The organism is Paraburkholderia kururiensis JCM 10599 = LMG 19447, assembly GCF_003986935.1.
GTDB lineage: Bacteria > Pseudomonadota > Gammaproteobacteria > Burkholderiales > Burkholderiaceae > Paraburkholderia > Paraburkholderia kururiensis.
In genome coordinates this window covers 1-56,531 of the sequence record NZ_RJZE01000008.1, presented here as the reverse complement: position 1 = coordinate 56,531, position 56,531 = coordinate 1, and the positions used below count along the sequence as shown (strand labels likewise).

Below are 56,531 nucleotides of genomic sequence, written 5' to 3'. Positions count from 1 at the left end.
CGCGGCGCCTGGGGCAGCCAGGACAACCTGCCGCCCGGTAGCCGTGCCAAGCTGGCGTCCGTGCTTGCGGCCTCCACGGTTGGCGACAGGTTGCGACAGCCGGATGGAGCCGCGGCGCGCGTGACGGATCAGGCGACCGTGGCGGCTGAAGGAACGAGGCGACGTGGGTCAGCGAAAGATTCGGGGAGCCGTATCGCGATGGCCCCGCATGTCTCCAACGGCGATGCGCATCCCGCCTCGCTATATCGGAAGGACAACAAAGAACGCTTCCCGGCGCGCGTAGTACGCGTGGGTCGGACGGCAGTCGGCATGGAGCGCAAGGCAACGCGAGCAGCCGCCGACGCCATCGTTCAATCAGGCCGCGCCGCTGCAGCGGCGAATCGATACGTGAAGCAGCACCCCTGGACGTCGGTCCTGCTTGCCACGGGCGCTGCGCTGTTCATGACAGCGGCCAGGAACCGCCTGGCCGGCGGCCGACACCCCGTCCATGGCAAGCTCACTCCTTCCAACGGCAGCGATACCGACGACGCCCAGCCGACGTTGTCACGCAAACGCTGAGGACGCCGGCGCGTCTTGAGACAGATCAGTTTCGGCGCGGCCGGCCGGATCGGCCGCGAAACGGCTTGCCACGGTTTGTCAGCGGCTTCTTAATGCAGTCGCGGCGCGCGCCATCGAATTCATTTCATTCGACTTTCATTTACGCGAGTTGCCTGACCAATTTCAGGGCGTCACTGTGCGCAAAACAACAATAATGTAGAAATGGTACACAGTGTTGCGACTTCCGCAATTATCGTGAACACGCTTTATATACAAGGCTTTGTGAACGTTGTTACATTTTGGCTACACTCAATTTTTTTCAGTTCTTGCCGTTGCATGCCCTGCGTTATTCTCCATCGCGCAACAACAAATCAATCATCTGCGTGGAGAAATGGATGAAAAAGCTTACACTTTCGACCCTCTCGCTGGCCCTGCTCGGCGTTGCCGGCGCAGCGCATGCTCAAAGCAGCGTCACCCTGTACGGCGTGATCGACGAGTCGTTCCAGTACGTGCACAACGCCGATACGAGCAACAACAGCCTGTACCACCTGGCCGGCGGCAACCTGCAAGGTAACCGCTGGGGCCTGAAGGGTCAGGAAGACCTGGGCGGTGGCCTGAAGGCGATCTTCCAGTTGGAAAACGGCTTCGACATCAACACCGGCAAGCTTGGTCAAGGCAGCCGCATGTTCGGCCGCCAGGCATACGTCGGTCTGACGCACGACACGTACGGTACGGTCACGCTGGGCCGCCAGTACGACCCGGTCGTCGACCTGGTTCAACCGCTGACCGCCGACAACTACTGGGGCTCCACGTTCACGACCCCGGGCGACGTCGACAACAACGACAACAGCTCGCGTACCAACAGCGCCATCAAGTACACGTCGCCCGTGTACGCCGGCTTCCAGTTCGAAGCGTTCTACGCGTTCGGCGGCGTGGCAGGTTCGACGGGTTCGGGCCAGACGTGGTCGCTCGCAGCAACCTACGCGAACGGTCCGTTCAGCGTGGCTGCCGGCTACATCGTTATGGGCAACCTCAATGGGCCCCGCACGACCTGGGGCGGTACGTCGGATGGCACGTTCGACACCTCGACGACGGCGGCTATCAACGGCGCGTTCACGACGGCCAAGTCGATCAACATCGCCTCGGTTGCTGGCCAGTACGTTGCTGGCCCGTTCACGTTCGGTCTGCGTTACAGCAACGCGATGTACAAGCGTGATGCGTTCTCGGCCGCCTCGTTCGGCGCTACGCAGCGCTACGACGTGGGCGCTGGCTTCGTGAACTACCAACTGACGCCGGCAGCACTGATCGGCCTCGGCTACACCTTCACGCACGGCAAGGGCAATGGTGCGTCGCAGACGTATAACCAGGTTTCCCTGGGCGGCGACTACAACCTGTCGAAGCGTACGGACGTGTACCTGGTCGGTGCGTACCAGCGTGCAAGCGGCAACGGCGTGACGGCATCCGTCGCCGACTACGGCTTCGACTCCAACGCTCGCTCGTCGGAAATCGTCAGCCTGGGTATCCGCCACAAGTTCTAATCGAACTTCGTGCGAAGCTGCGGCGAAACATTGCCGCAGCAAAAAAGCCAGCCTCTTCGGCTGGCTTTTTCTTTTCCGGGCCCATCTTGCAGGCCCCGGCAAACGTCTCCGGCGTAGCCGCGCTGCTAGCGTCGCGACTTCACCGTCTCCGCTTGCGCAAGCGTCTGCGCCGGCTGCGCAGGCACTTCGCGCGCGTCGCCCGTGGCGGGCAGCACGAGCGGCGCACGGCCACGCTGCTGCAGCGGGACGCCCTCGGGGCTCTCCCACGCCGGGTCCGGAATCTCCGCGAACACCTGACGCAGCTGCTCGCCCCAGGTGCGGTGGATCATCTCGAAGTATGCGTTGTCATGGTCGATCGTGACGAAGCGCGTCACGCGCAGCGCATTCGCTTCGTACACCAGCAGATCCAGCGGCAACCCCACCGAGAGGTTCGAGCGCAGCGTGGAATCCATTGAGATCAGCGCGCACTTCGCGGCCTCGTCGAGAGGCGTGGAAGGCTTCAGCACGCGGTCGATGATCGGCTTGCCGTACTTCAACTCGCCAATCTGGAAATACGGATTCACGTCCGACGCTTCGATGAAGTTACCCGCCGCGTAGATCATGAAAAGGCGCGGACGCTGCACGAGGCCCGTGCCCATGTCGGCGGAACCTTCCCCCGCGCCGCGCGGCGCAGCGATCTGCCCGCCCAGAATGAAGCTGCAATTGAAATCGACGCCGAACTCCTGAAGCGAGCGCGCCTCGTGCTGGTGGACCGCGCGCACGGCGTCGCCCACCACGCGCGCAGCCTCGGTCATGCTGGACGCCGTCCAGAGCGTGGGGCGGCCCGCGGGAGCGGCCTCTTTCAGCACGTGCAGAACGGCTTGCGTCAGCGAGAGATTGCCGGCGCCCATCAGCACGAGCACTCGCTCGCCGGGCTGCTCGAACACCGACATCTTGCGCGCCGTGCTGATGTGATCGACGCCCGCGTTGGTCCGCGTGTCCGACAGGAACACGAGTCCCTCATCCACACACATCGCCACACAGTAAGTCATGAATCTGCCCTGCCAAAAGCCAATAATCACGGCATTGTACCGCCGCGCCACCGCGATCCCGAGGCCCGCTCCGAGGGGACTTTGCCTCACGCGCGCGACACCGGCCAAGAAAAATCCCCGCGGGCATGCACCGGCGGGGATTGCGTCAAGCATGCCGGCGACGATGCGCCGGCGCAGCCATTATCAGGCTGCTGCGTCCTTCAGCTTCTTCAGCGCACGTGCCTTCACGCGAACCGAAGCGGGCTTCGCCGGGAACCAGCGTTCCTCGCCCGTGAACGGGTCTTTGCCGAAGCGCTTCTTCTTCGCCGGCACAGCCTGCACGACGATCTTCAGAAGACCCGACAGCGTGAACTCGCCTGCGCCCTTCTTGTGCACGGAACCGAGGATGGTGTCCTCGAGTGCGCCAAGCACGGCCTTCACGGACTTCACTTCGACTGCGGCACGCTCGGCAATGTGAGCAGCCAGCGAGGCCTTCGTGAAGGTGTCCTTGATCGGCGACGGAGCGCCGGACGCCTTCACGGCGACCTTCTTAGCTGCAGCCTGCTTTGCGGGCACTTTCTTCGCGGCAACCTTCTTGGCCGGGGCAGCGGCCTTCTTGGCCACTTTCTTTGCGGAAGTCGGCATGTTTCTCCTACCAGTGTTGGTCAATGAATCATGAAGGCACCGCGCCATGCGGGCTCTTCAACGGCGGATTCTACAAGCGCTCCAGCGTTTTGCGCGAATCTTTTGTGCGGGCGAGGCGCAAGTTGTTGCGCGGCGCAGACTATGGCGTGCGTTTTAGCGCCTTTTTTATGGGGTAAACGCGGCATGGCGGCTGCGCTACCCCTTTGCCAAGGCACTTTTCTCGATGCGCGCGCCCACGTTACGCGCCATTACGCGAACGCGCGAGGCGCGGCATCAGCGCGGCGAGCGCATCCAGTCCTTCGTCGATATGGGCGACGTCCATCGCGCCGTAGCCGAACATAAGCCCCTGGTCGGGGCGCGCCTTCACATAAAACGGCGTGAGCCCGTAAATGCCGAGCGAAACGTCGGCGGCCGCACGCACCAGCGCCGCCTCGTCGACGGAAGCGTTAAGCCGTGCCGCGAGATGAATGCCCGCGGTGGTCGGCATGATCGGCGCTAACCACTCGGAAAGCGGTCCTCGCAGATGCGTGAGCAACGCTGCGCGCCGCGCGGCGTACTCCTTGTGCATGCGGCGCAGGTGCCGCGCGAAGTCGCCGTTGAGCATGAAGGTGGCGAGCGCACGCTGCGTGAGCGTGCAGCCGTGCCAGTCCGTTGCCTTGCGCGCCGTGACGAGCGGCTGCGCCAGCGACGCCGGCGGCACCACGTATCCCACGCGCAGTTCGGGAAAGATGGTTTTCGAAAACGTGCCTACGTAGGCCACGATTGCGCTGCGATCCAGGCTTTTGAGCGGCTCCATAGGACGCCCTTCGAAACGGAACTCGCAGTCGTAGTCGTCCTCGATAATCACGGCGCCGCGTTGCTGCGCCCATTCGAGCAAGGCGACGCGACGCTCGAGGCTCATCGGCATGCCGAGCGGAAACTGATGCGAAGGCGTCACGTAGACGAGCCGGGCGTTCTTCGGCAACCGCTCGACAATCAGCCCTTCGTCATCCACCGGCACCGGCACGACCTTCGCGCCCGCCGCGAGCAGACAGGCACGCGCCGGCGGATAGCCGGGGTCTTCGATAGCCGCGACATCGCCCGGGCGCAGCACGACGCGCGCGATCAGATCGAGCGCATGCTGCGCGCCCTGCGTGACGATCACGTCCTCCCAGTTGCTCGCCACCGCGCGGCTGAACGCGAGATAGCGCGAAATCGCGAGACGCAATTCCTGCTCACCCGCCGCCTCCCGATAGGCGCCCACGCCGCGGGCCTGCGCGCGCAGCGCCTGGTTCACGCAACGGCGCCAGACGTCGAAGGGAAAGCGCGACTTGTCCGTCACGCCGCCCATGAAATCGACGCGCAGACGTCGATCGGAACGCGGTAACAGCTGCGTTTGCGATAGCGCCTCCCACACGGGCGCGGCCTTCGCGAGCGTTCCTGCGCCCGGGCGCTCGTGGGCCGCACGAGACGCATGAGACACATGAGGCGCGCGGACGCCTCCGGTCATCCGCATCTGCACAGAAGGCTCGGACGGCAGCCGTTGCAGGCCCGTTGCGACGAACGTGCCCGAACCGGCGCGCGCAGTGAGATAGCCTTCGGCGAGCAGCCGTTCGAACACGTCCAGAGTCGTCTTGCGCGATACGCCCAGTTGCACCGCGAGGTCGCGTGTGGAAGGCAGACGCGTGCCGCCGGCGAGCCGTCCCTCGACGATTCCCGCGCGCAACTGCCTGTAGATCTGCCCTGCCAGGTCGTGGCGTCCTTCTACGGTGACGTGAATGTCCATCGCGACTCCTCCGCTCCCCGGCTCCTCGTCTTCGAAGCAGCTATTCTGGCAGACCGCATTCGCGATCGACCCGTGAAGCAGCTGACCGGCAGCCGGACAGCCCGACGCAAAAAAGCCCCGCCATGCGGGGCTTTCTGCCTTCCAGGTTGAAACCGAAGCCGAATCGCAATCTACGTCCGCCCTCAATGCACGAGGGCAAACCGACGCAGCCGCCGCAGCGCTACACGAATCAGTCCAACGCAGCCGAGGCGGCAGCGCGACGCTCGTCGGCCTGCGCACGCGCACCGTTCGACGACCGATGATGTTCAGACGAAAGCCGCCGCATCAGCGGCAGCAGCACCACCGCAATCGCAACGCCCACCGCCGCGAGCCAGCCGAGCCCCCAGAACAGCTTCGTATAGAGCGGCAACGAGGTCAGCGGATCGAGCTCGCCGGAAGGCATCTGCGCGAAATTCGCCACCACGCTGCCCAGATACTGCGAAACACCGGTCGCGACGAAATACGCGCCCATCATGAAGCCGCTCATGCGCGCGGGCACGTAGCGCGCGATCATCGCGAGCCCGAGGCCGCTCACAAGCAGTTCGCCGAGCGAGTAGAGTCCGTAGCCCCACACCATGAACCACGACGACACACGGCCCTCCACGGCGTACCGGCCGCTCACCGCGAAGACGAAGAAGCCCGCGGCCACCACCGCGAAGCCCGCGGCGAACTTGCCCGCCACCGGCACGTCGCGGCCGTTGCTGGCGAGCCGCGTGTACAGCGTGGCGAGCAACGGCGAGAGGACCATGATCCAGATCGGGTTGAGCGCCTGGAACTGCGCGGCGCTCCACGAAAACAACGGCACGCCCGCAATCGAGAACAGCGGGTCGACATTGCGCAGCGCAAACAGCGTGAGCGAGGTCGACATCTGCTGATAGAAGATGAAGAACAGAATGGACTGCAACGTGAGCACGAGCGCCGCGATCAGCCCCGCGCGTTCGGCGCGTTCGCAGCGCGCGAGCATCCACGCGAAGATCGCGAGAATCGCAACGCCAGCCGCATAGACGCAGGCCACGGCAATCGCCTTGTGCTGGAGCACGAACACGGTGGCCAGGCCGAGCGCGATGCCGCCCAGCGCCACCGCCGCCGCGCGCGTGAGCTTGAGCGGTTGCGCGTCCGGCGCCGAACCCACGTGCGCCACCGTGCGATACATGAGCGCGAAATTCAGCACGCCAAGCACCATGCCGGCGCAGCACACCGCGAACGCGGCGTGCCAGCCCCAGTGGTCCTTGATCCACGGCGTAGCGAGCATCGACACCGTGGAGCCCACGTTCACCGCCATGTAGTACATCGTGAACGCGCTGTCGATGCGCGCTTCGTCGCCTTCATAGATGCGACGCACGAGGTTGGCGGCGTTCGCCTTGAAGAGCCCGTTGCCCACCACGATCACACCGAGCGATGCATACATGTGATCAAGGCTGTCGTCGGGCATGGCGAGCATCAGATAACCCACGGCGAGCACCGCTGCACCGAAGATCATCGTGCGCCGCGCGCCCAGCACCTTGTCGCCGATCCAGCCGCCAATGGAAGGCGCCGCATAGACCAGCGCCGTAAAGGCGCCCCAGGTGAGGTTGGCGTGCCCGTCGGCGAAACCGAGCTTGTCCACCATGAACAGCACGAGCAGCGCGGCCATGCCGTAATAGCCGAAACGCTCCCACATCTCGATCAGAAAGACCGTCGAGAACGAGCGCATCTGCGAAACAGGTTGATTCATCGGGTACCTCGTGTGGATGCAATTGCAACGACGCCCGGGGCTCACCGCCCGGACCATGCGTGAAGAAACGGCGCAGCCGGCATCACGCCGGAGCGCTCATTTGCGCTTGCGCGTCGAAGAAGACAAAGCAGGGGAAAAAGCGAGGCAGGAAGGCGGCCCGAGGCCATGCCGGCTGCGTGACCGACATTCGTCGCGTGGCGACACGCGAAAGCGTTTCGTGCAAGTGGAAGTGCGGTTCATTTTTCAGGTCTGCAGGCGAACGCCCCGATCAGGGTGTGCCGTTGCGAGGTGCCGCACGCAGGATCGCTGCGCGCGACAGGGCTGCAAATCAAAGGGTATTGCAGGGAAAATGCAGGCGATGCGAAAGGTTATGTCGCGCCGCTAGCGCAGCGATTCTGCAGACGATAGACGCTTCGATCACCCAGGGTTATCCCGGCGCCGGATTGTAGCCCGCAAAATTCAGCCGTGCTCGATGTCAATAAGCGGCACGTCGAGCAGGCGCGCAAGCCCTTTGCCGCCTTCGCGCATCACGTGGTCGTGATTCCATTGGAAGAGCGGCCGGGCAAGGGGAGCCACGAGGTTCATCCACGGCCGCATGGTGCGTACCTGCCATTCGTAGCGAATGACCGTCACGCCGTCCTGCTCTGAAAAACGCCACCGGCCGGCGCCTTCCACGGCGCCCGTGGCATAACCGTCGAGTGCGACAAGAGGCTCGATGCGCGTCACGCGCATGTCGAACACGAGCCGGTACGGCAGCGCGCCCTTCCACGTGTAGCGATGCAATGCGCCGATGCCGCGTGTGTCGCCGGCCTCGATGGCTTCCACGCGCTCCACGCTCTTCCACCATTCAGGCCACCGCGCGCAGTCTTCTATGGCGGTCCACACCGCCTGCAACGGCGCGTGGATGCGCCATGTCGTCGTGAACGCGTACTGGCTGTTGCGCACGGCAGCCTCCGTGGTCGTGTGCCGGTTCTTATTCTGAACCGGCGCGAAGCACATGGAGGTCCCGGTCCGTGCCGGCGAGGCCCAAACGGAATCAGTAACGGTCGATGCGATTGCCGTTGATCTGCACGCGGTCGCCAGGACGCAGATCGCCGGGGTTGCTCACATCGAACGCGCGCGACGAGCCGTCGCTCAGTTGCACCACGACGCGGTAGCCCGACGGCGTCGACGTGCTATTGCTGTATTGCTGGCCGATCTGGTTGCCGGCCACCGCGCCACCCAGCGCGCCCACCACCGTCGCGACATCGCGGCCGTGGCCGCGTCCGAACTGGTTGCCGATCACGCCGCCCACCAGCGCGCCCGCCACCGTGCCGACCACACCGCCCGTGCTCGCCGGACCGCCGTTTGAAACGAGCGGCTGGATGCTCGACACCACACCGTATTGCGCACCATAACCCGCGGCAGGCTGCTGCGGATACGGCTGCGGCGCAGGCTGCTGCGGGTAGCCCTGCGTGTCGTATTGCTGCTGATAGCCCGGCTGTGCATACGGCTGCTGCACGTACCCCGGCTGCGAGTAAGCCGGCTGAGGCTGGGCATACGCCGGTTGCGCCTGGTACACGCCGCCGTACGACGATCCATAAGGCGACGGTCCCGGCACGGCACATCCGGTGAGCGCAAGTGCCGCGCCTGCCGCGATGGCAGCGGTCCCAACAAAAAGCCTGACTGAACGCGTGTTTTTCATGATCTGTACTCGATGTGCTGCCGTCGCGGTGGTGCCCGCGCCCGCGGGCGTAACGGATGATGCGCGGAGTATAGGGAAAGGCGCCGCCGATTTTTCGTGGTCCCGAGTAACAGTGTGTAAAGTCTTTTGCCGCCCATCGCGCGGGCCTCGCCAGGCCGCGTCGATAGCCCGTCGGAAAGAAAAACGTGCGAGGAATAACGCCGCTCCATTGAGTGTTGTGTGGGCATGTCATAACGACAACGAGGCGCGACGCCATGCACCCACCTTCCCTGTGCCGCAACGTGCGGCTCGCCGTCGTAACAGGCAGCGCGAGCCTGTTTGGCCTCGTCAGTGCGTGCTTCGGCGAAGACGGCGCCACGTGCGTCCATTTCGCCGACAGCGCAGCGCTCGCGCGCGCCGCTGCATCGAATCAACCGACCTTCAGCGCGATCCTGATGGACGCGCAAAGCGACGCGGCATCATCACCGCCCGCTCTCGCGCAGCGCAGCGGTCACGAGGATTCGCGCGTGCCGCTCATCGCGGTGGGCATCCGCGGCGGCATCGACGCCGCCGAGCAACTGCTCGATGCCGGCGCCGATGAAGTGGTGCTCTCCCCGGTCGATTCGCGCGAACTCGTCTTGCGCGTGCATCTCGCACTACGACGCACGTGTGGCAGCGCGGGGCCCACCCACGCAGACGATCGGCTCGTCGTAGGCGCGTATGCGCTCAACCGGCGCACGTGCACGGTGCACATCGGCACGCAGACCATCGACCTCACGCCACGCGAGTTCGCCGTGGCGTGGATCCTGTTTTCGCGGTGCGGGGAATATGTGAGTCGCCGGCAGATGGCCGGCGCGGTGTGGAGCAGTTCGGACGACATCGTGGGACGCACGCTCGAACAGCACATCTACAAACTGCGCAAGAAGCTGGAGTTGAACGGCACGCGTGGGGTGCAGCTGCGTGCCGTGTATGCGCGCGGCTATCAGCTGGATGTGGCGGACGTCGCAACGTCCGCCGAAGTCGCATAGCGGTACACGTCAGTCTGTAACGCGGTCAGTTCAGCAGATCCGGCGACGGAGACGGCGTATGCGAATCCATCCAGTCGTACGTGTCGTTGCTGTTGGCCCATGCCCAGTTTCGTGCTGGCACGGCCGCGCGTGTCGCGTTGCTGCTATCCGTACGCACTTCGGCATGCGCACGGCGCAGTTCTCCGCTCCGCAGTTCTCCGCTCTCATCGTGCACGCGGCGCGCGACGTTGGCGCGTTGGAAAGTCGAGTCGTCAAAGCTCATGGCCTTCTCCTTGCAATCAGTTTTCGCGGGCGGACTCGCATTCGAGCGACGCGGCCACCAGTTCCGCAAACCGCTCCAGTGCCGCGACAGAGCCATGCACGGTGCGGTATTCCTCGCGCCCGATGCGCGCATCGAGCACGACCGTCATGCCAGCCTGCCGGGCGAGATCGACGATATCCATCTCATGCTCCACGTCCGCAAATGCGATTGAGTCAGGTTGATCGGTTCAGCAGGGCTACCACTTCTGGCCGCCCGTTGATGCGTAAGTTGGAGCATTTCCCGATTTGCATCAACGGGGCAGCGCTGAATTCATAGTTTGCTGTTCCACAACAATGGCTGAATCGCCCGCCTGGCGGGGCTTTGCGGGGTCTTGAACCCCTCGCCCGCCTCGCAGGTGCGCCGAGCATCGTGCCTCGCTGTGGTGCCTCGTGCGCCTTGCCTCGGTGCACGCGCCGCTTCGTGAACGCGCACGGCGGCTTGCAAACGGCCTTCAACGCGCGTGCCGTGCGCACGCACACATGCGGCGCAACGCTTGCCCTGTAGGGCCTGCGCGCGTCTATAGCGGCTTCGGCACGAACCTCTGGCACAGAACTCGCTAAGTTACCCCGCGAGAGGTGCGAAGCAATTTGCATCATCTTAGGATCGCTAGGGTTCCGGTCGTGACCGCTGCGCAAGCCGCACACACGACGCCTGGTCCGAGAGCAATCCGGTCTCGTCTCCACCTTCCTGCAAGGCGGCGCCGAGGCTCCACGGAGGGATAAAAGCCCGGGAGGTCGCGATGTCGTTCGTCGCCCTCTCACGCTTTGTCCAATCCGACCCAGGAGCCTCCATGCCGTCCAGCCTCCCCGCCGACGCCGCGCTGCCCGCTACACGGGACACGTCCCTCCCCGCCATCACGCCGCTGTGGGAAACCGTGATTCCCGCGGGCACCCACTGGTCCGCCGTCGTGCGCCGCGGCCTCGCGCTGCGCATCGTCGATATGGAAGGCGGCGCGAATCTCGCTGCCGTGTTCTATCGCCAGGAAGATCCGCTCGAACGCTACAACATGGCCGACACGTTGAAGGCCCAGCACACCGCGCACCTCACGCGCGGCCACGTACTGTATTCGGACATGGGGCGCGTCATGGCGTCGATTACGGCCGATACGCTCGGCTGGCACGATCCGCTCGGCGGCGTAGGCGATGCCGCGCTCTTCGCGCACAAGTACGGCACCGCGCGCTATCAAACGCATCGCAACGACATGATCCGCAACGGCCGCGACAGCCTCGTGCTCGAACTCGCGAAGCACGGCCTTGGCGAGCGCGACCTCGTGGCCAACGTGAACTTCTTCAGCAAGGTCGCCGTGGGCGACGACGGCGCGCTCGAATTCGTGCCGGGCCATTCGCCGGCGGGAAGCACGTTCGATCTGCGCTTCGAAATGAACACGCTTGCAGCGTTCTCCACGGCGCCGCATCCGCTCGACCCGCGTACGCAGTACGAGCCCAAGCCCGTGCGCGTGATCGCATACCGCGCCTATGCCGCTGACGCATCCGCCCCCGCCGACGACCCGTGCCGCACCGCCTGCCCCGAGAACACTCGCGGCTTCATCAACACCGACCGTCTGTTCGCGTAAGGAGCGCCGCCATGCCGATCATCGAAAGCGCGCTCGATCTGCGCCATGCCCACTACGACTTCACGCTGCCCGCGGGCGAGCCCTGGCTGCACGATGTGAAGCGCGGCGAGACGCTGCGCATCATCGACTTGGAAGGCAACCAGGCCGTGGACACGCTCTTCTACAGCAGCGCCGACCGGCACGAACGCTATAGCGCGCAGGACACCATTCGCGCGCAGCGCAACCTGTACCTCACGGCGGGCAGCGTGCTGATGTCGAATCGCGGCAACGCGTTGCTCACCATCGTTGCAGACACCTGTGGCCGTCACGACACGCTGGGCGGCGCCTGCGCGGCCGAGAGCAACACCGTGCGCTACGCGCTCGAAAAGCGCCACATGCACAACTGCCGCGACAGCTTCCTCAACGCGATCACGCATTGCACGTGCGGCGCGGGCGCGCTGCTCACGAAGCGCGACATCGTGAGCAACATCAACTTCTTTATGAACGTGCCAGTCACGCCGCTTGGCAAGCTCACGTTCGAAGACGGCATCTCGGCGCCGGGCAAGTACGTGGAAATGCGTGCGGAGCAGGACGTCACGGTGCTCATCTCGAACTGCCCGCAGCTCAACAACCCGTGCAACGGCTATAACCCGACGCCCGTGCGGCTCGCGATCTGGAGCGCCTGATGGCACATACGCTTCAGAAAACCTTCGACAAGGTCCTCATCGCGAACCGCGGCGAGATTGCCTGCCGCGTGATCCGCACGCTGAAGCGGCTCGGCATCGCGTCGGTCGCCGTGTATTCGGAAGCCGACCGTCACGCCATGCACGTCATGCAGGCCGACGAAGCCGTCTGCATCGGGCCCGCGCCCGCCGCCGCGAGCTACCTCAACGCGGCCGCGATACTCGATGCGGCGCGCCGCACGGGCGCTCAGGCCATTCATCCGGGCTACGGTTTTCTCTCGGAAAACGCGGCGTTCGGCGAGGCATGCGAAGCGGCAGGGCTGCGTTTTATCGGCCCACGTCCGGAGCAGATGCGGCGCTTCGGCCTCAAGCACACGGCGCGCGAACTCGCGCAAGCGAGCGGCGTGGCGCTGCTGCCCGGCACCGGGCTGCTCGCCGATGCAGCGGCGGCACTCGACGCCGCCGCCACGCTCGGCTACCCCGTCATGCTCAAGAGCACCGCGGGCGGCGGCGGCATCGGTATGTCGCTGTGCCGCGACGCGGCGCAACTGGAGGCGGCGTTCGCGTCGGTGGCGCGGCTTGGCGAAGCGAACTTCGCGCACGCGGGCGTCTATCTGGAAAAGTTCGTCGAACACGCACGCCACATTGAGGTGCAGGTGTTCGGCGACGGCGCGGGCAACGTCATCGCGCTCGGCGAGCGCGATTGCTCGGTGCAGCGGCGCAACCAGAAGGTGATCGAAGAAACGCCGGCACCGGGGCTCTTGGACGAAGAACGCGCCGCCCTGCATGCCACCGCCGTGCGCCTCGCGAAGTCGGTCGACTATGCCTCCGCGGGCACCGTCGAATTCGTGTTCGACGTCACCACGCGCGCGTTCTACTTTCTCGAAGTCAACACGCGGCTCCAGGTCGAGCACGGCGTGACCGAGGAAGTGACGGGCGTCGATCTGGTGGAGTGGATGATCCGCCAGGCCGAAGGCACGTTGGCGCCGCTCGCCACGTTGGCGCAAGCGGTAAAAGCGACGCAGGCGCCGCGTGGCGCAAGCATTCAGGTGCGCGTCTACGCCGAAGACCCGAACAGGCACTTTCAGCCCGGCTCGGGCACGCTCACGCACGTCGCGTTTCCCGCCGATGTGCGCGTGGACACCTGGGTCGATGCCGGCACGGAGGTGAGCGCGTTCTACGATCCGCTGCTCGCGAAGATCATCGCGACCGGCGAGTCGCGCGAAGCCGCGCTCGCGAAGCTGCGCGGCGCGCTCGCCGAAACGCGGCTCTACGGCATCGAAACGAATCTCGACTACCTGCGCGCGATTGCGGGCTCGCCCACGTTCGCGAGCGGCGAGCAGACCACGGGCTTTCTCGGCCGCTTCCACTTCGCGCCGCACACCATCGACGTGCTCGACGGCGGCGTGCAGACCACGGTGCAGCAGTTGCCAGGGCGGCTCGGTTACTGGGACATCGGCGTGCCGCCCTCGGGGCCCATGGACGACCTCTCGTTCCAGCTTGCCAACGAATTGCTCGGCAACGCGCCTGATGCCGCGGGGCTCGAATTCACGATGGTCGGCGCCACGCTGCGCTTCAATACGGAGACGCTGTTCGTGCTGGGCGGCGCAGCGCTCGCTGCCACGCTCGACGGCGAGCCGGCGCCGTTCTGGACCGTGACGCGCGCAGCCGCAGGCGCGGTGTTGAAGCTGGGCGGGGTGACAGGCGCGGGCATGCGCGCGTGCCTCGCCGTGAAGGGCGGCCTGGACGTGCCCGACTATCTGGGCAGCAAAGCCACCTTCACGCTCGGTCAGTTCGGCGGCCACGCGGGCCGCGCGCTGCGTAAAGGCGACGTGCTGCACGTCGGCACGCACGCGGGCCACGGCGAGCCCGGCGCCACGCTCGCACCCACGCGCGTCCCTGTCCTCACGCACGCGTGGGAGCTGCGCGTGCTGGACGGCCCGCACGGCGCGCCCGACTTCCTCACGCCCGACGACATCGCGATGCTCTACGAGGCGCACTGGACCGTGCACTACAACTCGAGCCGCACAGGCGTGCGCCTGATCGGCCCGAAGCCACAATGGGCGCGCACGGACGGCGGCGAGGCCGGGCTGCATCCGTCGAACATTCACGACAACGCGTATGCGATTGGCGCCGTGGATTTCACGGGCGACATGCCGGTGATTCTCGGCCCCGACGGCCCGAGCCTGGGCGGCTTCGTGTGCCCCGTCACGGTGATCGGCGATGACCTGTGGAAGCTGGGGCAGCTGCGCCCGGGGGATACGGTGCGGTTTGTGCCGGCAGATGCATCCGCTCTTGCGTCGGCACTTGCGTCCGCATCTGCATCCGCATCTACATCGTCAGGCACGAAGCCGAACGCAGCACACGACTGCGTACTCCACCGCGACGACCACGCAGGCGACGGCGTCGGCGTGGTCTATCGCCGCTCCGGTGACCGCAACCTGCTGATCGAATACGGGCCGCCCGTACTCGACCTCAAGCTGCGCTTTCGCGTGCACGCCCTGATGGACTGGCTCGCCGCGAACCCGTTGCCCGGCATCGTGGACCTCACGCCCGGCATCCGCTCGTTGCAGGTGCATTTCGACAGCGCGACGCTCTCGCGCGAGCGGCTGCTCGACCATCTGCGCGAAGCCGAGGCCGCGCTGCCCGCCGTGGACGCCATGCGCGTGCGCAACCGCATCGTGCATCTGCCGCTTTCGTGGGACGACCCGTCCACGCGCATCGCGATCGAACGCTACATGCAGTCGGTGCGCCCCGATGCGCCCTGGTGCCCGAGCAACATCGAGTTCATTCGCCGCATCAATGGGCTGGAAAGCATCGACGACGTGAAGCGCATCGTGTTCGACGCGCGTTACCTCGTGCTCGGGCTGGGCGACGTCTATCTCGGCGCGCCTGTTGCGACGCCCGTCGATCCTCGGCATCGGCTCGTCACCACCAAGTACAACCCCGCGCGCACGTGGACGCCCGAAAACGCCGTGGGCATCGGCGGCGCGTATCTGTGCGTCTACGGCATGGAAGGCCCGGGCGGGTACCAGTTCGTCGGACGCACCGTGCAGATGTGGAACCGCTACCGCACCACGAAGGAGTTCGTCGCGGGCAAGCCGTGGCTGCTGCGCTTCTTCGACGAGATCCGCTTTTTCGAAGTGAGCGAAGCCGAACTGGCCGAGTGGCGCAGCGACTTCATCGCGGGGCGCCGATCGCTACGCATAGAAGAGTCGGTGTTCGATCTGGGTGAGTACGAACGCTTTTTGAAGGACGAAGCGGAGTCCATTGCGGCATTCAAGTCGCGCCAGCAAACCGCCTTCGAAGCCGAGCGCGAGCGGTGGCGCGCCGCGGGCCAGGCGGACTACGCCGCGGAGGGCGAGGCAAATGCGAACGGCGCCGCAGGCGATGCAGCGGATGAAGCGGCTCTGCCCGACGACCGCCGCGCGATTGCCGCCGACGTGTCGGGCAGCGTCTGGAAGCTGCTGGTCGCCGAGGGCGAACGCGTGACCGAAGGGCAAGACGTGGCGATCGTGGAGTCGATGAAGATGGAAGTGGCCGTGGCTGCGCCTGCGGACGGCGTGATCGAAACCATCGGCTGCGCGGCGGGCGATGCCGTTGTCGCAGGCCAGCGGCTGATGGTGCTGCAGATAGCGAGTGCCGCCGCGCCTTGCGTCGAGACAACCACAAGCACAAGCGCAACCGCAACCGCAAACGCGACCGGCGAGGAGGCTACATGCAAGTGAACGTTCAATCCGAAGTGGCTGAGTCGATGTCGATAGCGTCGCTGCGCGCCCGCTATCTCGACGGCAGTCTTACGCCCGCACAGCTGGTGGAGGCGCTCGCCGCGCGCACATCGGGCGAGGACACGCACCACGTCTGGATTCGCACCCTCACGCGCGACGAGATGATGGCTTACGCGCAGCGCCTGGAGGGCCGCGATCCCGCTACGCTGCCGCTCTACGGCATCCCCTTCGCGATCAAGGACAACATCGACCTCGCAGGCGTGCCCACCACGGCCGGCTGCCCCGCCTACGCGTACACGCCGGAACGCAGCGCGCCCGTGGTGGAGCGGCTGATCGCCGCCGGGGCGATCCCCGTGGGCAAGACGAATCTCGATCAGTTCGCCACGGGCCTCTCGGGCCAACGCTCGCCTTATGGCGCGTGCCGCAACGCGCTCGACCCGCGCTACGCGTCGGGCGGCTCCAGTTCGGGCAGCGCCGTGGCGGTGGCGCTCGGGCTCGCGGCGTTTTCGTTAGGCACCGACACCGCCGGCTCCGGGCGCGTGCCTGCGGCCTTTCACGGCCTCGTGGGCCTCAAGCCGACCAAGGGCGTGTTGAGCACGCTCGGCGTGGTGCCCGCGTGCCGGTCGCTCGATTGCGTGTCGATCTTCGCGCAGTCGGCCGGCGACGCCGCACGTGTATTCGACGTGGCCCACGGCGTGGCGGATAGCGACCCGTATGCGCGTGCCTGGCAGCCCTCCGCCAGCGCTTTCGCGTTCGCGCCCGCCACGCTGCGTGGCGTGCGCTTCGGCGTGCCGCGCCAGGCGCAACTCGCGTTCTACGGCGACGACTCGTACGCCGCCGCATTCGATGCCGCGCTGAACAAGCTGAAAGCCGCGGGCGCCGAACTCGTGGAAATCGATTTCGAGCCGTTCCTCGCCACCGCGCGACTGCTCTACGAAGGACCGTGGGTCGCGGAACGACTCGCCGCCATCCGAGCGTTCTTCGAGGCGCAGCCTGACGCGCTGCATCCGGTCACGCGGCAGATCATCGGCGGCGCGGCACGCTGGAGTGCCGCGGACGCGTTCGCCGCCTTCGACCGCCTCGCCGCACTACGCTTGCAGGCGGAACAGGTCTGGACGCAGATCGACGTCATGGTCACGCCCACGTCGCCCACCACGGCGACGATTGCGGAACTCGAAGCCGATCCCATCGGCGTGAACGCGCGCTTCGGTTACTACACGAACTTCGTCAATCTGCTCGATCTCTCTGCGCTCGCGGTGCCTGCGGGCGTGTGCGCCGAAGGTGCGCATGCGGGGTTGCCGTTCGGCGTGACGTTCGTGGGCCGCGCTCACGACGATGCGGCGCTGCTTGCGCTTGCGCGGGCGTGGCTCGGTGAAACGCAAGAGGCGTCTATGCCTTCCGCACGCGTCGAACCGCAATCGACGCATGGCGCCACCGTCCGCGTCGCCGTCGTCGGTGCGCATCTGAGCGGCGAGCCGCTCAATGAGCAGCTCACAGAACGAGGAGCGCGGCTCGTCTCGACCACGTCGACGGCGCCGGCCTATCGGCTCTACGCGCTGCCCATCGCGACGGCTGGCACGCCGGTAAAGCCCGGCCTCGTTCGCGTGAGCGAAGGCGGCACAGCTATCGAAGTCGAGGTGTGGGACATGCCAGTGGCCGCGTATGGCTCGTTCGTGGCGGGCATTCGCGCGCCGCTCGGCATCGGCACACTCACGCTCGCCGACGGCAGCACGGTGCAGGGCTTCCTGTGCGAGAACGCAGCGCTCGCAGGCGCCGAGGACATCAGCGCATTCGGCGGCTGGCGCGCGTATCGGCGTCATGTTTCGCAGACCGCTGAGCCGCCAGCCCGCGAGAGCGCCAGTGCCGCCGAAACGCCATGAGCCGCACCGTCACCGAAAAGAAACGAGACCCAACCCAACCGATTCACTGAAGCAAGCCGTTGACCATCCTGCCTGGAGATCACCCATGAAGACGAAGTTCGCAATCGCATCCGGCTCGCCCTCGCGAGCCGCCACGAGCGCCGCGGTTCTCGCGAAGCGCTCGGTATGCCGGTGGCTCGCGCGTGCGGCCGGGGCCGCCGCGCTCGCCACGGGGCTCTTCGCCGCCGCGGCGCAGTCTGCTGCTGCCGCGCCGCTGCGCGTGGGCTACAGCGACTGGCCGGGCTGGGTCGCATGGCAAGTCGCCATCGACAAGGGCTGGTTCAAGGAAGCCGGCCTCGACGTGCAGTTCGAATGGTTCGACTACGCCGCCTCCATGGACGCCTACGCCGCCAACAAGCTCGATGCCGTGCTCGTCACGAACGGCGACGCGCTCACGATGGGCGCGAACGGCGCGAAGAACGTGATGGCGCTCATCACGGACTACTCGAACGGCAACGACATGGTGGTCGCGAAGCCGCCCGCGCGCACGCTGAAAGACCTGAAGGGCAAGAAGATCGGCGTGGAGTTCGGTGTGGTCGATCATCTGCTGCTGCTCGACGCGTTGCAGCGCAACGGCATGAAGGAAAGCGACGTGACGCTCGTGAACGCGAAGACCAACGAGACGCCCCAGGTGCTCGCCTCTGCGGACGTTTCCGCCATCGCCGCCTGGCAGCCGAACGCGGGCGAGGCGCTGCGTCAGGTGCCGGGTTCGCGTCCGGTGTTCACGTCGGCCGACGAACCGGGGCTCATCTACGACGTGCTCGCCGTGAACCCCGTGAGCCTCGCTTCGCATCGCGCGGACTGGGAAAAGCTCGCGAAGGTCTGGTACCGCGTCGTGCATTACATCGGCGATCCGGCCACGCAAGCCGACGCCGTGAAGATCATGGCGAACCGCGTGGGCCTGAAGCCGGAGCAATACCTGCCGCTGCTCAAAGGCACGAAGCTGCTCACGCTGCCCGAAGCGCGCGCAGCCTACGTGAAAGGCGACGGCTTCAAGTCGCTGTACGGCTCGAGCCGCACCGCCGATGCGTTCAACGTGAAGTACGCGGTGTACAAGACGCCGCAGGACGTGAATGCGTATATCGATCCGTCGCTGACGGCAGCGCTGAAGTAACACGGTCACGGGCACTGCGCCCGTGACCGCCAAAGAACATTGCTGGAGAACGCCATGGCCGGAATGAGTCAGACGGGATGGTTTGCCGTGCGGCGCGAACTGCCGCCGCGCGCGAAGTGGATGCTGGGCGCCGGCTCGTTCCTGCTGCCGCTCATCGTGTGGTGCATCGTGAGCTATGTGCCGTTCATCTGGCATCCGCAGATGCTCATCACGACCCCGGGCAGCGTGGACTATTTCCAGCCCGGCATGCGCGTGGACAAGGCCGTGTTCGCCGACGAACTGGAGCACGCGCGGCAGACGCACGCCGCACTGCCCGCAGGCATGAGCGCGAATCCCGTCTATCTGCCGGCGCCGCACGAAGTGCTGCGCGCGTTCTATACGGCGTTCACCACGCCGCCCGCGGGCCAGGACGGCGTGTGGCTGCACCAGAGCCTCTGGCACAGTGTCCAGGTGATCTTCTGGGGCTTCGTGGTGTCGTCGGTAACCGGCGTGCCGCTCGGCATTGTGTGCGGCACGTACAGCGCGCTCGCGCGGCTTCAGGAGCCGTTCTTCGAGTTCTTCCGCTATTTGCCGGCGCCCGCGTTCGGGGCGCTCATGGTCGCGATACTCGGCATCTACGACGCGCCGAAGATCGCCATCATCGTGATCGGCACGCTCTTTCAGCAGGTGCTCATCATCGCCAACACCACGCGCAAGCTCGAATACGGGCTGCTGGAAGCAGCGATGACGCTCGGCACGCGGCGCCTCAAGCTGCTCACGCACGTGGTGGTGCCCGGCATCTTGCCGGACCTCTACCGCGATCAGCGCATTCTGCTGGGCTGGGCGTGGACCTATCTGATCGTCGCGGAACTAGTGGGCACGAGTTCGGGCATCACCTGGTACATCACGCAGCAGGCGCGGTACCAGCATTTCGACAACGTCTACGCGGCCATCATGATGATCGGCATCATCGGCCTCGGCACGGACCTCGTGCTCGCGCTGCTCGGCCGCAAGCTGTTTCCGTGGGACCGTACGCTCAAGGCGTGAGGTTCGCTGCACGGTTCGCTGTATTCGCATCGACTCTCAAGGAGCGCAACATGCTGTCCCCGCAATCCATACCCGACTACCTCCTGCAGTCCGATGCGGTACGGGCGCGCTTTGCGCGCCTCAAGGCCCGCGAACCCGTGCTGGAGGTTCGCAATCTGGGCAAGCGCTTCGCGTCGCCGCAAGGCGAGCACGTCGCGCTCAACAACGTGAGCTTCACGACGCACCGGCGCGAGTTCGTCTGCGTGATCGGACCGTCGGGTTGCGGCAAATCCACGCTGATCCGCATTCTCGCGGGGCTCGAAACGCAGACGAGCGGCGAAGTGTGCGTGAACGGCAAAGCCGTGGACGGCCCCGGCGCCGACCGCGGCATGGTGTTCCAGGGCTACACGCTGTTCCCCTGGCTCACGGTAAAGAAGAACGTGATGTTCGGGCTGCGCATGAACGGCCAGGGCGCGGCCGAAGCGGAACGCGAAGCGCTGCAATGGCTCGATCTGGTGGGCCTCGAGAAATTCGCGAACGCGTACCCGCATCAGCTTTCGGGCGGCATGAAGCAGCGCGTGGCGATTGCGCGCGCGCTCGCGAACCGGCCGCGCATCCTGCTCATGGACGAGCCGTTCGGCGCGCTCGACGCGCAGACCCGCGCGAAGATGCAGGCGCATCTGCTCGACATCTGGCGCAACGTCGACATCACGATCCTGTTCATTACCCACGACCTGGACGAAGCGATCTTTCTCGCCGACCGCATTCTCGTGCTGAAGGCGCATCCGGGTGAGGTGCAGGAGTTGATCGAAGTGCCCGTGCCACGGCCGCGCAGCTACGAGCAGTTCACGTCGCCGGAATTTCTCGCCACGCGCGCAAGGCTCGACGCGTTGATTCACCCGCCGCAATCGCACGAATCGCCCGAGGACGAGGCGCGCGTGAGCCCGCACATGATCCGCATGACGGACGTCAACGACGAGGTGGAGTGAGCACAGGCGCGCCGCAAATAGCAACACTTCACTCGCTCAAGTTTTGTGCAGCCCCGCCGATAAGCGGTTTGTCGGCCCACCGGACGCGGTTCTATCAGGACAGCTGATTTCGAAAACTTCTTCCGGTATGCCGCCGATAGAATCGTCGAGGCCCACACGGGTATCCGCGTCATGCGGCGACACCGCAGGGCACCAAAACAGAGACATCCTGGGGATTGCAGCCATGAAACACGCATTGAGCCTCTTCGCACGCGACGAGCGCGGCGTAAGCGCCATGGAATACGCCATCATGGCGGGCATTGTGGCGGTGGCGCTGACGGCTGTCGGCGTGGCCTTTAGCAACAACATCGGTGCGCTTTTTACGAACCTGTTCACGCAGGTGACCGCGGCGCAGAACTCCGGCAGTTCCAGCTAAACGGGATGATTTGATGCGCGCCGGGCTGCACGGGCTTCGTCCACGTGCGGCCTGGCGAGAGAGCGGCCTTTAGCGGATCGGCTCTTCATCTCTTCATCATTTGCTGGCGTCGGCCTTTAATTTCGACTATATTGGAAATATGGAAGAAATCGATGTCATTCGCGCCCTGGCGGCGCTCGCTCACGCGCTTCGGCTTCGCGTGTTCCGCATGCTGGTGGTGGCAGGTCCGGCAGGACTCACGCCAGGCGCCATCGCGGGGCAACTGGACATTCCCAACGCGACACTCTCCTTTCATCTGAAGGAGTTGATGCACGCGGGGCTCGTCACGCAGGAACGCGATGGGCGCAGCCTGATTTATCGAACCGCCTTCGAGCAGATGAATGCGCTGCTCGGCTTTCTGACCGAAAACTGTTGCCAGGGCGAGACGTGCCTCACGCCCGGCGCCGATTCCTGCAAATGCTGAAGGAGAACATTCATGAAGCGGTTTCACGTCCACGTCCACGTTGAGGACCTTGCAGCCAGTGTCGCTTTCTATACGAAGCTGTTTGCCGCCGAACCCGCGCGGATCGAAACGGACTACGCGAAATGGATGCTGGACGATCCCCGCGTGAACTTCGCCATTTCGACGCGCGGCACAAAGGCCGGCGTGGATCATCTGGGCTTCCAGGTTGACCACGCCGACGAACTCGCCGAACTCGCGCAGCGCGCCCAGGCTGCGGACATGGCCTTGCTGGACCAGGGCGAAACCACCTGCTGCTATGCGCGCAGCGACAAGCACTGGATCGTGGATCCGCAGGGCATCGCCTGGGAGCATTTTCATAGCCTCGGCAGCGCGCTCGTCTACGGCGAGAGCAACCGGCAATTGCCGGCTTCAGGCGCATCTTCCTGTTGCGCCCCGCGTGGCAACACCTCATGCGCGGCCGCGGCACCCGCCGCTGGCGAGCAATGAGGCGATGGCCGCGATGACCACCAACGTACTCATTCTCTGCACCCACAATTCAGCACGCAGCGTACTGGCCGAAGGCATGCTGAACCATTGGGCGCACAAGCTCGGCAAGGACGTGCGCGCCTATAGCGCCGGCAGCGCACCGAGCGGCCGTATCAACCCGTTTGCGCTGCAAGCACTCGCAAACGCGGGCGTCGACACCCAGGGCTATCGCAGCAAAAGCTGGGACGAATTCGCGGCAGACGGCGCGCCCCGAATGCGCATCGTCATCACGGTGTGCGACAGCGCGGCCGCGGAACAATGTCCGTTCTGGCCGGGAAGCCCCGTCAAGGTCCATTGGGGCTACGCCGATCCGTCCAATGCGCCGGGCGGCGACGAAGGCAAACGGCAGGCGTTCGAACTCACGCGTGAGGCCATCGGTTATCGCATGCTGCAGTTGCTCGCCCTTCCGCTGGATCGTCTGAACGATGCCGAGCTTCAGCATGCGCTGGACGACATCCTGAAAAGCTGAGCCTTCTTTTTGCGAATCGCCTCATGACCGCCACCAACGTCACCGCTTCGAACAAGCCGCCTGCGGAACCGCCTGCAAAGCCGCCTGCCAAGCCGCCCATCGGCTTCTTCGAGCGCTACCTCACCGTCTGGGTCGCGCTGTGCATCGTTGCCGGCATCCTGGCCGGACAGTTTTTCCCGGCCGTTTTCCAGGCCATTGGCCGCATGCAATACGCCCAGGTCAACTTGCCGGTGGGCCTGCTGATCTGGGTAATGATCATCCCGATGCTCGTCAAGGTGGACTTCGGCTCGCTGCACGAGGTCCGCCAGCACATCAAGGGAATCGGCGTCACGCTGGTCGTGAACTGGCTCGTCAAGCCCTTCTCGATGGCGTTTCTCGGCTGGCTCTTCATCAAGCATCTCTTTGCGCCGATGCTGCCTGCCGCGCAACTCGACAGCTACGTTGCGGGACTCATCCTGCTGGCTGCCGCGCCCTGCACGGCGATGGTGTTCGTCTGGAGCCGGCTGACCGGGGGCGATCCGCTCTTCACGCTCTCGCAGGTGGCGCTCAACGACAGCATCATGGTGGTCGCCTTTGCACCGCTCGTCGGCCTGCTGCTCGGCATCTCGGCCATCACCGTGCCATGGGCGACGCTCTTCACTTCGGTGGTGCTCTATATCGTGATCCCGGTCGCGCTTGCGCAGATGCTTCGCAAGGCGCTGCTCGCGAGAGGCCAGGCGGCATTCGATGCCGCGATGGCAAAGATCGGGCCGTGGTCCATCACGGCGCTGCTCGCCACGCTCGTGCTGCTGTTCGCGTTCCAGGGCGAAGCCATCCTCGATCAACCTCTGGTGATCGCGCTGCTCGCGGTGCCCATCCTGATCCAGGTGTTCTTCAACTCGGCGCTTGCCTACTGGCTCAACCGCGCAGTGGGCGAGAAACACAACGTGGCCTGCCCGTCAGCGCTCATTGGCGCATCCAATTTCTTCGAGCTGGCGGTTGCGGCCGCCATCAGCCTGTTCGGCTTCAATTCCGGCGCGGCGCTGGCCACGGTGGTGGGCGTGCTGATCGAAGTGCCGGTCATGCTGCTCGTGGTCCGTATCGTCAACCGTTCAAAGGAGTGGTACGAGCGTGCGTAAGGTATTCGCGAACCGTCGGATGAAAGGCCTCGCGGCATCGGTTGCCGTACTGCTCGGCACGGCGGTTGTTGCGCCGCTCACCCTTGCCGACGTCACGGCGCGCCAGAAAGAAGTCGCGCAACACGGTGCGGACGTGATGCCGTTTTCGCTCGCGGCAACCACCCACATCTTTACGAAGACGGCCGATGGCGGCATCCAGCGCGTCGTCACGAAGCATCCCGACCCGAAACAGACCGCGCTGATCCGCGGGCATCTCGCCGCGATCGCCCGTCGGTTTTCGGCGGGTGACTTCGGGGCGCCGGAGCAGATTCACGGCAACGACATGCCCGGCCTCGCCGTATTGCGTACGGCACAGCCTGGGGAGTTGAAGATCGACTATCGCGACGTGCGCGACGGGGGCGAAATCGTGTATCGCAGCGAGCAGCCTCGTCTCGTGGCCGCGCTGCACGACTGGTTCGACGCGCAGTTGTCCGATCATGGGCACGACGCGATGGCAGGGCACGACGCGGGCGCAATGCACCACTATCCGGCGGACATGTCCGGGCAGTGAACGTAGAGGAGCGTCGGCATGAGCACACCTGATGACGAAATTCGCCCGGCCGCCGCTACGGACTTCGACGGCGTCCGCGCGTTGCTGGATACCTGCGGGCTACCGGCCAGCGACCTCACGGCGCAAAGCCTGGACGGCTTCCACGTCGCCGTGCGCGACGCCGCCATCGTCGGGGTGGCGGGACTGGAGCAAGCCGGCGATGCGGCCCTGTTGCGTTCGGTCGCCGTTCACCCGCGGCTGCGCGCATCCGGCCTCGGCACGCGCCTTGTCGACGCTTCCATTGCGCTAGCGCAAAGGCGATCGCTCGGGGCGCTTTACCTTATTCCGAACGACGAACCCGCCCACACGTTCTTCGCGCGGCGCGGATTCACTCGCATCGAGCGAAACCACATTCCCGAAGCGATCCGCGGTCTGCCTGAATTCACGCATCTCTGCCCGCAGACGCACCCGTGCTTGTGGAGACCGCTGAATCCCGATTGCTCCAAGGTGCCTGCCATGAAGAAACTCGAAGTGTTCGATCCCGCCATGTGTTGCTCGACCGGCGTTTGCGGCGTGGACGTCGACCCCGTGCTGGCGCAATTCGCCGCCGATCTGAAGTGGGTCGAGGCGCACGGCGTGACAGTGGCCCGCTACAACCTGGGCCAGGCGCCGCAGGCGTTCGCCGCCAACGCCGCGGTGGTCAAGGAAATGGAAGCCGGCATGGAGCGGTTGCCGATCCTCGTGGTCGACGGCCATATCGTGTCGACGGGGATGTATCCGTCGCGCCAGCAACTCGCGCAGAAACTCGGCATTGCGCTGACGACGGCGGAAAAACCGCACATCAAGGCCGGCAGCTGCTGCACGCCGGGGTCGGGCTGCTGCTAGGGAGCGCTCATGTCCCTTCCCGAAACGCAGACCCGATATCTCTTCTTCACCGGTAAAGGCGGCGTCGGCAAGACATCGCTTTCCTGTGCCACGGGCCTCGCCATGGCCGATGCCGGCAAGCGGGTGCTCATTGTCAGCACGGACCCGGCCTCCAATCTCGACGAGGTGCTCGGCGTCCGTCTGAGTCAGCTGCCGACCGCGGTGCCGGGCGCGCCGGGCCTGTTCGCGTTGAACATCGATCCGGAAGCGGCCGCGCAGGCCTACCGGGAACGCATGGTCGAACCGTATCGCGGTGTCTTGCCTGCCGCGGCGATCCGCAACATGGAAGAGCAGTTTTCCGGGGCGTGCACGGTCGAGATAGCGGCCTTCGACGAATTCTCCAAACTGCTCGGCGACCCCGCCGCAACGGCCGATTTCGATCACGTGATTTTCGACACCGCGCCGACCGGCCACACGCTGCGCCTGTTGACGCTGCCGTCGGCGTGGAACGAGTTCATCTCGTCGTCGACGGGAGGTGCCTCGTGCCTCGGGCCACTGGCCGGGCTGGAGAAGCAGAAGGTGCTGTACGCGGCGACCGTCGAACGGCTGTCGAGCGCAGCGCAAACCACGGTCGTGCTGGTGAGCCGCCCCGAAGTCGCCGCGCTGCGCGAAGCGAATCGCACGCGGCACGAACTGGCCGAACTCGGCATTCGCAACCAGGTGCTGGCGATCAACGGCCTCTTTGCCACAGACCGCAACGACGACCCGATTGCAACTGCCATGGCCCAGCGCGCGCAACAGGCGCTGGCCGACATGCCGCGCGAGCTGGCGGGCCTGCCGCAGACGCGCATTCCGTTTCTGCCGCGCGGCACGGTCGGGCTGGATGCGCTGCGCGACATGGCGCATCCCGAACGCGTGCGCATGCCGACCGAACGCCGGATGCCCGACACCGCGTTGCCGCCGGGTCTGGGCGGCCTCGTCGACGAACTGTCGGCTGCGGGCCACGGCGTGATCATGACGATGGGTAAAGGCGGCGTGGGCAAGACCACGGTAGCGGCGGCAATCGCAGTTGCGCTGGCCGGCCGCGGACACGACGTGATCCTCTCGACCACCGACCCGGCCTCGCACGTGGCCGCCACTGTCGATGGCGTCGTGCCTCGCCTGAGCGTCACGCGCATCGACCCGGCGCGCGAAGTGCAGCAGTACACCGAAGAGGTGCTGGCCAAAGCGGCATCGCACCTCGATGCGGGCGGCCGGGCGATGCTCGAAGAAGATCTGCGCTCGCCCTGCACGGAGGAAATCGCCGTCTTCAGGGCCTTCGCGCGCACGGTCGATCAAGGCAAGTCCGGCTTCGTGGTACTGGACACCGCGCCGACCGGGCACACCATTCTGCTGCTGGACGCAGCCGAGGCTTACCACCGCGAAGTAATGCGCACCCAGGGCGACATGCCGGAGTCGGTCCGTCAACTGCTGCCGCGCCTGCGGGACCCGGATTACAGCCGCATCCTGATCGTCACGTTGCCGGAAGCGACGCCCGTTCACGAAGCGGAACGCCTGAGCGCCGACCTCGCGCGGGCGGGAATCACGCCGTACGCGTGGGTCATCAACCAGTCGTTGCTGGCGAGCGGCACGACCGACCCGATGCTGTGCCAGCGAGGCACTTACGAGGTGCCGTTCGTGCGCCGCGTGGCGGACGATCTGGCGCAGCGCACCGCACTGATTCCGTGGCTCGCCGAGGCACCGGTCGGGGCAACCGGCCTCGAACACGTGATCACGTCGCGGGCGGCCACGTAGCGCGTCGATCATCGCCTGATCCCTGATCCGTACCGCTCACCATCCGTCAATCTGTACCGGTACCGTACTGGCTCCTGCCGCTAAACTGGCTCAAAATCACCAACAAGCCAGGAGCAGACCCACATGTCCGCAGAACTCCTGAGCGCGCTGCCCGCCGGCATCCTCTTCGCGCTCGTTACCACCATCACGCCCGGTCCCAACAACACCATGTTGCTGGCCTCCGGCGTCAATTTCGGCTTTCGCCGCACGCTGCCGCACATCCTCGGCATTAGTGCGGGCGTCGTGTTGCTGATGCTCTCCGTCGGCTTCGGGCTGGGCGAAGCATTCCGGCGTTTCCCGATGCTCTATAGCGTGCTCGAAGTGGCGAGCATCGCGTATCTGCTTTATCTCGCATGGAAGATCGGCACCTCGGGCGAGATCCAGGTGCGCAAGGGCGAACGTCGTCCCATGCGTTTTCACGAGGCCATCGCGTTTCAATGGATCAACCCGAAGGCATGGATGATGGTGCTCACCGCCGCCACCACGATCCGCCTCTCCGCAGACTTCGGCGTGAACGCGGTGATCATGGCGTCGCTCTTCTACGTGATCGGTCTGCCGTGCATCTGCCTGTGGGCCGCGTTCGGCACGGCATTGCGGCGCTTTCTCGCGGACTCGCGGCGGCTGCGCGCCTTCAACGTGGTCATGGCGCTGCTGCTCGTGGCTTCGATGTATCCCGCCGCGCTGCATCTGCTCGGCTGAACGATGGCGGCTTTTGCCGCCTCGTTTCTGCCGCCTCGTTTCGTTTCTGCCGTCTTGTTTCTGCCTGGCCCCGCTTTGCGGCTCTGCCTTATTCCCCCCTTCCCGCCCTCTCGCCGCTTCGGCCAGTCCCGCGCCGCCGTCCTCAAGTTTTGTCGGACGAATGTCGATATCCCGTATTCAGACTTCTCTTAACAGCTTCCCCGCAACACAGAATCAGCAAGGCCGCCATCGCGCCCATGGCAGGCCATTGCCCGCGGCACGTTGTCGTGCCGTTGCGCGGCGCATCGCGAAATACATCGACGAATGTGAAAGGAGACCACGTTGAAGAAGCTGTCGATTCGTGCCTGGCTCACCTGGATGGTGGCCTTCTTCGGCCTCGCGCTGCTGGTTGGCGCGGCGGCCGGCCTGTTGTCGCTGCGCGCGAGCAATCTCTCGCTGCAGCAGATGTACACGGTGGACACGCCAGCCGTGGCCGACCTGGAAGGCAGTTCCGGCCAGCTGCTGCGGCTGCGCCTCGCGCTCGCCACTTACGCGTCGCTCGTCGATCTGAACGATGAAAAGGGCGCCGCGGCCGTCCTGCAGCGCTTCGATCAGTACCAGAAGAACTCGGACGAGCGCCTCTCCCACTATCTGAGCATTGCGGGCGCAGGCGACGAAGAGCAGCGCCTCATCAAAGACATGCAGGACAAGCGCAACACGTTCCTGCACGAAGGCGCGGAACCCGCGCTCGCGGCACTGAAGGCCGGCGACCGCAACGCGTTCCAGCAGCTTCAGGGCCACAAGCTGCCCTCGCTTTACAGCGCCTACGAAAAGGCGATGCTCACGCTCGAAAAGCTGCAGATCGATCATGGCGCGCAGCGCTACCAGGAAGCGCACGCGCGCTTCTACGCCGTGTGCATCGCGGTGGCCGTGGGCATGGCGTTCTCGCTCGTGCTGGTCTGGATTGCGCGCATCGTGCTGGTCCGCGCAATCGTGGGTCCAGTCGACGCAACGGTCGCGCAGTTCGAGCGCATCGCCGCCGGCGACCTCACGGGCCGCATCGCCACGACCGGCGAGAACGAAATGGGACGCCTCGCCACAGCGCTGCGCAGCATGCAGGAATCGCTGGTCAGCACGGTGAACACGGTGCGCCAAGGCACCGAATCGATCAATACGGGCGTGAGCGAAATCGCGTCGGGCAACGCGGACCTCTCGCAGCGCACCGAAGAGCAGGCGGCCTCGCTCCAGCAAACGGCGGCGAGCATCGAAGAACTCACCTCCACCGTGAAGCAAACCGCGGACAACGCGACGCAGGCCAGCTCGCTCGCCCGCAACGCCTCGGACCTCGCGGCGCAAGGCGGCGAACTCACGCAGCAGGTAGTGGGCACGATGCACCAGATCGTCGACGATTCGCGCCAGGTGGGCGACATCGTGGGCGTGATCGAGGGCATCGCGTTCCAGACCAACATCCTCGCGCTCAACGCGGCGGTGGAAGCCGCGCGGGCCGGCGAGCAAGGGCGCGGTTTCGCGGTGGTGGCAAGCGAAGTGCGTTCGCTCGCGCAGCGCAGCGCGACTGCGGCGCGCGAAATCAAGACGCTGATCGACAGCTCCACGGCGCGCGTCGAATCCGGCTCGCAACTCGTGGAGCGCTCGGGTTCCACGATGTCCGAGATCGTCAACGCCATTACGCGCGTGAGTTCGATCATGGGCGAGATCGCGGCGGCGGCATCGGAGCAAAGCACGGGCATCGACCAGGTGAATCGCGCCGTCGCGCAGATGGACCAGGTGACGCAGCAGAATGCGGCGCTGGTGGAACAGGCGGCCGCGGCGGCGAGTGCGCTCGAAGATCAGGCGCAGCGTCTGAGCGCGGCCGTTTCCGTGTTCAATACGGACGGCTCGCGCCACGCATCGCACACGTCGCACCTGCCGCGGCTTACCGCACCGACGCGATGAACTTCCACAGCGCGTCGTCCGTGGAATACGGCACGTTGAAGCGGAACCACGCGCTCACGGCATCGTCGGGACGAAAGTAGGAACCGGGCGCGAGCCAGATGCCGGCGCGCAATGCGTCGGTCGCCACTTCGGCGGCGCGCCCGGGCTCGATGGGCAGCCGGGCCCACACGAAGAGCCCCGCGCGCGGCCGGTGGAACACGTCGAGCCCGAGTGCGTCGAGGCGCTCTTCCACGGTCGCGTGCGCAGCCTTCAGTCGTTCGTTGACGCTTTCGACGTGCCGCGCGTACCGCCCTTCCACGAGCACCTTGTCGACAATGCGCTCGATGGCCTCCGACGACGTCAGCCCCACCGCCATCTTCGTGCGCGCCAGTTCGCGCAGCACGTCGCGCTCGGCCACCACGTAGCCGCAGCGCAGCGCGGGCGTGACGGTCTTCGAAAAACCGCCCACGTAGAGCACGCGTTGCAGGCCCTCCATCGCGGCGAAGATCGGCGCGCCCGCGGGCGCCAGCTCGCGGCTCACGTCGTCTTCGATCACCCACATCTGCTGGCGCTCCACAATTTGCAGCACGCGGAACGCGTTGGCCATGGTGAAGGTGGCGCCGGTCGGATTCTGCAGCGTCGTGTTGACGAAGAGCGCCTTGGGCGCGTGCGCGGCCACGACGCGCTCCAGCGCATCGGCGTCGATGCCGGCCGGCGTACGCGGCACGCCGTGCACGGCGAGGCCGGCAAGCTTCAGGATCTGCAGGAAATTGCAGTAGCCCGGATCTTCGACCACCACCGCATCGCCCGGACGCAGCAGCGTGCGCACGACAAGGTCGAGCGCCTGCGTGGCGCCGTGCGTGAGCAGCACGTTCGAGACTTCGACGGGCAGCCCGTGGCGGTCCAGTTGCTCGGCGAGGCGCTCGCGCAGCGGCGCGAAACCGTACGGGTGCCCGTAGTCGCCGAGGCGCGCGGCCGGCACGCGCGTCATGGCGCGCAACGCGTGCCGCAGCCCGCCTTCGTTGATCCATTCGGCCGGCATCCAGCCGCAGCCGGCCTTGATGGGCACGGAGTGATCGGCGAATACGTCCGAGAGCAGCCACGTCGCCGTGAGGCTGGGCGGCTGCCAGCCGGCCGGGCTGGGCCGCGCGGCCTGCGCGCGCGGCGCCACGCGGTAGCCCGAGCCACGCCGGGCAACGACGAGGCCCATCGACACGAGCCGGGTGTAGGCCTCGGTCACGGTGAAGGTGGAAAGCGAGTGCGTCTGCGCAAGCTGGCGCACGGAAGGCAGCAGCGCGCCTGCACGCAGCGTCTGCGCCTGGATGGCCGCGGCAAAGCCTTGCACCACCTGGTCCACGAGCGTGGGCGCCGTGCGGCGGCCGCGCTCCAGTTGAAGTTCGATCATCGTCACGGCACCCCAGCGGCAAAGGCGGCTGGGTTGAGTTGAGTTCGTTGGGGAAGGGTTCGCCAGGCGCGGACACGCGGCTGGCGAACCAACACAGTCCGCGCAGATCGGCCAGCACAGTTATCAGCGCAGTACGTGAACTGTATATGCCGACATTTAACTCTGGGCGCTACAGTTTCGCTACCTGTTCGAGGAGAAAAAACCATGACTTCGCGCCCTGTCATCGACGATCTGGCGTCTTTCTGGATGCCCTTCACCGCCAATCGCCAGTTCAAGGCCGCACCGCGCCTGCTGGAGTCGGCCAAAGGCATGTACTACCGCACCACCGACGGCCGCCAGGTGCTGGACGGCAGCGCCGGCCTATGGTGCGTGAACGCGGGTCACGGCCGCGAAGAGATCATTGCCGCCATCACGCAGCAGCTCAACACGCTCGACTACGCGCCGACGTTCCAGATGGGCCACCCGCTCGCCTTCGAAGCGGCCAGCAAGGTGGCGGAACTGATGCCAGCCGGGATCGACCGCATCTTCTTCACGAATTCGGGTTCGGAGTCGGTGGATACGGCGCTCAAGATCGCGCTGGCGTACCACCGCGCGCGCGGCGAAGGCCAGCGCACCCGGCTGATCGGCCGCGAGCGCGGCTACCACGGCGTGGGCTTCGGCGGCATTTCGGTGGGCGGGATTTCGCCGAACCGCAAGACGTTCTCGGGCCAGCTGCTGCCGGCCGTGGACCACCTGCCGCACACACACAACCTCGAACACAACGCGTTCTCGAAGGGCCAGCCGGCATGGGGCGCGCATCTGGCCGACGAACTGGAGCGCATCGTCGCGCTGCACGATGCGTCGACCATCGCCGCGGTGATCGTGGAGCCCATGGCGGGCTCCACCGGCGTGCTGATTCCGCCGCAGGGCTATCTGCAGCGGCTGCGCGAGATCTGCACGAAGTACGGCATCCTGCTGATCTTCGACGAAGTCATTACGGGTTTCGGCCGGCTCGGCAAGGCCACGGCGAGCGAGTTCTTCGGCGTGACGCCGGACCTCATCACGCTCGCGAAAGCGATCAACAACGCAGCCATTCCGATGGGCGCGGTCGCCGCGAGCCGCCAGATCCACGACACGGTGGTGAATAGCGGCGCGCCGGGCGCCATCGAGCTGTTCCACGGCTACACCTACTCGGCGCATCCCGCGGCGGCGGCAGCGGCCGTGGCGACGCTCGATCTGTATCGGCGCGAAGACCTGTTCGCGCGGGCCCACGCCCTCGCGCCGAAGTTCGAAGCCGCGGCCCACAGCCTGCGCGACGCGAAGCACGTGAAGGACATTCGCAACCTCGGGCTCGTGGCGGGCGTCGAACTCGAATCGCGCGACGGCGCGCCGGGCGCGCGGGCCTATCAGGCGTTCCTCAAGTGTCTGGAAGCCGGCGTGCTGATCCGCTATACGGGCGACATCCTCGCCTTCTCGCCGCCGCTGATCGTGAGCGAGGAACAGATCGACACGCTCTTCGGCACCGTGCGCGAGGCGCTCGCCAGCGTGGATTGAGGCTGTACCGCCGCGGCGCCTCGCGGCTCATCAGGCGCCGCGGTGGCGGTTTCACTCGAAACGCTTCACTCAAGCTTCAGTGATGTGTCCGGGCGGCTCGCGTATGAGCCGCCTTTTTTGCGGCCGCTGAACGCCCCGCGGCGCCCTTCGTGCGCGCCGCCTTCTTCGCGGCGGCCGAGCGGCTGGACGCCGAACGGCGGTTCGCGGCCGAGTGCGACTGCTTCGACATCGCGCGATGCGAGGCGCCCTCGCCGCTCTCGCGTTTGAGCACCGCGGTGGTGGTGCGCGAACGCTTCGTCTTCGATTCGGTGCTCGCGCTCTTCGCCCGCTTCGACGCGGGCTTGTGGCCGGCCTCGTAGTCCTTCTCGGCCTTCTTGCGCGTCGCCGTGCTCGTCTTGCCCTGGGCAGGCGGCTTCATGTCGACGCCGGCGCGCCGCGCCTTCGAAAGACCGATCGCGACGGCCTGCTTCGCCGACTTCACGCCGTGCTTGCCTTCGCGCACGTGGTCGATTTCTTCCTTCACGAACGCGCCCGCCTGGGTGCTGGGCGCCTTGCCCGCGCGCTTCGCGCTGCGGGCTCGTTCCATGGTTTTCTTTTCAGGCATGACAGTCCTCCAGAGTGGCTGTTGGCATCAGTCAAGCGAGCAACGGATATGCCCGGCCTGTGCTGGAGGGTGCGTTCGGAGCGTCGACGGCGTATCGTGGCGGCAGGTGCCAAGGCACGCGGCGCGCATGCGAAGCGCGAGGCGTGAGCGAGCGACTCAGCGGAGGACATCATGAAAACATCGATTCGGGCAGGAACGCACATCGACGGCGCGCACTGGATGGCCGAATACAGCGAAGACGGCCATGAAATACGCGTGTTTCGCGAGGGTCACGAGGTGGGGGTGTACGACGCGCCGCCCACGCTGTTCGGCGACGAACAGGAGGCGGGCTCGCTCAGCAACGCGGATCATCGCGCCATCGAGGCAGCGCTCGTTGCGAGCCTGCGCCAGTACGTCGCGGAGCACAATCGCGAAGCGTGAGCGCAGGCGTACTGATCGACGCTCCGGCACCGCAGGCAGCGCCGGCCGCTCTGCCTGCCGGCAACGTCTTCAGGACTTCGCTTCGTCCTCTTCGCGGAAGAGGCGGTCCGCCAGGTGAAACGCGGAATTGGCTGCCGGCACGCCGCAATAGATCGCCGTCTGCAGCAGCACTTCCTTGATCTCGTCGCGCGTCACGCCGTTGTTCTTCGCGGCGCGCAGATGCAGCGCGAGTTCTTCGCCCCGATTGAGCGCCACCATCATCGCGATGGTGAGCAGGCTGCGCGTGTGGCGCGGCAAGCCTTCGCGCGTCCAGATCTCGCCCCACGCATAACGCGTGATGAAGTTCTGGAATTCCTCGGTCAATTCCGTGCGGTTCGCGAGCGACCGGTCGACGTGCGCGTCGCCCAGCACCGCCCGGCGCACGCCCATGCCGGCCTGATAGCGTTCGTCGTCGTTCATGCCTGCTCCGTGAGGAAGTCGAGCACGGTCTTCGTGTACGCGTCGGCCTGCTCGATGTTGGAAATGTGCGAGGCGTCGAGTTCGGCGTAGCGGGCACCGGCAATCGATGCCGCGAGTTCGCGGCCTTGCGCAGGCGTGGCGGCCACGTCGTGCGTGCCGGAGATGACGAGCGCGGGCGTGCGAATGGCGGACGTTTCGCCGCGCAGGTCCGTTGCGTTGAGCGCATCGCAATTCGACGCGTAGCCTTCGTTGTCGGTATGCACGAAGACGTCGCGAATGAACGCGAAAACGAGCGGCTCGCGCGCGACGAACGCCGGCGTGAACCAGCGTGCGAGCACGGCGTCTGCGAGCGCGGCCATACCTTCGCTGCGCGCGCGCTGGGCACGTGGGCCCCACACCTCGGGCGAGCCGATCTTCGCCGCCGTATTGCAAAGCACGACGCGGCCAATGCGCGCGCTGTGCCGCGCGGCGAGGCCCACGCCCGTCAGGCCGCCCATCGAGACGCCGCAGAAATGCGCCTTCTCGATGTCGAGCGCATCCAGCAGGCCCACCACGTCGCCCGTCAGTTGCTCGATGGTGTACGGGCCCGGCGGCACGTCGGAATGGCCGTGGCCGCGCGTGTCGTAGCGCAGCACGCGGAAGTGCTTCGCGAAGGCGGCGACCTGCGGCGTCCACATGGAAAGGTCGCTGCCCAGCGAGTTCGACAGCACGAGCCAGGGCGCGTCGCTGCGCTCGCCGTCGACGCGGTAGTGCAGCTTCGTGCCATTTACGGTGGCGTACGGCATGAATCGCTACTCCTTTTTTCAGGGTTGTTCGTTCGACGCAGCCACCGATGACGGCGGCGCCCACGCCGCATGCCGCGCAAGCACGGCATCGACGAAGGCCTGCGCCTCGCCTGCGTAATGGGCCGGATCGAGCAGCGAGCGCAGCTGCGCGGCTTCGAGATGACGCGTGACGGCGGGGTCTTCGGCAAGCACGTCGAAGAGCGGCCGGCGCGCCTGCACGGCGGCTTTGGATGCCTTCTCCACGAGATGATGCGCATCGAGCCGGCCGATGCGATCGCCCAGCGCAAGCATCACGGCCTCGCCCAGAATCAGCCCGTGCGTGGCGTCAAGATTCGCGGCAAGGCGCGCGGTATCCACTTCGAGCCCCGAGGCGATCTGTTCGATGTTCGCGAGCGCGCCGCCCGCCAGCCGCGCGAGATCGGGCAGTGCGTCCCACTCGGCCTGCCAGCCGCCCAGGGCGCGCTCGTGCTCCTGGACCATGCCAGCCAACACGGTGGCGACGAGTCCAGGCGCGCGCGTCGCGGCGGTGAGCACCGCGGCGCAGCCCACCGGATTGCGCTTGTGCGGCATGGTGGACGATCCGCCCTTGCCGGCCGCCGCGGGCTCCGCGAGTTCGCCGATCTCGGTCTGCATCTGCAGCGAGATGTCGCGCGCAATCTTGCCGAGCGTGCCGATCAACATGCCGAAGAACGAGGCGGCCTCCGCGATGCGGTCACGCTGCGTGTGCCACGGCAACGCGGGCTGCGCGAGCTGCAGTTCTCGCGCGAGCGATGCGCTTACGGCCGAAGCCGCATCGCGCAGACTCGCCAGCGTGCCCGCCGCGCCGCCGAATTGCAGCACCAACGCCCGCTCGCGCAGCGCAGCAAGACGGTCGCGATGGCGCAGCAAGGCGTCGAGCCATTGCGCGAACTTGAGGCCGAGCGTGATAGGCAGCGCCTGCTGGAGCCACGTGCGCCCAACCGCCGGCGTCGCACGATGCGCACGCGCGAGGTTGGCGAGCACCGCGCAGGTGGACTGCAGCGTGTGGTCGATCAGGTGGAGCGCGGCGCGCAGTTGCAGTACGGTGGCCGTGTCGATGATGTCCTGGCTCGTCGCACCCCAATGGACGTACTTCGCGGCTTCGGCATCGGCGGCCTTGACGCGCGCCGTGAGCTGGCGAACGAGCGGAATGGCGAGGTTGCCGCCGAGCGCGGCATCGCGGGCGAGGGCGTCGGCATCGAGTGCATCGGCCTGGCAAGCCGCGACGATGGGCGCCACGGCTTGCGGCGGAATCACGCCGTGCGCGGCGCACGCGCGCGCGAGCGCGGCTTCGACATCGAGCATGCGCTGCAACGTGGCGCGCGGCGACCAGATGTCGTTCATCGCCTGCGTGCCGCAGATCAGGCCGGTCAGACGTTCGAGACGGTCGAGACGTTCGGGCATGGTGACGGAAATCCCGTTGGCAGTCGGATGGAGCGTGGCGGCACCGTGCGGATGCGTCGGCAGGCGAAGCGTCGGTTAGATCGCCAAGACCGCCACGCACACGGCAGCGTGACGCTCATTGTCGCCCAACTGCCGTGCGCGCATCGTCGCTGCGCGCCGCCGCAGGCCGTGACGCTCCGCGCCGCGCGTTCAGGCCGCGCGGCGGCCCTGCGTGGCGTCGATGAGCGGCACGCCCGTCAGACGCTGCAATTCGTCGAAGCCGATATCCGGGAAGATCTCGCGCACCGCCAGGCCTTCGGGCGTCACGTCGAGCACGGCGAGATCGGTATAGATGCGGTCCACACAGCCCACGCCTGTGACCGGATACGAACACGTCTGAACGATCTTGCTTTCGCCTTGCTTGGTGAGGTGCTCCATCATCACAAAGACCTGCTTTGCGCCGATGGCGAGGTCCATCGCGCCGCCCACGGCCGGAATCGCATCCGGTGCGCCGGTGTGCCAGTTCGCGAGGTCGCCCGTCGCCGATACCTGGAACGCGCCCAGCACGCAGTAGTCGAGATGGCCGCCGCGCATCATCGCGAACGAATCGGCGTGGTGGAAGAACGCGCCGCCCGTGAGCAGCGTGACGTGCTGCTTGCCGGCGTTGATGAGTTCGTCATCCTCTTCGCCCGGCGCGGGCGCGGGGCCCATGCCAAGCAGACCGTTCTCGCTGTGCAGGAAGATTTCCTTGTCGGCATCCAGATGGTTCGCGACCAGCGTGGGCACACCGATGCCGAGGTTCACGTAGGCGCCTTCGGGAATATCGCGCGCGACGCGCTTCGCCATTTCATCGCGGGTAAGTCGTTTCATGAAGTGTCTCCGTCCTTCAGGCTGCCTGTTGCGACTGTGGCGACCGTTGCGCGGCGTGCGCCGCCTGCGGCACTTCGATCACGCGCTGCACGAAGATGCCGGGCGTGACGATCACTTCGGGATCGAGCCCGCCCAGCGGCACGACTTCCGACACCTGAGCAATGGCCACCTTCGCGGCGCTCGCCATGATCGGCCCGAAGTTGCGCGCCGTCTTGCGGTAGACCAGGTTGCCCCAGCGGTCGCCCTTATACGCCTTGATGAGCGCGAAGTCCGCATGCAGCGGCGATTCGAATACGTAGTGCTTGCCGTCGATCAGGCGCGTTTCCTTGCCTTCGGCCAGCTTCGTGCCGTAGCCCGTGGGCGTGAAGAAGCCGCCAATGCCCGCGCCCGCCGCGCGAATGCGTTCCGCGAGATTGCCCTGCGGCACCAGTTCCAGCTCGATTTCGCCGGCGCGATAGAGACCGTCGAACACCCACGAATCCGTTTGCCGCGGGAACGAGCAGATGATCTTGCGCACCCGCTTTGCCTTCAGCAAAGCCGCGAGACCGGTGTCGCCGTTGCCGGCGTTATTGTTCACGATGGTGAGTTCGCGCGCGCCCTGCTCGATGAGCGCGTCGATCAGTTCCGACGGCATGCCCGCCGTACCGAAGCCGCCGATCATCACGGTGGCGCCGTCGTGAACGTCGGCCACGGCCGACTGAAGCGACTCGAAAATCTTGTTGATCATGCCAGGTCCTCGGCCATTCCATGCCATTCCGGGCAGTGCCCGACGTTGCTGCGCGGCGCCGCTCATTCACTACACGGGCACCGCTCCAACCGCGAATCACGCTGCTGATTCACAAGAAGCGGCAGCGTGCGCTGGAAGTGTTCGGCTCGGGTCGTTGTTCGTATATAGAACTACGATTCGATTAACGAACATCTCGATGCATTATCGGAGGCGCTGGCGCGCCTTGTCAAGGCAGGGGCTTCCATGAGCAAAAAGGCCGTCCTCGCGGGACGGCCTCCTCTGTCTTGATACTTGATACGCGTCTGATACGGGCAGCAATCCGCTTACGCAGCGAACGGCAGGCCCACGTAGTTTTCCGCGAGCGAGCGCGCCGCCGCCTCGGACTTCGTCACGTAGTTCAGCTCCGACATCTTCAGGCGATTGACGAACGGCGTGTCGTCGGCCGACGGGTGCAGCATGTTCGTCATGAACCACGAGAAGTGCTCGGCGCGCCAGACACGTTCGAGACACGTGGACGAATAGGCGTCGAGCAGGTCCGTGCGTCCGTCGCGATAGCGCGCGGCCAGCGCCTTCGAGAGCACGCGCACGTCGGCCACCGCGAGGTTCATGCCCTTCGCGCCCGTGGGCGGCACGATGTGCGCGGCGTCGCCGGCGAGGAACAACCGGCCGTACTGCATCGGCTCCGCCACGAAGCTGCGCATCGGCGTCACGCCCTTTTGCAGGATCGCGCCTTCCGCGGGCTGCCAGCCGCCGTCGTTCTCAAAACGCGTTTTCAGTTCGGACCAGATGCGCTCGTCGGACCATTGCGAGAGGTCTTCGTCCGGCGCGCATTGCAGATAGAGCCGCGTGATGGTGGGCGAACGCATGCTGTACAACGCGAAACCTCGCTCGTGGTGGGCATAGACCAGTTCGGCGGCGTTGGGCGCGGCCTCGGCCAGAATGCCGAGCCACGCGAACGGATAAACGCGCTCGTAGGTGCGCAGCACCGAGGCCGGAATCGCGTTGCGCGACACGCCGTGAAAGCCGTCGCAGCCCGCGATGTAGTCGCACTCGATGCGCTGCTCCACGCCCTGGTGCGTGAAACGCACCTCGGGGCGATCGCGCTGCGCATCGCCTGCGAGGCCGTGCAGCGATACGCCGCTCGCTTCGAAGAACATCTGGTGGCGGTGCTCGTCGGCGGCGTCGATCAGGTCGCGCACCACCTCGTGCTGGCCGTAGATCGTGATAGCGCGGCCGCCCGTGAGCCCCGTCATGTCGATGCGATGGCGCTTGCGCCCGAACAGCAGGTCGATGCCGTGATGCACGAGCCCTTCGCGCTGCATGCGCGCGCCGAGCCCCGCTTCGTTGATCGTATCGACGGTGCCCTGCTCCAGCACGCCGGCGCGAATGCGCTGCTCGCAGTACTGGCGCGACTGCGCCTCCACGAGGATCGAATCGACGCCTTCGCGCCGCAGCAGATGGGAAAGCAGCAAGCCCGCCGGGCCTGCGCCGACGATGGCAACCTGGGTGCGCATGTTCGTCTCCTGAACAATTTTTCGAATGGTGGAGCGATTGTCGGCGCTTTCCCCAATATGCGGCAACCGCATTCCGGGCATAGCTTGTATACGCGAACACGATAGTGCCGCGCCGCCCGCCACGCTTCACCCTGCCGATGACCGACCTCGACCTGAACCTGATTCCGTACCTCGTTGCCATGGAAGACACGCGCAACGTGAGCCGCGCCGCCGAGCGCCTCGGTGTGAGCCAGCCGCGCGTGAGCACCGCGCTGGGACGCCTGCGCGAATACTTTGGAGACCCGCTCTTCGTGCGCACCTCGCGCGGCATGGAGCCCACGCCGCGCGCGCTCGCCCTGATCCCGGCCGCACGCGACGCGCTCGTGCGTATCGAAAAAGGCATGCTGGAAGCTCAGGACTTCGACCCGGCCACGACCACGCGCACGTTCTCCCTCGCGCTTTCGGACGTGGGCGAGATCGTGTTCCTGCCTCGTCTGCTGCAACTCTTTGCCGAGCGCGCGCCGCGTGCGAGCCTGCGTTCGGTCTCGCTGCCGCCGGCCCAAGTGGAACGCGGACTGGAATCGGGCGACGTGGATCTCGCCGTCGGCTACTTTCCGGACCTCACCGCGAGCAACTTCTTTCAGCAGCGTCTCTTCACGCACCGCTTCATCTGCCTCATGCGCAGCAACCATCCGCAGGTGGGCGAGAAGCTCACGCTCGAGCAATTCCTCTCGCTTGGCCACGCCGTGGTGCGCGCCGAGGGACGCAGCCAGGAAGTGCTCGAACGCTTCCTCGAAAAGAAGCGCCTGCACCGCCGCGCCGTGCTGGAAACGCCGCACTTCATGAGCCTGCCCTTCATTCTTGCGCGCACGGATCTCGTTGCCACCGTGCCGCACGCCATCGGCTTCGCGTACGTGGCCGAACACGCGTCCATCAAGCTCGTCGAGCCGCCCATTCCATTGCCGCGCTTCGATCTCAAGCAGCATTGGCATCGCAAATTCAACAACGACGTGCGCACGGGATGGCTGCGCAGCGTCGTCTCCGAACTCTTCAACGACGCCATGGACGAGTGGCCCAAATGACGTCCGGGCGTCCAGGTGGGGGCTTTCGCCAGGCACGCGCGGACACAAAACGTGGAACAATGGCCGACACCCCAACGGCGCAACGCCAGATGGACCAGCAGACAGGAGTGGATGGATGACCGACGCAACGAGGACCGCAAGTCACGCGAAACCCGCACAGCAAGACACCGGTGCGGCGAAAAACGGCGCCGAGCCGCGGCCCACACGAGAAGAAGCCGAAGCCGCGGTGCGCGTGCTATTGCGCTGGGCCGGAGACGACCCCAGGCGCGAAGGTCTCGTGGACACCCCGGCGCGCGTCGTACGGTCCTTCGAGGAATTCTTCGCGGGCTACGCCACCGACCCGCGCGAGATTCTGGCCCGCACGTTTGCCGAAGTGGACGGCTACGACGAGATGATCGTGCTCAAGGACATCCGCTTCGAGAGCTACTGCGAGCACCACATGGTGCCGATCATCGGGCGCGCGCATGTGGCCTATCTGCCGGATCGTCGCGTGGTGGGCATTTCGAAGCTCGCGCGCCTCGTGGACGCATTTGCGAAACGCCTGCAGATCCAGGAAAAGATGACGGTGCAGATCGCGGATACGCTCAACGAGGTGCTGCAGCCGCGCGGCGTGGGCGTGATTCTCGAAGCGTCGCATCAATGCATGTCGACGCGCGGCGTGCATAAGGCCGGCGTGGAAATGGTCACGTCGCGCATGCTGGGCACCTTCCGCACCGATCCCTCGACGCGTCGCGAATTCCTTTCCATCGTCGGTAATCCGGTGGGAACGAGTATCGCCAATACGTGAGGCGGCGCGAGGCTCGCGCTGGTCGCACTAGTCCCGCTAATCGCGCGCTTCGCGTGGCGCCGCATGCAGCGGCGTCCCGCCCGACGTAGTGCCTTGCGCCGTGCTGCGCTGCCGCGCACGTCCCACCGTGGCCAGCAAGATGGCGCCGAGCACGCAGGCCATGCCGGCCAGTTGCGCCGGCCTGATCGTCTCGTGCAGCAGCAGCGCCGCGAACACGAGCGACGACACCGGTACGAGCGCAGTCGTCACGCTGGCCTCGCCGCCGGTCACGCGCGCCGAGCCCGCGTACCAGAGCATGAAGCCCGCCACCGTGGGCACCAGCGCGTAGTAGACGACGCCCATTACCGCAGGCGCGTCGAAGGCAGCGCGCCACGGCGCCTCGAACAGCGCGGGCACGATGGCGACACAGAAGCCGGTCCCGCTCATCAATGCGGACAGCTGCAACGGCGTCACCGTTGCGCGCAGCTTCCGGTTGATGAGGATGAACAGGGCCTCGCACACCACCGCGGCAAACACGAGCGCATTGCCCGCGAGCGCCTCGGGAGCGCGTTCGTTGCCCACGGTAATCCACGACGTGCCGGCCGCACTCAACGCTGGAAGCGGCACGGTACACACGAGCACCCCCGCCGTCGCGAGCGCGACGGCACCGGCAAGCGCCGCACTCATCCGCTCGCCCAGCGCAACCACCGCCACGAGTGCCGACACCGCCGGCAACGTGCCCGCAATCACGCCCGCATCGGCGGCAGACGCGAGCTTCATTCCGCTAATGAGCAGGACCGTATAACCGACGCTGCCCGCGCCGGCTTGGGCAACGACGAGCATCGCATCGCGCAGACCGAGACGCGGCCAGCGCACGCCGCGCAGACGCATGATCGCGAGGAACGACGGAAACGCGATCGCAAAACGCAACGCGGTGGCCGAGAACGGCGCGAGCCCCACCGCGATCTCGCGGCTCACCACTACGGTGCTGCCCACGCCGATCATCGCGAGTCCGCAAAAGAGATAGCCCGTGTGCCTCGAATTCATGCTGCGCGCTCCATGACAGGGAATGGAGACGCAGCTTAGGGTCCAGCGTCGTGGAGGGTCTTGAACGAAATTGCAGCGTGAGGGTGCGACGTACCGCGTGCAACGTACGGCAGCCCACGTGGCTGCTTATCGCACTGCACCGGCGTAGACGGCCGGCGTCACGCCGAACATGCGCACGAACGCGCGCGTCATGTGGCTTTGGTCCGCGAAGCCTGCACTGGCGGCCGCATCGGCAAGCGCAAGGCCAGACGCAATCGAACGCCGCGCCAGCATGACGCGGCGCTGGACCAGATAGGCATGTGGCGTCATGCCGACGTCGCGTGCAAATGCCCGCAGCAGCTGGAAGCGGTTCATGTCGGAATCCGCGGCGAGCGCTGCGAGTGTGTGTGATGCCGAGGGATCGTCGTCGATGCGGGCCTTGGCGTGCGCGACCGACCCGGGCGCGAGACGTCGGGGCGTCAACGTAGCGTGCGACTCGATCGCGCATTCGAAGAACGCGGCCAATGCCTCGTCGCGAACAAGTGCGTCGGGGTACGCCACAGGATCGGTGGCAATCGCAAAGAGTCGCTCGAACAGCTTTTTCAATCGAGGGTCGTACACGACGGGACGCGTCAATTCGAGGTTGCATGCGTTCGTGCCCGCAAGCTCGCGCGCGGCATCGAAGACGAGCGACGGCTCGAAGTACAGCATCTGCCATGCGCGGCCACGTTCGTCGAAGGGCCGGCCGTCATGAACCTCGCCGGGATTCACGGTGATGACGTCGTTCGTGCGCGCCTCCACCGGTCCGCGCCCGCTCGCCGAGCGATGCCCGCCGTGCGTGATGACGCCCACGCCGAAGTGGTCGTGCGAGTGCCGTGCGAACGTGTGTGACGTGGCGGCGGCAGTGGCCTCGACGCCGGCAATCGCGGTGCGCAGCATGCGCACGCGGCCTGATGGCACGCGTTTCATGGCCGCGCATGCGGACCGTTCACGTCGGCCGCCCTGCTTCGTTGCGTTCCACTTCGCGCGCCTTGCCCTGCGTCACGCTGCTGCCCGGCGGCACGCTGTGCGTGAGCCACACGTTGCCGCCGATCACCGAGCCGCGACCGATCGTGACGCGGCCCAGAATCGTTGCACCCGCATAGATCACGACGTCGTCCTCGACAATCGGATGCCGCGCGTTGCCCTTCACGAGCGTGCCGTCGGTGTCCGCCGCAAAGCTCTTCGCACCGAGCGTCACCGCCTGGTAGAGCCGCACGCGTTCGCCGATGATCGCGGTCTCGCCGATCACCACGCCCGTGCCGTGGTCGATGAAAAAGCTGGGGCCGATCTGCGCGCCCGGGTGAATGTCGATGCCGGTGGCCGAGTGGGCAATCTCGTTGATAAAGCGCGCGAGCAGCGGCACGCCGAGCCGGTGCAGCGCATGCGCGAGCCGATGATGCGTGACCGCGAGCACGCCCGGGTAGCACAGCAGGATTTCGGTGATGTGCTGCGCGGCCGGGTCGCCGGCATAGGCGGCCTGAATGTCGCTGACCAGCAGCGCGCGAATGCCGGGCAACTGCTTGCCGAACTCGCGCGCCACGTCGAAGGCACGCACGCGCAGCAATTCGTTCGGTGTCTCCGCATGCTCGGGCAAAAAGCGCAGCGCGCGGCGAATCTGCTCAGCGAGCAGCCGCAGTGTGCTTTCCAGCGTGTGTCCAACGTAATAGTCGACGCTTTCGTCCGTCAGATCGGGCGCGCCGTAGTGCGTGGGAAAGAGCGCTGCGCGCAGGCCGTTGACGATGCCGACCATCGCCTCGCGCGACGGCAATTCGCGAATACCGCGCGGATGGCGCGTTCGATGCAGTTCCTCGCGCGACGCGCGCAGCTCCGCGACGATCTGCTCCAGGCCCCAGTTCGAAGAAGACGGATTTGACATGGTGACAACGACAGCCGCGCGTGGCACGGCGAAAAGTGAAGTGTCCCCAGAGATTACCGCGTTTTGTCGTGAATCGCCGCACGGGCGGGGCATGCGCGCGTCGTGTCGACGTGCGATGCAAGCGGAAAGACGCGCCTTCGCGCGCCTCAGATGGTTATGCTGCTGGCGTCGATCCAGCGCACGGCCCAGTCGCGCGCGTGGGCGATGGCGGCGGCTTCGTCGGTGAAGCGCAGGTCGGTGGGAAAGAAGCGGTTAGCGACGAGTTCGCCGTCGCTGGAGCGTGAAATGACCACGTAGGGTTGCCAGCTGCCGTCGCCGGCACGCGCCGGGGCGCAATTCAGCAGATAGCCGCGATGCGTGAATGCAGCGTCGAAGTGCATGAGTGTCACCCGCCCTGACTGCCCTTGTCTGGTTCAAAAGGCGCGTCGGGAACTGCCGTGAAACCCACACCCGGCCGCTCGATGAGGCCGTTGACTACGCACGCGCCAACTGTCGAAAGAGGATCATACTCTCAAGAAAATTGGCGATCCAAGGAAAAAAGCAAATTACCGCGAGCTGTTCAAGTCGCGAACAAAGGCACGGGTGGTAGGGCGCAAAGCCATCAGGAAAAGTACCAGGACGTCATGTCTCTTGTGCACTTAGTGGATCTCCGGTTCGCCTGCACGCTGCGCGCCACCCGCACCGCCTCGTTGCAGGAAATCGAAGTCGCAGCCCTTGTCGGCCTGCATGACGTGGATCTGATGCATCGCGCCGTAGCCACGCGTGAAGCGCGGCGGGGGTGCGACCCACTCCGACTTGCGGCGCGCCAGTTCTTCGTCGGAAACCAGCACGTTCAGCTTGCGCTGCGGCACGTCGAGTTCGATGAGGTCGCCGTCGCGCACCAGCGCAAACGGTCCGCCGATGAACGACTCCGGCGCCACGTGCAATACACACGCGCCGTAGCTCGTGCCGCTCATGCGTGCGTCGGAGATGCGCACCATGTCGCGCACGCCCTTTTGCAACAGCTTCTTCGGAATAGGCAGTTGGCCCCACTCGGGCATGCCAGGCGCGCCGATTGGCCCCGCGTGTTGCAGCACGATCACGCTGTGTTCGTCGACGTCGAGCGATTCGTCGTCGATGCGCGCCGCCATGTCGTTGTAGTCCTTGAACACCACGGCGCGGCCCGTGTGCACGAGCAGATGCGGTTCGGCCGCACCCGGTTTGATGACGGCGCCGTTCGGCGCAATGTTGCCGCGCAGCACCGCGAGGCCGTTGTCGGGCAGGAGCGGCGCGCTGCGGCGGCGGATCACGTCGTCGTTGAAGACCTGCGCGTCCGCAATGTTCTCGCCGATGGTCTTGCCGTTTACCGTCTTCTGCGTGCCGTCGATCAGATCGCCCAGTTCCTTCAGCATCGCGCGCAGGCCGCCCGCATAGAAGAAGTCTTCCATCAGGTACTCGCCGGTCGGCCGGATGTTGGCGAGCACCGGCGTACGGCGCGAAATGTCGTCGTAGCGGTCGAGTGTAAGTTCGATGCCCGCGCGGCGCGCCACCGCGATCATGTGCACGATCGCGTTGGTCGAACCCGATAGCGCGAGACATGTGGTCACCGCGTTATCCACGGAACCGGCCGTGAGAATGTCCGAGGGCTTCAGGTCTTCCCACACCATCTCGACAATGCGCATGCCCGTCTTCGCCGCCATTTGCGCGTGCCGCGAATCGGGCGCGGGAATGGATGCGAAGCCGGGCAGCGTGAAGCCCAGCGCCTCAGCGGCGCTCGTCATGGTAGACGCCGTGCCCATCGTCATGCAGTGGCCCGGCGAGCGCGCAATGCCGCCTTCCACGCCCTGCCAGTCGTCTTCGGTGATATGTCCGGCGCGCAGTTCGGCCCAGTACTTCCAGGTGTCCGAGCCGGAGCCCAGCGTCACGCCGTTCCAGTTGCCGCGCAGCATCGGGCCGGCCGGCAGGAAGATGGCGGGCAGGTCCATCGATATCGCGCCCATCAGCAGCGCCGGCGTCGTCTTGTCGCAGCCGCCCATCAGCACGACGCCGTCGGCGGGATACGAGCGCAGTGTCTCTTCCACCTCCATCGCGAGGAAGTTGCGATAGAGCATGGTGGTGGGTTTCTGGAACGGCTCGGAAAGTGTCTGTACAGGAAGCTCGACGGGAAAGCCTCCAGCCTGCCAGATGCCGCGCTTCACTTCCTCCACACGCTGCTTGAAGTGCGTATGGCACGGATTGATTTCGCTCCACGTATTGAGAATCGCAATAACGGGCTTGCCTGCGTATTCTTCGCGGCTGTAGCCCATCTGCGAGGTGCGCGAACGATGGCCGAACGAGCGCAGGTCGTTGACGCCATACCAACGGTGGCTGCGCAGCGTTTCCGGGGTCTTTCTCTTCGTCACTTTCTCTCCTTCACACGCGAAACGATCTGGGTCGGGCTCACGAACTGCAGCGCGATGATGACCCAGATCAGCGTGATCGCCATGTAGATCATGGCCATGGCGTCGATGGATTGCGGCGCCCGCACGCCCGTCGAGAATACCGCGTAATAGAGCGCGACGACGAGTGTCTGCGTAGCGGGCCCCGCCGTGAAGAACGTGAGTTCGAAGAGGCCGATGGTGCGCACCAGCACCAGCAGACCCGCCGCGAGCATACCCGGCACGAGGAGCGGCAGCAGCACGTAGCGGAAATAGCGCAGCGTGTTCGCGCCGAAGATGCGTGCAGCGGCTTCGAGGTTCGGGTCGATCTGTTCGATGAACGGCGTCATCACGAGAATCACGAACGGCAGCGCCGGCACGAGGTTCGCAAGAATCACGCCGCTCAGCGTGCCTGCGAGACCGAACTTGTACATGGCGGTGGCCATCGGAATGCCGTAGGTGACAGGCGGCACCATCAACGGCAGCAGGAACACGAGCATGGCAAGCCGCTTGCCGCGAAACTGCACGCGCGCGAGCGCGTAGGCCGCCGGCACACCGAGCACGATGGAAAGCAGCACGACCGCGCCCACCACTTCCACCGTGACCCACAGCACACTCGCCAACTGGAAGTCGGACCAGGCCTGCGCGTACCAGTGGAGCGTGAACCCTTGCGGCAGCGGCGTGCCGAACCAGCGCGTCGCGATCGAGTTGATCGCCACGGTGGCAATGAGCAGCAGCACGTTGAGCAGGAAGAACGCCATCGCGCCCCACACGAGCGCTTTCCATACGAGGTCGGGCAGACTCGCGCGCGGCCCTCGCCTCGCCGGCTGCTCGCCACGGCGGCCGTGGTTGCGCGATGCGCTGTCGTCCTCGCTGCTCGCGGACAGGTTCATGGCGGCAGGCGACGACGACGCCGCGCCGGCATTCGATGCCAGCTCGCGCGGCACGGAGCGGCGCCACGCTTGCCTCGTCTCGCGATCGGTGGTCATCAGCCTTTTCCTCCGGTGGTGGGTCCGCGATAGAAAAAGCGGCGCGCACCCAGCATCGCGGCCACGACGATCAACTGCACGAAGCCCATCACGATGGCGACGGCTGAAGCGAGCGAGTAATCGTAGTTCTCGAACGCGGCCTCGGCGGCGGCAATCGACATCACGCGCGTGGGGCCCGCCGGCGCGCCGAGCAGCACCGCGGACGGAAACACCGAGAACGCCTGCACGAACGAAAGGCACGCCGCCATGGTGAGCCCGGGCACGAGCAGCGGGAAATAGATGCGGCGGAATTGCTGCCACGGCCCGGCGCCGAGCGTGGCGGCCGCGCTCGCGAGCGTCGGGTCGATGCCCGTGACGTAGGAGAGCGTGAGCAGAAACGCGAACGGAAAGCCCGACACCACGAGCGAAATCAACACGCCCCAGTAGTTGTGCGTGAGCCGCACTTCGTCGGCATAGAGATGCAGCACGTGCAGCGTCTGCGGGAACCAGCCGTTCGGGCCGAAGTAGGTGAGCATGCCGTCCGCGATCAGCACGGTGCCGAGCGTGACCGGAATCACGAGCAGCGTGGTAACGAGCTTCTGATACGGCGACGGACGGCGCAGCGCGAACGCCACCGGCACCGAAACACCGACGTTGATGAGCGTGGCCGGCACGGCGAGCTTGAGCGTGACGAGAATCGTCGGCCAGAGTGAGGTGTCGGAAAAGAACGTGGCGTAGTTGGCCCAGATGCCGCCGCCGTTCATCGGCTGGAACGACAGCACGAGCCCGTACGCAAACGGATAGATGAACAGCGCGACGATGAAGACAAGTGCGGGCGTGACGAGCCAGCGCTTCGGATCACTGGGCGCTGCGGCAGTTGCGGGTAGCGTGGCGGCGTTCGCGTTCATGGCGCCTCCACGTCGTAGACCAGCGTGCGAGCTGCCGGCACGCGCAGGCTGATGCGCTCGCCTTCCGAAAATTCGCCGGCCAGCCGTGCCCACAGTGCGCCGAACGCGGTCTGCACGCGAATCAGCGAATCGCGGCCGCCGTATTCGACGGTTTCCACTTCGGCGTCGAAAGCGTTCTCGGCACCGGGGGCGGCACGCTCGATGTCCTCGGGTCTCAGCGCAACGCTCACGGCCTTGGCGCTGAACGCTTCCATCGGTGTGCCGACCAGTTGCACGCTGCCGTTCGCGAGCCGCACCCGCTCGCCCTCGGCGGCTTCCAGCGTGAACGGCACCACATTGCGATAGCCCATGAAACGCGCGACGTGCAGATTCTTCGGCCGCCCGTACACCTCTTTCGGCGTGGCGACCTGCTGCACGACGCCCTCTTTCATGACGACGATGCGGTCCGCCATCGAAAGCGCTTCGTCCTGGTCGTGCGTCACGTAGAGGGTCGCGCGCTCCAGCTGGCTATGAATGCGCCGGATCTCCGCGCGCATCTCGATACGCAGTTTCGTGTCGAGATTCGAGAGCGGCTCGTCCATCAGCACGAGCGGCGGCTCGATCACGATGGCGCGCGCAATCGCCACGCGCTGCTGCTGGCCGCCGGACAACTGCCCCGGCAGCTTGCGCTCGTGTCCCACGAGTTGAACGAGTTGCAGCGCCTCGCGCGCGCGCCGCTGCGCTTCGCCCTTCGCCACGCCGCGCATCTTGAGACCGAAGCCCACGTTGTCGAGCACGGACATGTGCGGAAACAGCGCGTAGTTCTGGAACACCATGCCGAAGCCGCGCTTCTCGGGCGGCAGCACGTCGATACGCCGGTCGTCGAGCCAGATGCCGCCGCCCGAAAGCGGCTGCAGTCCCGCGATGCAGTTCAACGCCGTGGACTTGCCGCAGCCCGATGGCCCGAGCAGCGCGATGAACTCGCCGCGGCGGATGTTCAGATCGAGTCCCTGCAAGGCCGCCACCGCATGGCCTTCTGTGCTGGTGAAGCTGCGGCTCACGGATTCGAGACGCAGTTCCTCAAAGTGACGATTCATCGTGCGTTCCTCGTCTTTCCGTCCGGTATGGGGACGGCTGGGTCCTGATCCTTGAGACTGGTCCTTGAGACTGGCCCTTGGCCCTGGTCTGCACGGCGCGGCCGGCGCTGGCGATACCACCCGCGCCGGCCACCCGTATCGATGTCGCGACAATGGCGCCACGCTGGACGCCTTGTCGGTCTATTTGGTCTTCTGTGCGCCGATCTCGCGGTCCCACTTCTGGAACGCCGCCACCATGGCCTGCGCGGAAAGCGGCAGCGCCTGCGGATGGTCGGCGATCAGTTTGGGATACTCAGGCCGGCCGTACTTCTTGAGCACGTCCTGGCTGTGCGCCGGCGCCTGTTCGAGCGTCACGCCCTTCACGGCGGGCCCGGGATAGAAGTAGCCGTCGTCCCAGGTCAGGGCTTGCTGCGCCGGCTCCAGCATGAAGTTCATCAGCTTGAAGAGCACGTCCAGCTTTTCCTTCGGCACGCCCTTCGGGATCACCATGTAGTGGGCGTCGTTCACCCAGGTCATGTTGTCGAAGGCCTGCACGCGATAGTCGGCCGGCACGATGCCGAGCGCACGCGGATTGATGTCCCAGCCCGTCACCGTCACGGTCATGTCGCGCGTGCCTTCGCCCAGTTCCTTCATCACTGCCGACGTACCGCCCGGGTAGTACGGAATGCAGTCATTCAGCTGCTTGAGGAAGGCCCACGTCTTGTCCCAGCCGTGGATCGGGTCCACGGGGTCCTTGTCGCCCAGCACGTAGGGCAGGCCCATCAGGAACGTGCGGCCCGGACCCGAATTGGCCGGACGCGCGTAGATCAGGCGGTCGGGGTGCGCCTTGCACCATTGCAGCAGTTGATCGGGCGTCTTCGGCGGATTGCTCACCTTGGCCGGGTTGTACTCGATGAGCGGTCCCGCGGGCATGTACGCGACTTCGAGCCCAAAGCCCTGCGCCAGGTCCTGCATCTTGCGGGGGCCAGGCGCATAGCGGTCCAGCACGCCAGGAAACACCGAGGCCTGGTCGGGCAGGAGCTTGAGCCAGAGGTTCTGTTCGATGCCGGCCGCGAGTGCGTCGGTGCCGGTCAGCACGAGGTCGATGTCGGAGCGGCCCGCCGCCTGCATCGCCTTGATCTTGCCCGGCAGTTGCGGCGCGGGCGCATTGGTGTACGTGATGTTCGAGACCAGGTTCGGATACTTCGCCTTGAACGCCTCGAAGCCCTTTTGCGTGAGCTGGAGGTCACCCGCCACGTCCACGATGTTCAGCGTCACAGCGTCCGCCGCCTGCGCGGCAGGAACCTGCGCGGCCACTGCGGCCACCGCGACGGCACATGCTGCCAGCAGCCTGACTGACAATCCGCCAGAAAAGGTCATCGCATCTCCTCGGTTGTTCTCTTGATATGGACGCCGCGGACGGTGCGGATGAGGCGCGGCAGGTTCGCACGGCGCCCTGCCACCGGTCCCCGGTTACCGCAAAATAACGAACGCGGCGCGTCGATGTCAAGCAAATTATCCGAACCGGATAGGGCTGCACGAGACCGCTGGAGTGCGCACAAAACCTCTACCAGCAAGGGTTTCCGTTTAATCCCCGCGAGCAGATCGCACTGCGGCGTGGTAGTGGAAACCTTTACTTGTTTGGCAACTTGACGGCGGCGAAACCCCTTGGCTCAACCGCCCTTCACGCCCTGCGTATTCACGTAAAGCGCGTAAAGGCCGTGGCTCGCCGCCATGAAGAGTCGATTGCGGTGGCGCCCGCCAAAGCAGACGTTCGCACAGCGCTCGGGCAGCGCGATATGGCCGATGGCCTCGCCCTGCGGGGTGAAGACGCGCACGCCGTCGAGTTCGTCGGTACCCATGCCCCAACCGCACCAGAGGTTGCCGTGGATGTCCACGCGAAAGCCATCGGGCGTGCCGGGACCGGCGTCGATCACAACGCGATTGTTCGACAGCGTGCGGCCGTCGCCGCTCACGTCGAACGCGCGAATCTTGCGCGGCTCGGAACGCGACTCGACCACATAGAGAAGCGACTCGTCGGGCGAAAAGGCGAGACCGTTCGGGCCCGCCACATCGTCGATCACGACCGTTACCTCCGCCGAGTGCGGATCGACGCGATAGACGCAGGCCGGCAGTTCGGACGGCTGCTTCTCGCCCTCGTAATAGCTGTCGATGCCGAAGGTGGGGTCCGTGAACCAGATCGATCCATCGGACTTCACGACGATGTCGTTCGGTGAATTGAAGCGCTTGCCGCGATAGCGGTCGGCGATCACGGTGACGGTGCCGTCGTACTCCGTGCGTGTGACGCGGCGCGTGAGGTGCTCGCACGTGACGAGCCGGCCTTCGCGGTCGCGCGTATTGCCGTTCGCGTTGTTCGACGGCTGGCGAAAGGCACTCACGGCGCCCGTTTCCTCGTCCCAACGCAGGATGCGGTTGTTGGGAATGTCACTCCACAGCAGGTAGCGGCCATCGCCGAACCAGACCGGCCCTTCGGACCAGCGCGCGCCCTGATAGAGACACTCCACCGACGCCGACGCGAGCCGCAGCGCCGTGAAGCGCGGATCGAGCACGCGGATGGCGGGGTCGGGATAGCGGCGGCTGGGGTGGTCGGTCATGGTGAGAGGCAAGCTTGGGCGCGATGCAGCGCCGTGGCGGGGAGCGTTGCGATACGGCCGCGAACGAAGACGGAGAAGCGGGCCGGAGAAGCGGGTCGGCAAAGCGGGCCGGAGAAGCGGCGCGAGGAACGCGAACCGAGGAATCGCGGCGGCGACTCCGACGTCACCGCCGCAACGCGCTACACGGCGTTCTCCCGGTTCTCCCCGCCCGCTCAGTCGCGTCCGAGCTGACCGTCGCGCAGACGCCAGAGCTTCAGCGGATTGCCGTCCTTCACGGCTTCAGGCAGCAGCTCGGCCGGCAGGTCCTGATAGCAGACCGGACGCAGGAAGCGATCGATCGCGGTCGCACCCACCGAGGTCGCACGCGGATCGCTCGTGGCCGGGAACGGTCCGCCGTGAACCATCGCGTAACAGACCTCGACACCCGTCGGATAGCCGTTCGCCAGAATGCGGCCCACCTTGCGCTCCAGCGTGGGCAGCAGGCCGCGCACGAGTTCGTAGTCGGCCGGTTCGATCATCAGCGTGGCCGTGAGCTGGCCTTCGATCTGCTCGGCCACCTTCGTCATTTCGCTCACGTCGGCGCAGGTCACGATCAGCGACGTCGGCCCGAAGATCTCGTCCTCCAGCGCCCGCGTGGCGAGGAACTGGGCCGCCGTGGTCGTGAACAGCGCAGGCAGCGCGGAGCACGACGCGTCGCTTGTCGTGCCTTGCGCCACGCTCTTCACGCCGCTCGTTTCGGCACGCTGCGCCACGCCTTCGCGATACGCGGCGGCGATGCCCGCGGTCAGCATGGTCTGCGCGCCCTTCTTCGCGAGCGCCTGAGCGGCGGCGTCGATGAAGCCCTGGGTATGCGGTCCGTTGAGCACGATGACGAGACCCGGATTCGTGCAGAACTGGCCCACGCCCAGCGTGACCGATTCCACGAAGCCGGTTGCAATCGAGTCTGCGCGTGCGGCCAGCGCGCCGGGCATGACGAACACCGGGTTGATGCTGCTCATTTCCGCGAAGACAGGAATCGGCTCGCGGCGCTTCGATGCGATATCGGCCAGCGCCAGACCGCCGCGGCGCGAGCCCGTGAAGCCGACCGATTTGATCGCAGGATGCGCGACCAGGGCTTCGCCAATTTCATTGCCGGCCCCGATCACGAGCGAGAACGTGCCTTCGTGCAGACCGCAGTCCGCCACGGCCTTCTGGATTGCGCGGCCCACGAGTTCAGACGTGCCGAGGTGCGCCGGATGCGCCTTCACGACCACCGGGCAGCCGGCCGCGAACGCGGAAGCGGTATCGCCGCCCGCCACCGAAAACGCGAGCGGGAAGTTGCTGGCGCCGAACACCGCCACCGGGCCCACCGGAATCTTCTGCATGCGCAGGTCGGAGCGCGGCAGCGGCTTGCGATCGGGCATCGCCGAATCCAGCGTGGCCGTCAGCCAGCGCCCTTCGCGCACGAGCGAGGCGAACAGCTTCAATTGACCGACGGTGCGTCCGCGCTCGCCTTCAAGACGGGCGCGCGGCAAGGCGGACTCGGCCTGAGCGCGCTCGATCAGCGTATCGCCGAGCGCGAGGATGTTCTCGGCGATGGCTTCGAGGAAGCGCGCCCGCGTTTCGAGCGGTGCGCTGCGATAGGAGTCGAAGGCCTGTGCGGCCAGATCGCACGCGCGGTCCACATCCGTGACGCTGCCCGCGCCGAACGTGGGCTCGATTTCGGCATTGCGCGCGGGGTCGAAGGCACGCAACGTGCCCTTCGTCCCTCGTACGGCGCTCGCGCCGATCAGCATCTCTCCGGTAATCTGCATCGTCAAACTCCTGTGAAGCGCCGGTGGCCGCGGTACCTGTCGCGGCACCGCCATGTCCGCCTGGCGCGTAGTGTGTGGAAGAGGGTTGTGCCGGTTGGCCATGCGTGGTGACCACCCGGGCAGGACCGGTAGCGCCGCGGGTGCCGTGCGTCTGCGTTGCAGGCGCTTGCTTACCAGCGCACCCGGCGTGCCGAATCGGTCCATCGGCTCGTACTATGCCGGCCTCGTGTCCATGCGGACACAGCCGGCAGCCGAGTCGTTGTCAGTGAACCCGGGACTGGCCCGGGTGAATCCAGCCCTGCTCCTGCTCGAACGCAAGCAACGCCTGCGCCGCCGCCTGGATATTCGCATGATCCGCGGCCGGCGTCGAACTGAGCAAGGGCAACATGGCGCCCATATCGGCAATGCCCGAGAACGTGACAGCATCGTGAAGCACGCGGATCAGCGAAATCTCGTCGCGCAGCGTCTCCAGCGGCATGAAGGCATCGTAGATTCCCGCCGCCTCGCCGAGCCCGTTTTGCTGCGCGGCACGCAGCAGCGCCATCACGGCGCGCGGCGCGATGCAGCCCGAACCGGTGGTCCACGAAGCAAGACCGAAGTCGCGAACATGCACGAGCGCGGGCCGCTCACCCATGCCCGAAATCACCTTGGCCCGGCTCACGCTCTGCAATAAGCGCCTCAGCCAGGCGTCATCACCTGGATCGTCGCGCACGACCGCGTACTTGACCGCAATCAGTGTGCCCCTGTCGACGAGCCGCGCGAGCGTATCGACGTCCACGTAGTCTTCGCTCTTCACGTATAGCGTGAGCGGAATGCCGGCAATGTCCGCAATGCGCGTAAGTCCGGTCTCGACCCCCTCCGGCGTGGTGAACCCGCCGAGCGGCAGCACCATCGCGGTGCGGTACGGCGTCTGCGAGAGAATGCGGGCCTGGTCGAGCATCTTGCCGTAGTCGGGTCCGATGGCCGGAATCACGCGGGTGGTTTCGGCGGTACTGTCTGCGAGCATGTCTAGCAACTCGCGATACTCGCTCACCGGCACGTGGTACAGGTTCGCGTTGCCGCCGTACAGCAGCGTGCGCACGCCGCCCGCCTCGATGTGCCGGATGAGCTTGAGGTTCTGCGCCGCGTCCAGTGTGTAGTCGACGCGACGGGCCAGCGGCGGCACGGCCATCACCGTGGCGGCGAATTCGCTTTCGACGATCGGAGAGACGTTCATGACACCTCGGCCAGCGTGTTCGGGATGCCGCAGTGTGGCACCTCCGCTCGCCAGTTGTCAAACAAGTTGACCCTCGACCAGCGATGCGCGCTGGCCGCTTCGGAATATGGGCGAAACACTGAAGAATATATAAACCGCGCAGGCAATTAACTCCGTGAACGGAATATTGACCCGCGATCAAAGCAAAATATTCTTTTTAAGGATCTAATCCGCAGGTCGCGTTTTTAAACAGACGTCTCCCGTGCGCAACATTCCGGGATTTCCCGCGAGGGATTTGCGCGTTCGGTGTGGCGGCCCTGTAATAATCACGGGCAAAAATATCTGCAACGCCCATACCAGTTGCGCCGCGGTCCCACTTGGCGGTGCTGTGCCGCGCCATGACCGCTCCGGCACGACCTGTCACGCAAGCGGAGGCAGGTCGGTTACGTCAATACGAGGAACAAAAACGACCCCGCTGAAATTTAGTGATAAATTGTTACAACCGAAGAGGGGGGCGCAACCCTCCCCGCGCCGCCTGCGGCATTGGCCAGCCGCGAATCGAGAGTAATACCGTGCCGCTACATTTCATTGAGCAGATGTCGCCGATACTGGCCGCATCCGACGAGACGCAATGGTTCGACGCCGTTGCCGGTCTCGCCGGCTCGTGGGGCTTCAGTCAGGTTCTGCTCGCCATCCTGCCGCGCCCGGGCATGCGCCTCGAGGATGCCTACGTGCGCAGCAACTACGCGTCGTCGTGGCGGCAAGCCTATACAGACCAAGGTTTTGCCTATATCGATCCAACCGTCTCGCACTGCACGACGCATTCGTCGCCGCTCGTATGGTCGCCTGATCTGTTCGCCACGACGCCGCAGAAGTCCATGTACGAAGAAGCAAGCGCGCACGGGCTGCGCGCCGGCGTGACGCTACCCAGTCGGCCCTGAACAATTCATTTTGCTCGGCAAATGAGTTCACGCTGCCGACTGCGTAGCAGTTTCGAAGCCAAGCAAAGCGACGAGAATCAGGGCGTAAAAAAGCCGCAGCTTGCGCAGGATCATC

Annotated in this window: 53 protein-coding genes and 1 riboswitch (1 of these 54 running past the window's edge); of the genes, 25 read left to right on the top strand and 28 right to left on the bottom strand. The window is 65.9% G+C overall.

All coding sequences use genetic code 11. The annotated features are described in order from the left end of the window. Positions 1-558 carry the 3' portion of a YhjD/YihY/BrkB family envelope integrity protein gene (locus PKKP23_RS11380; RefSeq protein ID WP_126876956.1) on the top strand. It extends 870 nt beyond the left edge of the window, so the window shows 558 of its 1,428 coding nt (coding positions 871-1,428); the start codon falls outside the window, past its left edge; its stop codon occupies positions 556-558. Between the two features lie 374 nt (positions 559-932). Further along, positions 933-2,075, top strand: coding sequence for a porin (locus PKKP23_RS11375; RefSeq protein ID WP_126876955.1), 1,143 nt, complete (start codon positions 933-935; stop codon positions 2,073-2,075). Between the two features lie 125 nt (positions 2,076-2,200). Here PKKP23_RS11375 and PKKP23_RS11370 read toward each other — a convergent pair whose 3' ends face one another. The 6 genes from PKKP23_RS11370 to PKKP23_RS11340 all read right to left on the bottom strand — a co-directional run bounded on the left by PKKP23_RS11370 (position 2,201) and on the right by PKKP23_RS11340 (position 8,932). Further along, positions 2,201-3,106, bottom strand: a complete 906-nt coding sequence (locus PKKP23_RS11370) for a proteasome-type protease (protein WP_126876954.1) — start codon at positions 3,104-3,106, stop codon at positions 2,201-2,203. A 183-nt stretch (positions 3,107-3,289) separates the two neighbouring features. Next, complete coding sequence (locus tag PKKP23_RS11365) at positions 3,290-3,730, bottom strand: HU family DNA-binding protein (protein WP_017774968.1); 441 nt, start codon at positions 3,728-3,730, stop codon at positions 3,290-3,292. Positions 3,731-3,968: 238 nt separating this feature from the next. Beyond that, a complete protein-coding gene (gene pdxR / locus PKKP23_RS11355) occupies positions 3,969-5,495 on the bottom strand; it encodes a MocR-like pyridoxine biosynthesis transcription factor PdxR (protein ID WP_126876953.1) in 1,527 nt (508 codons plus the stop codon). Between the two features lie 229 nt (positions 5,496-5,724). Then, complete coding sequence (locus PKKP23_RS11350; RefSeq protein WP_126876952.1) at positions 5,725-7,248, bottom strand: peptide MFS transporter; 1,524 nt, start codon at positions 7,246-7,248, stop codon at positions 5,725-5,727. A gap of 459 nt (positions 7,249-7,707) precedes the next feature. Then, on the bottom strand, positions 7,708-8,193 hold the full coding sequence (locus PKKP23_RS11345; protein WP_126876951.1) for an SRPBCC family protein: 486 nt from the start codon (positions 8,191-8,193) through the stop codon (positions 7,708-7,710). 91 nt (positions 8,194-8,284) lie between these two features. Continuing rightward, positions 8,285-8,932, bottom strand: a complete 648-nt coding sequence (locus tag PKKP23_RS11340) for an outer membrane lipoprotein (RefSeq protein WP_126876950.1) — start codon at positions 8,930-8,932, stop codon at positions 8,285-8,287. 254 nt (positions 8,933-9,186) lie between these two features. Here PKKP23_RS11340 and PKKP23_RS11335 point away from each other — a divergent pair, with 254 nt between their 5' ends. Next, a complete protein-coding gene (locus PKKP23_RS11335; protein WP_126876949.1) occupies positions 9,187-9,939 on the top strand; it encodes a response regulator transcription factor in 753 nt (250 codons plus the stop codon). Positions 9,940-9,964: 25 nt separating this feature from the next. Here PKKP23_RS11335 and PKKP23_RS11330 read toward each other — a convergent pair whose 3' ends face one another. Together PKKP23_RS11330 and PKKP23_RS34090 are read right to left on the bottom strand one after the other, a co-directional pair. Further along, a complete protein-coding gene (locus PKKP23_RS11330) occupies positions 9,965-10,201 on the bottom strand; it encodes a hypothetical protein (protein ID WP_017774962.1) in 237 nt (78 codons plus the stop codon). Between the two features lie 16 nt (positions 10,202-10,217). Further along, positions 10,218-10,382: a hypothetical protein gene (locus tag PKKP23_RS34090; protein ID WP_017774961.1), complete on the bottom strand. Its 165-nt coding sequence runs from the start codon at positions 10,380-10,382 to the stop codon at positions 10,218-10,220. A 453-nt stretch (positions 10,383-10,835) separates the two neighbouring features. After that, positions 10,836-10,975, top strand: a riboswitch (guanidine-I (ykkC/yxkD leader). Positions 10,976-11,030: 55 nt separating this feature from the next. On the opposite strand from PKKP23_RS34090, the gene PKKP23_RS11325 reads away from it, so the two are divergent. From PKKP23_RS11325 to PKKP23_RS11245, 17 genes are all read left to right on the top strand, one after another. After that, positions 11,031-11,813, top strand: coding sequence for an urea amidolyase associated protein UAAP1 (locus PKKP23_RS11325; RefSeq protein ID WP_240658915.1), 783 nt, complete (start codon positions 11,031-11,033; stop codon positions 11,811-11,813). An 11-nt stretch (positions 11,814-11,824) separates the two neighbouring features. After that, positions 11,825-12,478, top strand: a complete 654-nt coding sequence (locus PKKP23_RS11320) for an urea amidolyase associated protein UAAP2 (protein WP_126876948.1) — start codon at positions 11,825-11,827, stop codon at positions 12,476-12,478. Continuing rightward, the gene (gene uca, locus PKKP23_RS11315) at positions 12,478-16,203 is read left to right on the top strand and encodes an urea carboxylase (RefSeq protein WP_126876947.1); all 3,726 of its coding nucleotides are present in this window, start codon (positions 12,478-12,480) and stop codon (positions 16,201-16,203) included. The genes PKKP23_RS11320 and uca overlap by 1 nt, the downstream gene beginning before the upstream one ends. Continuing rightward, entirely contained in the window at positions 16,194-18,083 is a 1,890-nt protein-coding gene (gene atzF, locus PKKP23_RS11310; RefSeq protein ID WP_126876946.1) for an allophanate hydrolase, read from the top strand. The genes uca and atzF overlap by 10 nt, the downstream gene beginning before the upstream one ends. Positions 18,084-18,168: 85 nt before the next feature. Then, a complete protein-coding gene (locus tag PKKP23_RS11305) occupies positions 18,169-19,236 on the top strand; it encodes an ABC transporter substrate-binding protein (RefSeq protein WP_240658913.1) in 1,068 nt (355 codons plus the stop codon). 54 nt (positions 19,237-19,290) lie between these two features. Then, positions 19,291-20,262, top strand: coding sequence for an ABC transporter permease (locus PKKP23_RS11300; RefSeq protein ID WP_126876945.1), 972 nt, complete (start codon positions 19,291-19,293; stop codon positions 20,260-20,262). A gap of 50 nt (positions 20,263-20,312) precedes the next feature. Next, positions 20,313-21,230, top strand: coding sequence for an ABC transporter ATP-binding protein (locus PKKP23_RS11295; RefSeq protein ID WP_126876944.1), 918 nt, complete (start codon positions 20,313-20,315; stop codon positions 21,228-21,230). A 223-nt stretch (positions 21,231-21,453) separates the two neighbouring features. After that, a complete protein-coding gene (locus PKKP23_RS11290; RefSeq protein ID WP_026121470.1) occupies positions 21,454-21,645 on the top strand; it encodes a Flp family type IVb pilin in 192 nt (63 codons plus the stop codon). 139 nt (positions 21,646-21,784) lie between these two features. Then, a complete protein-coding gene (locus PKKP23_RS11285) occupies positions 21,785-22,108 on the top strand; it encodes an ArsR/SmtB family transcription factor (protein ID WP_126876943.1) in 324 nt (107 codons plus the stop codon). A 12-nt stretch (positions 22,109-22,120) separates the two neighbouring features. Continuing rightward, positions 22,121-22,594, top strand: coding sequence for an ArsI/CadI family heavy metal resistance metalloenzyme (locus tag PKKP23_RS11280; RefSeq protein WP_017774951.1), 474 nt, complete (start codon positions 22,121-22,123; stop codon positions 22,592-22,594). Positions 22,595-22,607: 13 nt separating this feature from the next. Next, positions 22,608-23,102, top strand: coding sequence for an arsenate reductase ArsC (locus tag PKKP23_RS11275; protein ID WP_126876942.1), 495 nt, complete (start codon positions 22,608-22,610; stop codon positions 23,100-23,102). Positions 23,103-23,125: 23 nt separating this feature from the next. Continuing rightward, positions 23,126-24,220 carry an ACR3 family arsenite efflux transporter gene (arsB, locus tag PKKP23_RS11270; RefSeq protein WP_126876941.1) on the top strand — a complete coding sequence of 365 codons (1,095 nt, stop codon included), beginning with the start codon at positions 23,126-23,128 and terminating at the stop codon, positions 24,218-24,220. Between the two features lie 19 nt (positions 24,221-24,239). Next, positions 24,240-24,770, top strand: coding sequence for an aspartate carbamoyltransferase (locus tag PKKP23_RS11265; protein ID WP_126877082.1), 531 nt, complete (start codon positions 24,240-24,242; stop codon positions 24,768-24,770). A gap of 18 nt (positions 24,771-24,788) precedes the next feature. Next, the gene (gene arsD / locus PKKP23_RS34925) at positions 24,789-25,634 is read left to right on the top strand and encodes an arsenite efflux transporter metallochaperone ArsD (RefSeq protein ID WP_126876940.1); all 846 of its coding nucleotides are present in this window, start codon (positions 24,789-24,791) and stop codon (positions 25,632-25,634) included. Between the two features lie 9 nt (positions 25,635-25,643). After that, positions 25,644-27,407 carry an arsenical pump-driving ATPase gene (arsA, locus tag PKKP23_RS11255; RefSeq protein WP_126876939.1) on the top strand — a complete coding sequence of 588 codons (1,764 nt, stop codon included), beginning with the start codon at positions 25,644-25,646 and terminating at the stop codon, positions 27,405-27,407. A 123-nt stretch (positions 27,408-27,530) separates the two neighbouring features. Continuing rightward, positions 27,531-28,145, top strand: coding sequence for a LysE family translocator (locus tag PKKP23_RS11250; RefSeq protein WP_126876938.1), 615 nt, complete (start codon positions 27,531-27,533; stop codon positions 28,143-28,145). Between the two features lie 321 nt (positions 28,146-28,466). After that, positions 28,467-30,077: a methyl-accepting chemotaxis protein gene (locus tag PKKP23_RS11245; protein ID WP_017774944.1), complete on the top strand. Its 1,611-nt coding sequence runs from the start codon at positions 28,467-28,469 to the stop codon at positions 30,075-30,077. Here the strand turns inward: PKKP23_RS11245 and PKKP23_RS11240 are convergent. Further along, a complete protein-coding gene (locus tag PKKP23_RS11240) occupies positions 30,058-31,461 on the bottom strand; it encodes an aminotransferase-like domain-containing protein (protein WP_126876937.1) in 1,404 nt (467 codons plus the stop codon). The two genes, PKKP23_RS11245 and PKKP23_RS11240, sit on opposite strands and share 20 nt — an antisense overlap. 204 nt (positions 31,462-31,665) lie before the next feature. On the opposite strand from PKKP23_RS11240, the gene aptA reads away from it, so the two are divergent. Then, entirely contained in the window at positions 31,666-32,994 is a 1,329-nt protein-coding gene (gene aptA / locus PKKP23_RS11235) for an omega-aminotransferase AptA (protein WP_017774942.1), read from the top strand. A gap of 76 nt (positions 32,995-33,070) precedes the next feature. Here aptA and PKKP23_RS11230 read toward each other — a convergent pair whose 3' ends face one another. Further along, a complete protein-coding gene (locus PKKP23_RS11230; protein ID WP_017774941.1) occupies positions 33,071-33,598 on the bottom strand; it encodes a DUF6496 domain-containing protein in 528 nt (175 codons plus the stop codon). A gap of 171 nt (positions 33,599-33,769) precedes the next feature. Between PKKP23_RS11230 and PKKP23_RS11225 the strand changes: the two genes are divergently transcribed. Beyond that, positions 33,770-34,018, top strand: coding sequence for a hypothetical protein (locus PKKP23_RS11225; RefSeq protein ID WP_017774940.1), 249 nt, complete (start codon positions 33,770-33,772; stop codon positions 34,016-34,018). A gap of 69 nt (positions 34,019-34,087) precedes the next feature. On the opposite strand, the gene pcaC is transcribed toward PKKP23_RS11225, so the two are convergent. The 6 genes from pcaC to pobA form a co-directional block, all read right to left on the bottom strand. Further along, positions 34,088-34,477: a 4-carboxymuconolactone decarboxylase gene (gene pcaC / locus PKKP23_RS11220; RefSeq protein ID WP_042300228.1), complete on the bottom strand. Its 390-nt coding sequence runs from the start codon at positions 34,475-34,477 to the stop codon at positions 34,088-34,090. Continuing rightward, on the bottom strand, positions 34,474-35,262 hold the full coding sequence (pcaD, locus tag PKKP23_RS11215; RefSeq protein WP_126876936.1) for a 3-oxoadipate enol-lactonase: 789 nt from the start codon (positions 35,260-35,262) through the stop codon (positions 34,474-34,476). The genes pcaC and pcaD overlap by 4 nt, the downstream gene beginning before the upstream one ends. A gap of 18 nt (positions 35,263-35,280) precedes the next feature. Then, on the bottom strand, positions 35,281-36,684 hold the full coding sequence (locus tag PKKP23_RS11210) for a 3-carboxy-cis,cis-muconate cycloisomerase (protein WP_126876935.1): 1,404 nt from the start codon (positions 36,682-36,684) through the stop codon (positions 35,281-35,283). Positions 36,685-36,873: 189 nt separating this feature from the next. Next, positions 36,874-37,533 carry a CoA transferase subunit B gene (locus PKKP23_RS11205; RefSeq protein ID WP_026121465.1) on the bottom strand — a complete coding sequence of 220 codons (660 nt, stop codon included), beginning with the start codon at positions 37,531-37,533 and terminating at the stop codon, positions 36,874-36,876. A 16-nt stretch (positions 37,534-37,549) separates the two neighbouring features. Further along, entirely contained in the window at positions 37,550-38,260 is a 711-nt protein-coding gene (locus PKKP23_RS11200) for a 3-oxoacid CoA-transferase subunit A (RefSeq protein WP_126876934.1), read from the bottom strand. A gap of 323 nt (positions 38,261-38,583) precedes the next feature. Continuing rightward, complete coding sequence (gene pobA, locus PKKP23_RS11195; RefSeq protein WP_017774934.1) at positions 38,584-39,774, bottom strand: 4-hydroxybenzoate 3-monooxygenase; 1,191 nt, start codon at positions 39,772-39,774, stop codon at positions 38,584-38,586. 137 nt (positions 39,775-39,911) lie between these two features. On the opposite strand from pobA, the gene PKKP23_RS11190 reads away from it, so the two are divergent. After that, positions 39,912-40,835, top strand: coding sequence for a LysR family transcriptional regulator (locus tag PKKP23_RS11190; RefSeq protein ID WP_017774933.1), 924 nt, complete (start codon positions 39,912-39,914; stop codon positions 40,833-40,835). 115 nt (positions 40,836-40,950) lie between these two features. Further along, positions 40,951-41,622: a GTP cyclohydrolase I FolE gene (gene folE / locus PKKP23_RS11185; RefSeq protein WP_126876933.1), complete on the top strand. Its 672-nt coding sequence runs from the start codon at positions 40,951-40,953 to the stop codon at positions 41,620-41,622. Between the two features lie 36 nt (positions 41,623-41,658). Here the strand turns inward: folE and PKKP23_RS11180 are convergent, their stop codons facing one another. The 12 genes from PKKP23_RS11180 to PKKP23_RS11125 all read right to left on the bottom strand — a co-directional run bounded on the left by PKKP23_RS11180 (position 41,659) and on the right by PKKP23_RS11125 (position 55,496). After that, positions 41,659-42,648, bottom strand: a complete 990-nt coding sequence (locus PKKP23_RS11180; RefSeq protein WP_126876932.1) for a DMT family transporter — start codon at positions 42,646-42,648, stop codon at positions 41,659-41,661. Positions 42,649-42,774: 126 nt separating this feature from the next. Continuing rightward, complete coding sequence (locus tag PKKP23_RS11175; protein ID WP_126876931.1) at positions 42,775-43,596, bottom strand: AraC family transcriptional regulator; 822 nt, start codon at positions 43,594-43,596, stop codon at positions 42,775-42,777. 19 nt (positions 43,597-43,615) lie between these two features. Continuing rightward, complete coding sequence (gene epsC / locus PKKP23_RS11170; RefSeq protein WP_126876930.1) at positions 43,616-44,545, bottom strand: serine O-acetyltransferase EpsC; 930 nt, start codon at positions 44,543-44,545, stop codon at positions 43,616-43,618. A 146-nt stretch (positions 44,546-44,691) separates the two neighbouring features. Next, positions 44,692-44,925 carry a hypothetical protein gene (locus PKKP23_RS11165; RefSeq protein WP_017774928.1) on the bottom strand — a complete coding sequence of 78 codons (234 nt, stop codon included), beginning with the start codon at positions 44,923-44,925 and terminating at the stop codon, positions 44,692-44,694. Between the two features lie 258 nt (positions 44,926-45,183). Continuing rightward, the gene (gene araD, locus PKKP23_RS11160; RefSeq protein WP_126876929.1) at positions 45,184-46,926 is read right to left on the bottom strand and encodes an L-arabinonate dehydratase; all 1,743 of its coding nucleotides are present in this window, start codon (positions 46,924-46,926) and stop codon (positions 45,184-45,186) included. Continuing rightward, positions 46,923-47,930, bottom strand: a complete 1,008-nt coding sequence (locus PKKP23_RS11155; RefSeq protein WP_126876928.1) for an ABC transporter permease — start codon at positions 47,928-47,930, stop codon at positions 46,923-46,925. Before PKKP23_RS11155 ends, araD begins: the two co-directional genes overlap by 4 nt. Next, on the bottom strand, positions 47,930-48,817 hold the full coding sequence (locus PKKP23_RS11150) for an ABC transporter permease (protein WP_126876927.1): 888 nt from the start codon (positions 48,815-48,817) through the stop codon (positions 47,930-47,932). Before PKKP23_RS11150 ends, PKKP23_RS11155 begins: the two co-directional genes overlap by 1 nt. Beyond that, complete coding sequence (locus tag PKKP23_RS11145; RefSeq protein WP_126876926.1) at positions 48,814-49,893, bottom strand: ABC transporter ATP-binding protein; 1,080 nt, start codon at positions 49,891-49,893, stop codon at positions 48,814-48,816. The genes PKKP23_RS11150 and PKKP23_RS11145 overlap by 4 nt, the downstream gene beginning before the upstream one ends. Before the next feature lie 180 nt (positions 49,894-50,073). Further along, positions 50,074-51,252, bottom strand: a complete 1,179-nt coding sequence (locus tag PKKP23_RS11140; protein WP_126876925.1) for an extracellular solute-binding protein — start codon at positions 51,250-51,252, stop codon at positions 50,074-50,076. 293 nt (positions 51,253-51,545) lie between these two features. Next, a complete protein-coding gene (locus PKKP23_RS11135) occupies positions 51,546-52,487 on the bottom strand; it encodes an SMP-30/gluconolactonase/LRE family protein (protein WP_026121463.1) in 942 nt (313 codons plus the stop codon). A gap of 212 nt (positions 52,488-52,699) precedes the next feature. Then, positions 52,700-54,280, bottom strand: a complete 1,581-nt coding sequence (locus tag PKKP23_RS11130) for an aldehyde dehydrogenase (NADP(+)) (RefSeq protein WP_126876924.1) — start codon at positions 54,278-54,280, stop codon at positions 52,700-52,702. 262 nt (positions 54,281-54,542) lie between these two features. Continuing rightward, entirely contained in the window at positions 54,543-55,496 is a 954-nt protein-coding gene (locus PKKP23_RS11125; protein ID WP_126876923.1) for a dihydrodipicolinate synthase family protein, read from the bottom strand. 551 nt (positions 55,497-56,047) lie between these two features. Here PKKP23_RS11125 and PKKP23_RS11120 point away from each other — a divergent pair. Next, complete coding sequence (locus PKKP23_RS11120; RefSeq protein ID WP_126876922.1) at positions 56,048-56,416, top strand: autoinducer binding domain-containing protein; 369 nt, start codon at positions 56,048-56,050, stop codon at positions 56,414-56,416. The last annotated feature ends 115 nt before the right edge of the window (positions 56,417-56,531 follow it).

Coding starts and splice junctions, on each gene's coding strand:
- PKKP23_RS11375 (WP_126876955.1), top strand. CDS start 933: ATGAAAAAGCTTACACTTTCGACCCTCTCGCTGGCCCTGCTCGGCGTT.
- PKKP23_RS11370 (WP_126876954.1), bottom strand. CDS start 3,106: ATGACTTACTGTGTGGCGATGTGTGTGGATGAGGGACTCGTGTTCCTG.
- PKKP23_RS11365 (WP_017774968.1), bottom strand. CDS start 3,730: ATGCCGACTTCCGCAAAGAAAGTGGCCAAGAAGGCCGCTGCCCCGGCC.
- pdxR (WP_126876953.1), bottom strand. CDS start 5,495: ATGGACATTCACGTCACCGTAGAAGGACGCCACGACCTGGCAGGGCAG.
- PKKP23_RS11350 (WP_126876952.1), bottom strand. CDS start 7,248: ATGAATCAACCTGTTTCGCAGATGCGCTCGTTCTCGACGGTCTTTCTG.
- PKKP23_RS11340 (WP_126876950.1), bottom strand. CDS start 8,932: ATGAAAAACACGCGTTCAGTCAGGCTTTTTGTTGGGACCGCTGCCATC.
- PKKP23_RS11335 (WP_126876949.1), top strand. CDS start 9,187: ATGCACCCACCTTCCCTGTGCCGCAACGTGCGGCTCGCCGTCGTAACA.
- PKKP23_RS11330 (WP_017774962.1), bottom strand. CDS start 10,201: ATGAGCTTTGACGACTCGACTTTCCAACGCGCCAACGTCGCGCGCCGC.
- PKKP23_RS34090 (WP_017774961.1), bottom strand. CDS start 10,382: ATGGATATCGTCGATCTCGCCCGGCAGGCTGGCATGACGGTCGTGCTC.
- PKKP23_RS11325 (WP_240658915.1), top strand. CDS start 11,031: ATGCCGTCCAGCCTCCCCGCCGACGCCGCGCTGCCCGCTACACGGGAC.
- PKKP23_RS11320 (WP_126876948.1), top strand. CDS start 11,825: ATGCCGATCATCGAAAGCGCGCTCGATCTGCGCCATGCCCACTACGAC.
- uca (WP_126876947.1), top strand. CDS start 12,478: ATGGCACATACGCTTCAGAAAACCTTCGACAAGGTCCTCATCGCGAAC.
- atzF (WP_126876946.1), top strand. CDS start 16,194: ATGCAAGTGAACGTTCAATCCGAAGTGGCTGAGTCGATGTCGATAGCG.
- PKKP23_RS11305 (WP_240658913.1), top strand. CDS start 18,169: ATGAAGACGAAGTTCGCAATCGCATCCGGCTCGCCCTCGCGAGCCGCC.
- PKKP23_RS11300 (WP_126876945.1), top strand. CDS start 19,291: ATGGCCGGAATGAGTCAGACGGGATGGTTTGCCGTGCGGCGCGAACTG.
- PKKP23_RS11295 (WP_126876944.1), top strand. CDS start 20,313: ATGCTGTCCCCGCAATCCATACCCGACTACCTCCTGCAGTCCGATGCG.
- PKKP23_RS11290 (WP_026121470.1), top strand. CDS start 21,454: ATGAAACACGCATTGAGCCTCTTCGCACGCGACGAGCGCGGCGTAAGC.
- PKKP23_RS11285 (WP_126876943.1), top strand. CDS start 21,785: ATGGAAGAAATCGATGTCATTCGCGCCCTGGCGGCGCTCGCTCACGCG.
- PKKP23_RS11280 (WP_017774951.1), top strand. CDS start 22,121: ATGAAGCGGTTTCACGTCCACGTCCACGTTGAGGACCTTGCAGCCAGT.
- PKKP23_RS11275 (WP_126876942.1), top strand. CDS start 22,608: ATGACCACCAACGTACTCATTCTCTGCACCCACAATTCAGCACGCAGC.
- arsB (WP_126876941.1), top strand. CDS start 23,126: ATGACCGCCACCAACGTCACCGCTTCGAACAAGCCGCCTGCGGAACCG.
- PKKP23_RS11265 (WP_126877082.1), top strand. CDS start 24,240: ATGAAAGGCCTCGCGGCATCGGTTGCCGTACTGCTCGGCACGGCGGTT.
- arsD (WP_126876940.1), top strand. CDS start 24,789: ATGAGCACACCTGATGACGAAATTCGCCCGGCCGCCGCTACGGACTTC.
- arsA (WP_126876939.1), top strand. CDS start 25,644: ATGTCCCTTCCCGAAACGCAGACCCGATATCTCTTCTTCACCGGTAAA.
- PKKP23_RS11250 (WP_126876938.1), top strand. CDS start 27,531: ATGTCCGCAGAACTCCTGAGCGCGCTGCCCGCCGGCATCCTCTTCGCG.
- PKKP23_RS11240 (WP_126876937.1), bottom strand. CDS start 31,461: ATGATCGAACTTCAACTGGAGCGCGGCCGCCGCACGGCGCCCACGCTC.
- aptA (WP_017774942.1), top strand. CDS start 31,666: ATGACTTCGCGCCCTGTCATCGACGATCTGGCGTCTTTCTGGATGCCC.
- PKKP23_RS11230 (WP_017774941.1), bottom strand. CDS start 33,598: ATGCCTGAAAAGAAAACCATGGAACGAGCCCGCAGCGCGAAGCGCGCG.
- PKKP23_RS11225 (WP_017774940.1), top strand. CDS start 33,770: ATGAAAACATCGATTCGGGCAGGAACGCACATCGACGGCGCGCACTGG.
- pcaC (WP_042300228.1), bottom strand. CDS start 34,477: ATGAACGACGACGAACGCTATCAGGCCGGCATGGGCGTGCGCCGGGCG.
- pcaD (WP_126876936.1), bottom strand. CDS start 35,262: ATGCCGTACGCCACCGTAAATGGCACGAAGCTGCACTACCGCGTCGAC.
- PKKP23_RS11210 (WP_126876935.1), bottom strand. CDS start 36,684: ATGCCCGAACGTCTCGACCGTCTCGAACGTCTGACCGGCCTGATCTGC.
- PKKP23_RS11205 (WP_026121465.1), bottom strand. CDS start 37,533: ATGAAACGACTTACCCGCGATGAAATGGCGAAGCGCGTCGCGCGCGAT.
- PKKP23_RS11200 (WP_126876934.1), bottom strand. CDS start 38,260: ATGATCAACAAGATTTTCGAGTCGCTTCAGTCGGCCGTGGCCGACGTT.
- pobA (WP_017774934.1), bottom strand. CDS start 39,774: ATGCGCACCCAGGTTGCCATCGTCGGCGCAGGCCCGGCGGGCTTGCTG.
- PKKP23_RS11190 (WP_017774933.1), top strand. CDS start 39,912: ATGACCGACCTCGACCTGAACCTGATTCCGTACCTCGTTGCCATGGAA.
- folE (WP_126876933.1), top strand. CDS start 40,951: ATGACCGACGCAACGAGGACCGCAAGTCACGCGAAACCCGCACAGCAA.
- PKKP23_RS11180 (WP_126876932.1), bottom strand. CDS start 42,648: ATGAATTCGAGGCACACGGGCTATCTCTTTTGCGGACTCGCGATGATC.
- PKKP23_RS11175 (WP_126876931.1), bottom strand. CDS start 43,596: ATGAAACGCGTGCCATCAGGCCGCGTGCGCATGCTGCGCACCGCGATT.
- epsC (WP_126876930.1), bottom strand. CDS start 44,545: ATGTCAAATCCGTCTTCTTCGAACTGGGGCCTGGAGCAGATCGTCGCG.
- PKKP23_RS11165 (WP_017774928.1), bottom strand. CDS start 44,925: ATGCACTTCGACGCTGCATTCACGCATCGCGGCTATCTGCTGAATTGC.
- PKKP23_RS11155 (WP_126876928.1), bottom strand. CDS start 47,930: ATGACCACCGATCGCGAGACGAGGCAAGCGTGGCGCCGCTCCGTGCCG.
- PKKP23_RS11150 (WP_126876927.1), bottom strand. CDS start 48,817: ATGAACGCGAACGCCGCCACGCTACCCGCAACTGCCGCAGCGCCCAGT.
- PKKP23_RS11145 (WP_126876926.1), bottom strand. CDS start 49,893: ATGAATCGTCACTTTGAGGAACTGCGTCTCGAATCCGTGAGCCGCAGC.
- PKKP23_RS11140 (WP_126876925.1), bottom strand. CDS start 51,252: ATGACCTTTTCTGGCGGATTGTCAGTCAGGCTGCTGGCAGCATGTGCC.
- PKKP23_RS11135 (WP_026121463.1), bottom strand. CDS start 52,487: ATGACCGACCACCCCAGCCGCCGCTATCCCGACCCCGCCATCCGCGTG.
- PKKP23_RS11130 (WP_126876924.1), bottom strand. CDS start 54,280: ATGCAGATTACCGGAGAGATGCTGATCGGCGCGAGCGCCGTACGAGGG.
- PKKP23_RS11125 (WP_126876923.1), bottom strand. CDS start 55,496: ATGAACGTCTCTCCGATCGTCGAAAGCGAATTCGCCGCCACGGTGATG.